At 40.7% G+C, this 54,387-nt stretch carries 69 protein-coding genes, 1 tRNA gene, 1 rRNA gene, 4 pseudogenes and 1 riboswitch (1 of these 76 only partly in view); of the genes and pseudogenes, 14 read left to right on the top strand and 61 right to left on the bottom strand.

Features of this window, described 5'->3' with window-relative positions:
* Positions 1-86 (bottom strand): 16S ribosomal RNA (locus ACSLGF_RS04420); the annotation flags it as partial.
* 434 nt (positions 87-520) lie between these two features.
* A riboswitch (TPP riboswitch) is annotated at positions 521-623 on the top strand.
* Between the two features lie 98 nt (positions 624-721).
* Here ACSLGF_RS04420 and thiT point away from each other — a divergent pair.
* Positions 722-1,297 (top strand): energy-coupled thiamine transporter ThiT, encoded by a 576-nt coding sequence (gene thiT, locus ACSLGF_RS04425; protein ID WP_456002912.1) that lies wholly within the window; start codon positions 722-724, stop codon positions 1,295-1,297.
* A 92-nt stretch (positions 1,298-1,389) separates the two neighbouring features.
* A complete protein-coding gene (locus ACSLGF_RS04430; protein WP_456002914.1) occupies positions 1,390-1,578 on the top strand; it encodes a hypothetical protein in 189 nt (62 codons plus the stop codon).
* On the opposite strand, the gene ACSLGF_RS04435 is transcribed toward ACSLGF_RS04430, so the two are convergent.
* A complete protein-coding gene (locus ACSLGF_RS04435; protein WP_456002916.1) occupies positions 1,538-2,092 on the bottom strand; it encodes an N-acetyltransferase family protein in 555 nt (184 codons plus the stop codon). The genes ACSLGF_RS04430 and ACSLGF_RS04435 overlap by 41 nt on opposite strands.
* 83 nt (positions 2,093-2,175) lie before the next feature.
* On the opposite strand from ACSLGF_RS04435, the pseudogene ACSLGF_RS04440 reads away from it, so the two are divergent.
* Positions 2,176-2,310, top strand: a pseudogene (locus ACSLGF_RS04440) (FtsW/RodA/SpoVE family cell cycle protein); the annotation flags it as partial.
* Positions 2,311-2,367: 57 nt separating this feature from the next.
* On the opposite strand, the gene ACSLGF_RS04445 reads toward ACSLGF_RS04440, so the two are convergent.
* Both ACSLGF_RS04445 and ACSLGF_RS04450 read right to left on the bottom strand, forming a co-directional pair.
* Positions 2,368-3,915: a flotillin family protein gene (locus tag ACSLGF_RS04445; protein WP_008344044.1), complete on the bottom strand. Its 1,548-nt coding sequence runs from the start codon at positions 3,913-3,915 to the stop codon at positions 2,368-2,370.
* Between the two features lie 11 nt (positions 3,916-3,926).
* On the bottom strand, positions 3,927-4,457 hold the full coding sequence (locus ACSLGF_RS04450; RefSeq protein WP_456002917.1) for a hypothetical protein: 531 nt from the start codon (positions 4,455-4,457) through the stop codon (positions 3,927-3,929).
* 204 nt (positions 4,458-4,661) lie between these two features.
* On the opposite strand from ACSLGF_RS04450, the gene ACSLGF_RS04455 reads away from it, so the two are divergent.
* On the top strand, positions 4,662-5,141 hold the full coding sequence (locus ACSLGF_RS04455; protein WP_456002918.1) for a DinB family protein: 480 nt from the start codon (positions 4,662-4,664) through the stop codon (positions 5,139-5,141).
* Positions 5,142-5,183: 42 nt separating this feature from the next.
* Here ACSLGF_RS04455 and ACSLGF_RS04460 read toward each other — a convergent pair whose 3' ends face one another.
* Positions 5,184-6,392, bottom strand: coding sequence for an iron-containing alcohol dehydrogenase (locus ACSLGF_RS04460; RefSeq protein ID WP_456002920.1), 1,209 nt, complete (start codon positions 6,390-6,392; stop codon positions 5,184-5,186).
* A gap of 27 nt (positions 6,393-6,419) precedes the next feature.
* Positions 6,420-7,889 carry a betaine-aldehyde dehydrogenase gene (betB, locus tag ACSLGF_RS04465; RefSeq protein ID WP_456002922.1) on the bottom strand — a complete coding sequence of 490 codons (1,470 nt, stop codon included), beginning with the start codon at positions 7,887-7,889 and terminating at the stop codon, positions 6,420-6,422.
* A gap of 207 nt (positions 7,890-8,096) precedes the next feature.
* On the opposite strand from betB, the gene cudC reads away from it, so the two are divergent.
* Positions 8,097-8,654: a choline uptake/conversion transcriptional regulator CudC gene (cudC, locus tag ACSLGF_RS04470; protein ID WP_456002924.1), complete on the top strand. Its 558-nt coding sequence runs from the start codon at positions 8,097-8,099 to the stop codon at positions 8,652-8,654.
* A gap of 284 nt (positions 8,655-8,938) precedes the next feature.
* Here the strand turns inward: cudC and ACSLGF_RS04475 are convergent, their stop codons facing one another.
* From ACSLGF_RS04475 to ACSLGF_RS04490, 4 genes are all read right to left on the bottom strand, one after another.
* Entirely contained in the window at positions 8,939-9,100 is a 162-nt protein-coding gene (locus ACSLGF_RS04475; RefSeq protein ID WP_456002926.1) for a RapH phosphatase inhibitor, read from the bottom strand.
* Positions 9,090-10,208, bottom strand: coding sequence for a response regulator aspartate phosphatase (locus ACSLGF_RS04480; protein WP_456002928.1), 1,119 nt, complete (start codon positions 10,206-10,208; stop codon positions 9,090-9,092). The genes ACSLGF_RS04475 and ACSLGF_RS04480 overlap by 11 nt, the downstream gene beginning before the upstream one ends.
* An 830-nt stretch (positions 10,209-11,038) precedes the next feature.
* On the bottom strand, positions 11,039-11,143 hold the full coding sequence (locus tag ACSLGF_RS04485) for a hypothetical protein (RefSeq protein WP_456003256.1): 105 nt from the start codon (positions 11,141-11,143) through the stop codon (positions 11,039-11,041).
* Positions 11,144-11,357: 214 nt separating this feature from the next.
* Complete coding sequence (locus ACSLGF_RS04490; RefSeq protein WP_456002930.1) at positions 11,358-12,107, bottom strand: SDR family oxidoreductase; 750 nt, start codon at positions 12,105-12,107, stop codon at positions 11,358-11,360.
* A gap of 229 nt (positions 12,108-12,336) precedes the next feature.
* On the opposite strand from ACSLGF_RS04490, the gene ACSLGF_RS04495 reads away from it, so the two are divergent.
* Both ACSLGF_RS04495 and ACSLGF_RS04500 read left to right on the top strand, forming a co-directional pair.
* A complete protein-coding gene (locus ACSLGF_RS04495; RefSeq protein WP_456002932.1) occupies positions 12,337-12,882 on the top strand; it encodes a TetR/AcrR family transcriptional regulator in 546 nt (181 codons plus the stop codon).
* A 755-nt stretch (positions 12,883-13,637) separates the two neighbouring features.
* Positions 13,638-13,754 (top strand): annotated as a pseudogene (locus tag ACSLGF_RS04500) (arsinothricin resistance N-acetyltransferase ArsN1 family A); the annotation flags it as partial.
* Between the two features lie 317 nt (positions 13,755-14,071).
* On the opposite strand, the gene ACSLGF_RS04505 reads toward ACSLGF_RS04500, so the two are convergent.
* Positions 14,072-14,497: a MaoC family dehydratase gene (locus ACSLGF_RS04505; protein WP_456002934.1), complete on the bottom strand. Its 426-nt coding sequence runs from the start codon at positions 14,495-14,497 to the stop codon at positions 14,072-14,074.
* A gap of 477 nt (positions 14,498-14,974) precedes the next feature.
* On the opposite strand from ACSLGF_RS04505, the gene ACSLGF_RS04510 reads away from it, so the two are divergent.
* Positions 14,975-15,466 (top strand): hypothetical protein, encoded by a 492-nt coding sequence (locus ACSLGF_RS04510; RefSeq protein WP_456002936.1) that lies wholly within the window; start codon positions 14,975-14,977, stop codon positions 15,464-15,466.
* 271 nt (positions 15,467-15,737) lie between these two features.
* On the opposite strand, the gene ACSLGF_RS04515 is transcribed toward ACSLGF_RS04510, so the two are convergent.
* The 7 genes and pseudogenes from ACSLGF_RS04515 to ACSLGF_RS04545 all read right to left on the bottom strand — a co-directional run.
* Positions 15,738-16,535 carry a peptidoglycan recognition protein family protein gene (locus ACSLGF_RS04515; protein ID WP_456002938.1) on the bottom strand — a complete coding sequence of 266 codons (798 nt, stop codon included), beginning with the start codon at positions 16,533-16,535 and terminating at the stop codon, positions 15,738-15,740.
* Between the two features lie 51 nt (positions 16,536-16,586).
* On the bottom strand, positions 16,587-16,850 hold the full coding sequence (locus ACSLGF_RS04520; RefSeq protein WP_456002940.1) for a phage holin: 264 nt from the start codon (positions 16,848-16,850) through the stop codon (positions 16,587-16,589).
* A gap of 12 nt (positions 16,851-16,862) precedes the next feature.
* On the bottom strand, positions 16,863-17,075 hold the full coding sequence (locus ACSLGF_RS04525) for a BhlA/UviB family holin-like peptide (protein WP_025092921.1): 213 nt from the start codon (positions 17,073-17,075) through the stop codon (positions 16,863-16,865).
* Positions 17,076-17,136: 61 nt separating this feature from the next.
* Positions 17,137-17,280, bottom strand: a complete 144-nt coding sequence (locus ACSLGF_RS04530; protein WP_008361281.1) for an XkdX family protein — start codon at positions 17,278-17,280, stop codon at positions 17,137-17,139.
* Complete coding sequence (locus ACSLGF_RS04535) at positions 17,277-17,651, bottom strand: hypothetical protein (RefSeq protein WP_456002942.1); 375 nt, start codon at positions 17,649-17,651, stop codon at positions 17,277-17,279. The genes ACSLGF_RS04530 and ACSLGF_RS04535 overlap by 4 nt, the downstream gene beginning before the upstream one ends.
* Before the next feature lie 5 nt (positions 17,652-17,656).
* On the bottom strand, positions 17,657-18,784 hold the full coding sequence (locus ACSLGF_RS04540) for a hypothetical protein (protein ID WP_456002944.1): 1,128 nt from the start codon (positions 18,782-18,784) through the stop codon (positions 17,657-17,659).
* Between the two features lie 17 nt (positions 18,785-18,801).
* Positions 18,802-19,059, bottom strand: a pseudogene (locus ACSLGF_RS04545) (phage tail protein); the annotation flags it as partial.
* 111 nt (positions 19,060-19,170) lie between these two features.
* Here ACSLGF_RS04545 and ACSLGF_RS04550 point away from each other — a divergent pair.
* Positions 19,171-20,445 (top strand): tyrosine-type recombinase/integrase, encoded by a 1,275-nt coding sequence (locus ACSLGF_RS04550; RefSeq protein WP_456002945.1) that lies wholly within the window; start codon positions 19,171-19,173, stop codon positions 20,443-20,445.
* A gap of 98 nt (positions 20,446-20,543) precedes the next feature.
* Positions 20,544-20,616, top strand: a tRNA-Ala gene (locus tag ACSLGF_RS04555).
* A 360-nt stretch (positions 20,617-20,976) separates the two neighbouring features.
* Here the strand turns inward: ACSLGF_RS04555 and ACSLGF_RS04560 are convergent.
* The 20 genes and pseudogenes from ACSLGF_RS04560 to ACSLGF_RS04655 all read right to left on the bottom strand — a co-directional run bounded on the left by ACSLGF_RS04560 (position 20,977) and on the right by ACSLGF_RS04655 (position 35,048).
* The gene (locus ACSLGF_RS04560; protein ID WP_456002947.1) at positions 20,977-21,780 is read right to left on the bottom strand and encodes a peptidoglycan recognition protein family protein; all 804 of its coding nucleotides are present in this window, start codon (positions 21,778-21,780) and stop codon (positions 20,977-20,979) included.
* A gap of 19 nt (positions 21,781-21,799) precedes the next feature.
* The gene (locus ACSLGF_RS04565; protein ID WP_456002949.1) at positions 21,800-22,063 is read right to left on the bottom strand and encodes a phage holin; all 264 of its coding nucleotides are present in this window, start codon (positions 22,061-22,063) and stop codon (positions 21,800-21,802) included.
* 11 nt (positions 22,064-22,074) lie between these two features.
* Entirely contained in the window at positions 22,075-22,287 is a 213-nt protein-coding gene (locus ACSLGF_RS04570; protein WP_012011023.1) for a BhlA/UviB family holin-like peptide, read from the bottom strand.
* A gap of 36 nt (positions 22,288-22,323) precedes the next feature.
* A pseudogene (locus ACSLGF_RS04575) lies at positions 22,324-22,422 on the bottom strand (XkdX family protein); the annotation flags it as partial.
* 60 nt (positions 22,423-22,482) lie between these two features.
* Positions 22,483-22,644: a hypothetical protein gene (locus ACSLGF_RS04580; RefSeq protein WP_456002951.1), complete on the bottom strand. Its 162-nt coding sequence runs from the start codon at positions 22,642-22,644 to the stop codon at positions 22,483-22,485.
* A gap of 167 nt (positions 22,645-22,811) precedes the next feature.
* Complete coding sequence (locus ACSLGF_RS04585) at positions 22,812-23,093, bottom strand: hypothetical protein (RefSeq protein ID WP_456002953.1); 282 nt, start codon at positions 23,091-23,093, stop codon at positions 22,812-22,814.
* A gap of 94 nt (positions 23,094-23,187) precedes the next feature.
* Positions 23,188-24,315 carry a pyocin knob domain-containing protein gene (locus tag ACSLGF_RS04590; RefSeq protein ID WP_456002955.1) on the bottom strand — a complete coding sequence of 376 codons (1,128 nt, stop codon included), beginning with the start codon at positions 24,313-24,315 and terminating at the stop codon, positions 23,188-23,190.
* Between the two features lie 7 nt (positions 24,316-24,322).
* On the bottom strand, positions 24,323-24,496 hold the full coding sequence (locus tag ACSLGF_RS04595; RefSeq protein WP_456002957.1) for an XkdX family protein: 174 nt from the start codon (positions 24,494-24,496) through the stop codon (positions 24,323-24,325).
* The gene (locus ACSLGF_RS04600) at positions 24,493-24,822 is read right to left on the bottom strand and encodes an XkdW family protein (RefSeq protein WP_456002959.1); all 330 of its coding nucleotides are present in this window, start codon (positions 24,820-24,822) and stop codon (positions 24,493-24,495) included. The genes ACSLGF_RS04595 and ACSLGF_RS04600 overlap by 4 nt, the downstream gene beginning before the upstream one ends.
* A 10-nt stretch (positions 24,823-24,832) precedes the next feature.
* A complete protein-coding gene (locus ACSLGF_RS04605; protein ID WP_456002961.1) occupies positions 24,833-25,711 on the bottom strand; it encodes a hypothetical protein in 879 nt (292 codons plus the stop codon).
* Between the two features lie 14 nt (positions 25,712-25,725).
* Positions 25,726-26,109, bottom strand: coding sequence for a phage tail-collar fiber domain-containing protein (locus ACSLGF_RS04610; RefSeq protein ID WP_336493481.1), 384 nt, complete (start codon positions 26,107-26,109; stop codon positions 25,726-25,728).
* A gap of 11 nt (positions 26,110-26,120) precedes the next feature.
* On the bottom strand, positions 26,121-27,044 hold the full coding sequence (locus ACSLGF_RS04615; RefSeq protein ID WP_456002963.1) for a YmfQ family protein: 924 nt from the start codon (positions 27,042-27,044) through the stop codon (positions 26,121-26,123).
* Positions 27,028-28,077, bottom strand: a complete 1,050-nt coding sequence (locus tag ACSLGF_RS04620; RefSeq protein ID WP_456002965.1) for a baseplate J/gp47 family protein — start codon at positions 28,075-28,077, stop codon at positions 27,028-27,030. Before ACSLGF_RS04620 ends, ACSLGF_RS04615 begins: the two co-directional genes overlap by 17 nt.
* Positions 28,070-28,492, bottom strand: coding sequence for a DUF2634 domain-containing protein (locus tag ACSLGF_RS04625; RefSeq protein WP_456002967.1), 423 nt, complete (start codon positions 28,490-28,492; stop codon positions 28,070-28,072). Before ACSLGF_RS04625 ends, ACSLGF_RS04620 begins: the two co-directional genes overlap by 8 nt.
* Positions 28,493-28,506: 14 nt before the next feature.
* Positions 28,507-28,773 (bottom strand): DUF2577 family protein, encoded by a 267-nt coding sequence (locus ACSLGF_RS04630; protein WP_456002969.1) that lies wholly within the window; start codon positions 28,771-28,773, stop codon positions 28,507-28,509.
* On the bottom strand, positions 28,770-29,780 hold the full coding sequence (locus ACSLGF_RS04635; RefSeq protein WP_456002971.1) for an XkdQ/YqbQ family protein: 1,011 nt from the start codon (positions 29,778-29,780) through the stop codon (positions 28,770-28,772). The genes ACSLGF_RS04630 and ACSLGF_RS04635 overlap by 4 nt, the downstream gene beginning before the upstream one ends.
* An 11-nt stretch (positions 29,781-29,791) precedes the next feature.
* Positions 29,792-30,460 (bottom strand): LysM peptidoglycan-binding domain-containing protein, encoded by a 669-nt coding sequence (locus ACSLGF_RS04640; RefSeq protein ID WP_456002973.1) that lies wholly within the window; start codon positions 30,458-30,460, stop codon positions 29,792-29,794.
* Positions 30,453-34,427: a transglycosylase SLT domain-containing protein gene (locus ACSLGF_RS04645; RefSeq protein WP_456003259.1), complete on the bottom strand. Its 3,975-nt coding sequence runs from the start codon at positions 34,425-34,427 to the stop codon at positions 30,453-30,455. Before ACSLGF_RS04645 ends, ACSLGF_RS04640 begins: the two co-directional genes overlap by 8 nt.
* Position 34,428: 1 nt before the next feature.
* The gene (locus tag ACSLGF_RS04650; RefSeq protein ID WP_008344097.1) at positions 34,429-34,566 is read right to left on the bottom strand and encodes a hypothetical protein; all 138 of its coding nucleotides are present in this window, start codon (positions 34,564-34,566) and stop codon (positions 34,429-34,431) included.
* A gap of 41 nt (positions 34,567-34,607) precedes the next feature.
* Entirely contained in the window at positions 34,608-35,048 is a 441-nt protein-coding gene (locus ACSLGF_RS04655; RefSeq protein WP_099727150.1) for a phage tail assembly chaperone, read from the bottom strand.
* Between the two features lie 150 nt (positions 35,049-35,198).
* On the opposite strand from ACSLGF_RS04655, the gene ACSLGF_RS04660 reads away from it, so the two are divergent.
* Positions 35,199-35,288 (top strand): putative holin-like toxin, encoded by a 90-nt coding sequence (locus ACSLGF_RS04660; RefSeq protein ID WP_072368332.1) that lies wholly within the window; start codon positions 35,199-35,201, stop codon positions 35,286-35,288.
* A gap of 272 nt (positions 35,289-35,560) precedes the next feature.
* On the opposite strand, the gene ACSLGF_RS04665 is transcribed toward ACSLGF_RS04660, so the two are convergent.
* From ACSLGF_RS04665 to ACSLGF_RS04745, 17 genes are all read right to left on the bottom strand, one after another.
* Complete coding sequence (locus ACSLGF_RS04665; protein ID WP_034317337.1) at positions 35,561-36,004, bottom strand: phage tail tube protein; 444 nt, start codon at positions 36,002-36,004, stop codon at positions 35,561-35,563.
* A 1-nt stretch (position 36,005) separates the two neighbouring features.
* Positions 36,006-37,352: a phage tail sheath family protein gene (locus ACSLGF_RS04670; RefSeq protein WP_456002975.1), complete on the bottom strand. Its 1,347-nt coding sequence runs from the start codon at positions 37,350-37,352 to the stop codon at positions 36,006-36,008.
* Between the two features lie 3 nt (positions 37,353-37,355).
* Positions 37,356-37,568, bottom strand: coding sequence for a hypothetical protein (locus ACSLGF_RS04675; RefSeq protein ID WP_456002977.1), 213 nt, complete (start codon positions 37,566-37,568; stop codon positions 37,356-37,358).
* Entirely contained in the window at positions 37,555-38,010 is a 456-nt protein-coding gene (locus ACSLGF_RS04680; RefSeq protein ID WP_456002979.1) for a phage tail terminator family protein, read from the bottom strand. Before ACSLGF_RS04680 ends, ACSLGF_RS04675 begins: the two co-directional genes overlap by 14 nt.
* Before the next feature lie 4 nt (positions 38,011-38,014).
* Positions 38,015-38,512 (bottom strand): HK97 gp10 family phage protein, encoded by a 498-nt coding sequence (locus ACSLGF_RS04685; RefSeq protein ID WP_456002981.1) that lies wholly within the window; start codon positions 38,510-38,512, stop codon positions 38,015-38,017.
* A complete protein-coding gene (locus ACSLGF_RS04690; RefSeq protein ID WP_456002983.1) occupies positions 38,509-38,865 on the bottom strand; it encodes a YqbH/XkdH family protein in 357 nt (118 codons plus the stop codon). The genes ACSLGF_RS04685 and ACSLGF_RS04690 overlap by 4 nt, the downstream gene beginning before the upstream one ends.
* Complete coding sequence (yqbG, locus tag ACSLGF_RS04695) at positions 38,862-39,245, bottom strand: protein YqbG (protein WP_034317322.1); 384 nt, start codon at positions 39,243-39,245, stop codon at positions 38,862-38,864. Before yqbG ends, ACSLGF_RS04690 begins: the two co-directional genes overlap by 4 nt.
* Before the next feature lie 13 nt (positions 39,246-39,258).
* The gene (locus ACSLGF_RS04700) at positions 39,259-40,182 is read right to left on the bottom strand and encodes a phage major capsid protein (RefSeq protein ID WP_456002985.1); all 924 of its coding nucleotides are present in this window, start codon (positions 40,180-40,182) and stop codon (positions 39,259-39,261) included.
* Between the two features lie 22 nt (positions 40,183-40,204).
* Positions 40,205-41,290, bottom strand: a complete 1,086-nt coding sequence (locus ACSLGF_RS04705; protein WP_456002987.1) for an XkdF-like putative serine protease domain-containing protein — start codon at positions 41,288-41,290, stop codon at positions 40,205-40,207.
* Positions 41,291-41,328: 38 nt separating this feature from the next.
* Positions 41,329-42,786 (bottom strand): phage portal protein, encoded by a 1,458-nt coding sequence (locus ACSLGF_RS04710; protein WP_456002989.1) that lies wholly within the window; start codon positions 42,784-42,786, stop codon positions 41,329-41,331.
* Positions 42,783-44,084 (bottom strand): PBSX family phage terminase large subunit, encoded by a 1,302-nt coding sequence (locus ACSLGF_RS04715; protein WP_456003261.1) that lies wholly within the window; start codon positions 44,082-44,084, stop codon positions 42,783-42,785. The genes ACSLGF_RS04710 and ACSLGF_RS04715 overlap by 4 nt, the downstream gene beginning before the upstream one ends.
* A gap of 5 nt (positions 44,085-44,089) precedes the next feature.
* A complete protein-coding gene (gene terS / locus ACSLGF_RS04720) occupies positions 44,090-44,737 on the bottom strand; it encodes a phage terminase small subunit (protein ID WP_456002991.1) in 648 nt (215 codons plus the stop codon).
* 151 nt (positions 44,738-44,888) lie between these two features.
* Positions 44,889-45,407: a sigma-70 family RNA polymerase sigma factor gene (locus ACSLGF_RS04725; RefSeq protein WP_456002993.1), complete on the bottom strand. Its 519-nt coding sequence runs from the start codon at positions 45,405-45,407 to the stop codon at positions 44,889-44,891.
* A gap of 126 nt (positions 45,408-45,533) precedes the next feature.
* A complete protein-coding gene (locus tag ACSLGF_RS04730) occupies positions 45,534-45,686 on the bottom strand; it encodes an XtrA/YqaO family protein (protein ID WP_373465696.1) in 153 nt (50 codons plus the stop codon).
* 1 nt (position 45,687) lies between these two features.
* Positions 45,688-46,137 carry a holliday junction resolvase gene (locus tag ACSLGF_RS04735; RefSeq protein ID WP_456002995.1) on the bottom strand — a complete coding sequence of 150 codons (450 nt, stop codon included), beginning with the start codon at positions 46,135-46,137 and terminating at the stop codon, positions 45,688-45,690.
* Between the two features lie 102 nt (positions 46,138-46,239).
* Positions 46,240-46,434 (bottom strand): hypothetical protein, encoded by a 195-nt coding sequence (locus ACSLGF_RS04740; RefSeq protein WP_456002997.1) that lies wholly within the window; start codon positions 46,432-46,434, stop codon positions 46,240-46,242.
* On the bottom strand, positions 46,409-46,561 hold the full coding sequence (locus ACSLGF_RS04745; RefSeq protein WP_180275504.1) for a hypothetical protein: 153 nt from the start codon (positions 46,559-46,561) through the stop codon (positions 46,409-46,411). The genes ACSLGF_RS04740 and ACSLGF_RS04745 overlap by 26 nt, the downstream gene beginning before the upstream one ends.
* 354 nt (positions 46,562-46,915) lie before the next feature.
* Here ACSLGF_RS04745 and ACSLGF_RS04750 point away from each other — a divergent pair, with 354 nt between their 5' ends.
* A complete protein-coding gene (locus tag ACSLGF_RS04750; protein ID WP_099727137.1) occupies positions 46,916-47,293 on the top strand; it encodes a helix-turn-helix domain-containing protein in 378 nt (125 codons plus the stop codon).
* A 173-nt stretch (positions 47,294-47,466) separates the two neighbouring features.
* Here the strand turns inward: ACSLGF_RS04750 and ACSLGF_RS04755 are convergent, their stop codons facing one another.
* Positions 47,467-47,628, bottom strand: a complete 162-nt coding sequence (locus ACSLGF_RS04755; protein WP_456002999.1) for a hypothetical protein — start codon at positions 47,626-47,628, stop codon at positions 47,467-47,469.
* Between the two features lie 390 nt (positions 47,629-48,018).
* On the opposite strand from ACSLGF_RS04755, the gene bioB reads away from it, so the two are divergent.
* Positions 48,019-49,014, top strand: a complete 996-nt coding sequence (bioB, locus tag ACSLGF_RS04760) for a biotin synthase BioB (RefSeq protein ID WP_456003001.1) — start codon at positions 48,019-48,021, stop codon at positions 49,012-49,014.
* 229 nt (positions 49,015-49,243) lie between these two features.
* Here bioB and ACSLGF_RS04765 read toward each other — a convergent pair whose 3' ends face one another.
* The 3 genes from ACSLGF_RS04765 to ACSLGF_RS04775 all read right to left on the bottom strand — a co-directional run bounded on the left by ACSLGF_RS04765 (position 49,244) and on the right by ACSLGF_RS04775 (position 51,804).
* Complete coding sequence (locus ACSLGF_RS04765) at positions 49,244-50,077, bottom strand: undecaprenyl-diphosphate phosphatase (protein WP_099727153.1); 834 nt, start codon at positions 50,075-50,077, stop codon at positions 49,244-49,246.
* Positions 50,078-50,204: 127 nt separating this feature from the next.
* Entirely contained in the window at positions 50,205-51,347 is a 1,143-nt protein-coding gene (locus ACSLGF_RS04770; RefSeq protein ID WP_456003003.1) for an AI-2E family transporter, read from the bottom strand.
* Positions 51,348-51,411: 64 nt separating this feature from the next.
* The gene (locus ACSLGF_RS04775; protein WP_456003006.1) at positions 51,412-51,804 is read right to left on the bottom strand and encodes a DoxX family protein; all 393 of its coding nucleotides are present in this window, start codon (positions 51,802-51,804) and stop codon (positions 51,412-51,414) included.
* 199 nt (positions 51,805-52,003) lie between these two features.
* Here ACSLGF_RS04775 and ACSLGF_RS04780 point away from each other — a divergent pair, with 199 nt between their 5' ends.
* The gene (locus tag ACSLGF_RS04780; protein WP_456003007.1) at positions 52,004-52,993 is read left to right on the top strand and encodes a Gfo/Idh/MocA family protein; all 990 of its coding nucleotides are present in this window, start codon (positions 52,004-52,006) and stop codon (positions 52,991-52,993) included.
* Positions 52,994-53,071: 78 nt separating this feature from the next.
* On the opposite strand, the gene ACSLGF_RS04785 is transcribed toward ACSLGF_RS04780, so the two are convergent.
* Complete coding sequence (locus ACSLGF_RS04785) at positions 53,072-53,596, bottom strand: type 1 glutamine amidotransferase domain-containing protein (RefSeq protein WP_456003008.1); 525 nt, start codon at positions 53,594-53,596, stop codon at positions 53,072-53,074.
* A 291-nt stretch (positions 53,597-53,887) separates the two neighbouring features.
* A protein-coding gene (tlpB, locus tag ACSLGF_RS04790) for a methyl-accepting chemotaxis protein TlpB (protein WP_456003009.1) crosses the window boundary here: on the bottom strand, positions 53,888-54,387 show its 3' portion. 1,489 nt of this gene lie beyond the right edge of the window; only the last 500 of its 1,989 coding nucleotides appear in the window; its start codon lies beyond the right edge, outside the window; it ends in the stop codon at positions 53,888-53,890.

The raw sequence follows: 54,387 nt of genomic DNA on the forward strand, positions 1-54,387 counted from the left end.
AGCAAGCTCCCTTCTGTCCGCTCGACTTGCATGTATTAGGCACGCCGCCAGCGTTCGTCCTGAGCCAGGATCAAACTCTCCGAGGTATGCAGGATGCATATCACACATGCGTTGCTACACGATGCAGCGAACTTAGTATGTGATCCTTCCTGCCTCGTCAGTTTGACTGACTACCTATGATGTATCATAGGATTTTTTTATAAAAACTCGAATTAACAGGTGCGTTTTGTCTTGTTTAGTTTTCAAAGATCATGTTCGTTATCGCTCAGAAGCGACTTTACTAATATAACATTCTATCAAGGTAAAGTCAACAACTTTTTTCTTCATGTTATTTATCAACCGCGCTGTTTTAGCGGCGAATACAAATATAACACCTTTTGAAAGAAGAAACAAGTATTTTTTCTAAATAATTTATTTTTCCTTATCTCTTCCTATATATTGCTACAAAAAGTGCTTATCGCAGTAATTCTCTATTGTTGATCCTGATGGTCTCTAGTATATTTATAATAGATTGAAACTAAATAACCGCAGGGGGAGCTTTGTGCTGAGAGTGAACGATTCGTTGTTCTGACCCTTTGAACCTGTCAGTTAATACTGAAGTAGGAATGTGGAATCACTTGAATACATGTGGTGTATTCAAACCGATATGTTTTTCTATGAATAACATACTCATCCTTACACGGTCTCTCCTTGCTCAATTCATGAAAAAGGAGATTTTTTTATGCAGCAATCAAATCAATTAGTACGCCTTATGGAAATCGCGATTATGACTTCGCTTGCACTTGTATTAGATTACTTATCAGGTCTCTTTTTAAGGATGCCGAATGGCGGGTCTATTGCGCTGATCATGATTCCCGTCATTCTCATGTCTATTAGATGGGGAATGTCTACCGGGTTTATCATCGGTGTGTTAATTGCCGGCCTGCAGCTGATGAATAGCCCTATTATCGCTACACCTGTACAAGGATTTCTCGATTATTTCGTGGCATCTGTTGTCATTTGTCTAAGCGGGCTATTTTCAGGATTGATCAAAAAAGCAATTCAGGATAAAAAGCGAAAGAAACAATTCTTCTATATTATTCTATCCGTATTTGTCGCCAGTTTCTTTAGACTGCTGACGTTCTTTATTTCTGGCGTCATATTCTTTTCGCAATATGCACCAAAAGGAACACCTGGATGGGTCTACTCTTTAATTTATAACAGCACGTATATGGTTCCATCTTTTATTATTTGCAGTATCGTTCTTTGTTTATTAATACCAAGTGCATCTCGTTTGGTTTTTCCTCATCAAAAATAACCAACTGATTTCAGCTGGTTATTTTTTTATGCATAATTTGCTACTCTATGGAATCTATTAATAGTAGAAGATTTCAAGCTGGAGGTACGTCAATGAATCCTTACTCCATTATGCTGTGCTGCTATATTCTCAGTCTTGCTTACTTTTTGGCAGGTTTCTATGAAGCATTAAAAATAGCAGGCATGAAAGGAAAAGTAGAAGCTTCTCCTTTTATTTCTTATATTTTGCTTGCTACACTCTTCACCTTTTTCTCTCATTATTATTGGAAGCTGACGATTTAATTCGTTGTACATGTTCATTTAATACAGGCAGCTCCCATCCATACCCTATTTCATCATGCTTCTCGCCAGCCAGCTCGAACTGGCTGGTGACGACAAAACTAGGCTGAAGCTTTTGATAAAATTGCTTCGCCGAATTCTGTTCAAATACCCATAGCATCATATTCTGATAACCCTTCTCTATTAAATAGTCCACTCCTTTTGCAATCAAAGCGATACCCGCTCCTGACTTTTGATTCTGCTGTAATAAATAGATGGCGTAAAGCTCACCATCATATGTTGAATAGCGCTCATCACGTTGTTTTCCGAAGGAAGCAAAACCAAATACTCCGTCAGCGTCTTCTACAACAAACGTACCTTCAAGCGATCTGCTTCTCCAGCTCTCTTCCCGCTCCTCTACATTTAAAGCATCCAAATAATCTTGTGAAATAATGCCGTGATAAGTCGTTTGCCAGCTCTTCACATGAATCTCGGCGATTTTAGGAATATCTTTATGTACTGCATGTCTAATCTTCATCTATGCCACTCCTTTATGCAAGTTCTCACTCTATCTTTATTATGATAAGTTGCTATTTTTAAAAATTCAATTCGTAAAGGATAGCGTTCTTTAATCCAGGGACTGTATTTGGACCTCTCCCCATTATAGACATACCCCTTCCCTTCATTAGCTATGGCGGGGCCTCGATAGTGTTCATGATGATATCCGCAGCCATTCTTGTGAATCTTTCTTCATATAAATATCAGGCTCAAGTAAAAAAGACACCTTCTGCTGCTGGAAGGTGTCTTTTGATGTTATTCTTCTATTTGACGATCAGCTATTTCTTTTTTTCTTGGCTGTTTGATTTCATTCGTTAGTTCTTGAATGCTTTGCTTCACATTGCCTTTGCCCGAAAAGTTCTCAATAATTTCTTTGACATCAATTCCAGAGGATGCTTTCAGGCTTTCTTGAAGGCTGGACATCAGGTTTGTGGCATAGCCTGTGACTTTATTGGCACCGCTGCCTTCCCCGTTACCGCCTGTATCAACAACTGTAATTTTATCAATGTTAGAAAGTGGTGCAGATACTTGCTTCGCATATTCAGGAAGCATTTTCACAATCATATCAAGGATCGCTGCCTGACCATACTGTTCGAATGCTTCAGCAATTTTTTCTTTCGCTTCGGCTTCCGCAAGTCCTTTCAGTCTAATGACTTCTGCTTCTGTTTCCCCTTTCGCACGATCAGCTTCCGCTTTTGCCAGCCCGTCAATTCGGACTTTCTCAGCTTCTGCTTTCGCCATTGCTTCGATGCTGTATTTCTTCGCATCAGCTTCAGCGAGACGCTTCGCTTTTTCCGCCGCAGCCGATTGCTCCACAGCATAACGGTCCGCATCCGCTTTCTTTTTCACTTCAGAATCGTATTGACGTTCACGACGCTGAATCTCTTTTTCTTCTAATTCAATCTGCTTCTGGCGTTCGATGATTTTCACTTGCATTTCTTGTTCGGTCACGTGCTGACGATTGCGAGCTGTTTCTAGATCATACGCTTGGTCAGCGCTTGCTTTCGCTGTATCCTGTTCCCGTCTGAATTCTGCTCTTTTCAGCTCATTGATTTTTTCTGCTTCAGCGATTTCGGTGGCACGCTCAAGCTCAGATTTTTTCGCATCTTTATCTGCCTCGGCACGTTTGATACGTGTTTCTTTATCCGCTTCAGCTGTTGCAATATCTGCATCACGTTTCACTTGAGCAATTCTTGGCTTACCTAGAGATTCTAAATAGCCATTTTTATCACGGACATCTTTGATCGTAAACGAAACAATGACAAGACCCATTTTCGCTAAATCTTGAGAAGCAACACGTTGTACTTCTTGAGAAAACTTCTCTCTGTTTTTATAAATCTCTTCAACTGTCATTGATCCTAAGATCGAACGAAGGTGACCTTCTAGTACTTCTCTTGCTTCGTTTTCGCGGTCTTCTTTTGTTTTACCTAAAAACTGCTCTGCCGCAGTGGCGATTTCTTCAATCGATCCGCCAATTTTAATGATTGCGGTTCCATCGGCCATTACAGGTACACCCTGCTCGGTATAAACCTCAGGCGTTGAGACATCTAGCTTGCTCGATAGTAAGCTGAGCGGCTCTGCTTGTTGAAAGACAGGGAGTACGAAGGTACCGCCCCCTCTGACAATCTTAATCTTGTTTCCACCTTCATCCACATGGACATTTTTACTTCCTAGATAACTTCCTGTGACGATTAACGCTTCATCTGGACCTGCTGTCCGGTATTTTGAAACAAACACGCCAATAAGTGCAATAAGAATCACAAGGACAATTCCGATGATAATCAAAATCGTTGTTCCTGGCATTGCATTCCCTCCTAGATTTCTTCATTTGGTATGACAGATAAAACACCTTTGTTCACTTCGACAACAAGCACGCGGGTTCCATACGGAATCTCCTCTTGATCGAAACTGACGGCTGGCTTTGAGATTTTCCCGCTATTACTAATTAACAGCACTTCTCCAAACCCGTCTTTTGGAACAGATACAATGATCTCCCCATTTCTTCCTTTTAAATCGGCCTCCGTATATGAGAGAGATTCTTCAGCAGAGGAAAGCGGGACTAAGATAAATACATTTAAACAGGTCACTAGAACCACTGCGAGGATGGCAGATAATACCGCTCCAAGCCCACTTCCTACAATTGCTGTTTTTTCAGAGATAAACCCTCCAGCCGAGAAAAAGGTAAGAAATGCGAGGATCAATGTTGGTTGAAGGAATGGAACAGGAATCGCTTCAAACAATCCATCAAATACATCGCCGAAAAAGACGAAAACAAGTGTCAGGATTCCTGATATCATCAATATGTATAAATACAGCGTTTGAAGAGGCAGCCCAAACACATCCATCTTCCTCACCCTTTCATCATGAAATGAACAGCCTTTGTTTCGTTTAGACCATACTCACCTCCAATGTATTCCTTCTAGCAGGTAATACGAACCACTTTTGTAAAGGTTTCATATTTCATCACAATTCTTCAAAGGAATTCTCTGATAGCTAAAGAATGATTGTCATATACCAGTATGATAAAATTTGATCTTGAGGTGATGAAAATGAGTTTATTACATGATGCAAGACAAGAATTGTGGCAGGAGCTGCAAGGGTTGAGCGAAGAACAATTAAACCAAAAGTTATCTGAAGATACTTGGAGTATTCAAGAGGTGGCAGATCATTTAAAGAAGATGGACTTAGTTGCAGCAAAGTATCTAGCTGCGGAGGGAAAAAAAGCACCGATTAAAGAATATGAGCCAAAACCGGTAGAAATGGCAGAGGATCGTTCAAGAAAAGTCACTGCGCCTAGTATTGTTGAGCCTGAGCAAAAGCATGTCACACCTACACATTTAAAGGATGAGCTTGATACAGCACGTGAGCAGCTCAATCAAATTTTATCAACGTTTACTGAAGATGATTTTAAACGTGTGATTGCACACCCTGTGTTTGAAGAGTTATCACTTAAGCAATATCTTGATTTTATCGGGGCGCACGAAAAACGCCATATTCATCAAATCAAAGAAATAAAAGAACAACTATAAGACATCAAAAAGACTCCCTCATTTGGGAGCCTTTTTTCATTGTTACACCGTTTTAGGTGTTAAATCAAAGCAGCGTGCATAAATCCAGTTGTATGCTTTTTCGTTTAGATCTCTTGGGTTTCCAACTGTTTGCGGATCTTTCATCGCTTCTTTAGATAAACGGTCAATCATATCTTTTGATACACCTTGTTCTTCTAATGAAGGAACTTCTAGATCCTCCACTAAATCATACATCCAGTTCACAGCTGCTTTTGCTGCTTCCTCTGTTGACATTCTGCTTGTATCGATACCGAATGCTTGCGCAATTCGAGCGAATTTTTCCGGGTATCCTTTCCAGTTATACTCCATCACTGGTCCCATCATCGCTGCTACACACTGACCATGCGCTACAGGAATAATGCCTCCGAGTGTTTGACTCATCGCATGTGCTGCACCAGCTGATTCACTTCCATAAGAAAGTCCTGCAAGCATCGCAGCTTGTGCCATTCCATATCTTGCTTCTAAATCCTCGCCGTCAGCAAAGGCACGGCGAATATAGTGAGCAGCATATTCAATTGCCATGAGCGCCACTGCATCCGTAATTGGCTGAGCAAATTTCATTGTATAGCATTCGATGGCGTGCGCAAGTGCATCAATTCCAGTCATTGCCGTCACATGAGGCGGCATGGATACATGAAGCTCTGGGTCAATCACTGTTAGGTGAGCTGCAATAAGCGGTCCGCCTGTATTGAATTTGAATTCTCTTTCTTCGTCAGTAATAACCGCCCACTGCGTGACCTCTGAACCTGTACCAGCCGTTGTCGGAATGGTGGTTAACGGAGGGATTCTATTTTCGAGTGGTTTTTTCCCCTCTGCCGCTTCGTAATCAAGAACTGAGCCTTCATGAGTCGCCTCTACACCGATGGCCTTCGCTGTATCCATTGAGCTTCCGCCGCCTACTGCGACTAATCCATTACAGCCTTCTTTTTCATATAACGCTGAGCCTTCATTCACTAAACGTACTGGAGGGTTTGGCTCTACTTTATCAAATAGGACAACATCAATTTGCGCTTCTTTTAATGAAGCAATCACTGGATTCACAACACCCGCTTGATAAATACCAGGGTCTGTTACGAGCAATACCTTTGAGACGCCGTATGCTTTCACTTCTTCTCCAACATGTTTCACCGCACCAATGCCATGCTTGATGACAGTCGGAATTTCAAATGTATGGAATTTTTGCATGCTTTCAATTTTCATATTTAATGTCATATAGAATCTCCTCCAAATAAGTGTTGTTTATTTAAACCAATGAACCGCTTCAGGTTTTGTATTTCTATATAAATGTTTCAGTTCGGTATATTCTTCAAGACCCGTTCGTCCTAACTCACGTCCGAGACCTGATTGCTTATATCCGCCCCACGGTGCTTGAGCAAAATAAGGATGGAAGTCGTTGATCCAAACAGTGCCTAACCTTAGCTGACGAGCGACTCTTTCCGCTTTTGCGATATCTGAAGACCATACTGCTCCTGCTAAACCATAAATCGTGTCATTTGCCAGCTCGATGACTTCTTCCTCTGAACGGAAGGATTCGACAGTGAGTACTGGTCCAAAGACTTCTTCCTGTACAATCCGCATATCTGATGTACAGCCTGAGAAAATTGTTGGCAAGTAGAAGAACCCATTTTGAAGCTCCTCTGCTTCAGGACGTTTTCCGCCTGTTTCTAATTTTGCGCCTTCTTCTAGACCGATGCTGACGTATTTTTCTACTTTTTCTCGATGCTCAGCTGAGATAAGTGGCCCGCTCTGCGTTCCTTCATCAAAGCCGTTGCCTAGCTTGATTTTTTTCGTACGCTTCACCAGTTCTTCTAAAAATTCATCATGAATGGATTCTTCCACTAACAAGCGTGAACCTGCTGAACACACTTGCCCCGCATGGAAAAACACAGCATTCATTGCTTGGTCAACCGCTACGTCTAAATCAGCATCTTGAAACACAATATTCGGATTTTTCCCGCCGAGCTCAAGGGCAATTTTCTTCACATTCCCACTGGCTCCCTGCATAATTTTTTTGCCTGTTTCAATACCGCCTGTAAACGAAATTAAATCCACTTGATCGTTAACAGCAAGCTCATCGCCAACAGTTGCACCAGGTCCAAGCACTAGGTTGGCAACGCCAGCTGGAACACCGGCTTCTTCCATGAGTTTGAATACTTTAATCGTGGTTAATGGTGTAATTTCACTTGGCTTTAAGACGATGGTATTCCCCGCTGCAAGAGCAGGAGCGATTTTCCAGCTTGCTTGAAGCAATGGATAGTTCCAAGGAGTGATTTGTCCGCATACGCCAACAGGCTCTCTGACTAGTTCACTTTTTGAGTTCGGAATTGGCGATGCAATAATTTCCCCGCCATCTTTGTCAGCAAGTCCTGCGTAATATTGGAACACGTTTGCAATATCGTCCATATCCGCCTTGCTTTCTTCTAATGTTTTGCCTGTATCAAGCGATTCTAATTTGGCTAGTTCATCAAGGTCTCGTCTAATCAATTCAGCAATCTTAAAGACAATATTTCCTCTTTCAAGTCCAGGCAGGTTTGCCCAATCACCTTGATCGAAGGCTTTTCTCGCTGCTTTAATGGCTAGCTGCGTGTCATTTCTTGATCCTTCACTGACTGTCGCGATCACTTCTTGATTGAATGGATTGATGATGTCCCGTGTGTCGCCGCTCTTGGCGCCAACCCATTGTCCATCTATAAATAGTGTTTGACTCATAGAAGGAACCTCCTCTGATTCTCTTTGGTAAGTTTGTTAAATAAAAATTTAACGTTTTGAACATAATTAACTTAACATGTTCAAATTTTTCTGTCAAAGGGAGATATGCTTCATTTTCTTTTGACATTTAGCATTCTTTCGTTAACATATAGTCCATAAAGATTTTTTTGAACGTATTGAATTCTCTTAATAGAAAGCAGGGACAAGATGAAAAAGCATGAACAGCCACAAGCAGAAGAACGCATTTTAGCGGCTAAAGATCTAGTCATTGATTCCATAGCTGAAACGATGGATCTCTATGGTATTACAAGAAGTGCCGGTATCCTATATGGGACAATGTATTTAAATGAGGAAATGACGCTAGATGAAATGCGTGAAGAGCTACAAATGAGTAAGCCAAGTATGAGTACGGGTGTGAAAAAACTTCAAGACATGAATATTGTCAAAAAAACCTTTCACCGCGGCCGAAGAAAACATAGCTTTGTTGCTGAGAAAGACTTTTTTAAGTTTTTCATGAACTTTTTCCCGCAAAAATGGGAGCGAGAGGTCGAAGTCAATTTAGCGGCGATTGAAGAAGCGCAAGAGCGCCTTCAAGATGTGGCTCGTGATGGTCAGGCGCGGGAACATGTGAGAGATGAGGCGCAGCAGCTCCTTGAACAGCTTGAAAGCTCAAAAGCCTATTATGACTGGCTCAGACGATTAGCCGACTCTGTTCATTCCGGAGAAATCTTTGACTATATACCGATTAATCAGAAAGAAAAATAGACGACGTGTTTTCGTTTTACAGCTTGAATTTTACAGGAGGATTGATTATAAGAAATGATGTCGTAACACTTCGGGGCATTAGCTCAGCTGGGAGAGCGCTACGCTGGCAGGGTGAACGACATAACCCGAAGCAAACAGACGTTCTCTGAAAAAGGCTGATTTAATAAGGTTCTATGATGAGCCTTTCTGAATAAAAATTTTCATTTCTGAACAAAACTGAAAGGGTTGGTCCCCAATCCGTCCCCATAAAAAAACAGACCATGCAGGGTCTGTTTTAATTTTGCCTATACGTTTTGAGAAGTTGTGTTTCGATCGATCATCGTCGTGTTTCGATCGATTTTTTGTATTTGTATCGATGTCGTGTTTCGATCAGTTGTAATACTGTACACTCCTGCAGCTGCAACCACCGTAATAGCAACCATCGTAAAACCCTTCTTAAAACTCATACAAACAATCCCCTCTCTGAATTTTGAGTTGTGTTTCTAATACTTTTTGATAAGCAGCTGTTGCCTTTTCAAATTGACCTTGTTTTCTATACTCATCTGCATACACTATATAGCATGCTTCAGCATAAGCGAAAAGCTGTTTCTGCTCTAAAAACTGAAACACTTCTGTCAGCTGCTCCTCATTTATATTATTAACATAAACCGCTTCTAAGAAGGTAAATAGATTTTCATAAAGCTTGTTAGGGGCTTCCTCAAGTATATTAGTTCCTTTTTTTAAATATACTTCTCCTTCTTTAAGTCTTCCCGCTTTAAATTGCGTACAGCTAATCGCAAAATACAATTTAGTAAGAAGCTCAGAATCATTATTTGCCTTTTGAATAGCTTTTTCAAAATAAATAATAGCCTCGTCCCATTGTCCGTCTCTATCAAATGTATGGCCAATATTCAAAAAGGCTTTAGTTAGGATTTTTTGATCTCCAATTTCCTCTGCTATTTTAATTGCATTCTTTAGATGAGGAATTGATTTATCGTGACGTGCCAAATCATCATAATTTCCTGCTATCACAAATAAGCATTGAATTTTTCTCACTTTATAAAGATCATATTGATCATAGATTTCAAGCGCTTTTAAAATATGGTGCATCGAAACATGGGTTTGTTTCATAATATAGTAGGCTTCAGCCACCTTGAAGTGAAACTCGGCTTGCTCAATATCATCTATAACTAGCGTAAGTTGTTTCTCGGCCATTTTATAGTATTGGATGGCCTGTACATATTCTTTTATACTGAACTCGTACATCCCACGAAAAAAAGCGTTGTAATACTGCAGCATGCCGGACAATTTATGATTTGAGTTTTCGATTTTATCCACTAGGTCTGCAATGGATAAAGATCGCTGCTCTGAAGGTTTAATATAATCAAGCATAAGCTGGTGGCGAAAGCACATCAATTGATAGTAAATCAGTAAATCCTGGTCTTCTTCCATCCGTTCAATTTCTTGTTCTACCTCAGCTTTTAAAATCTCTGCATCCGGTACACTAAATTGTCGAATCATTTTATACCATTCATTTATTTTCACACCAACATGTGAAGAAAGAACTTTCTCCATCCCCTTACTCCCCCTCCACAAAAATCCCTTATATGACATATATTATTACATACAGGAATTTACAAAGCACCGAAAAGATACCGCAAATAGAACAAAAAAAGAGCTCCTTCAAAGAAGCTCAGCGTGAATAGAAAGTGAGGTTTTTTAAGACAAGATGTCCACAAAACCCTCATTTTCGTTTTTTGAACTGTTCAAGAAACGATATATGGTCTTTTTCACTTGGAGTTCATTCAATATACGGCGTGTTTAAACCTTCAAAAAAACTGTCGAGATTTTCTCGACAGCCTAAGGAGTAGTAGATATAGACTTAGATATAGACTACTCCTTTTTTTATAAATATTTATTTTTGAGTGAAAGTTATTTTTAATCCTATTAATGTGAACAAGGAACCTTGAATAATATTAATCTTATTAGATATTGATTTATTTTTTTGAATAAAGACACCTATTCTTCCGGCAAATAGACTAATAGGGGTCCTACCACATAGAGCTAAGAAGAATGAATACCGCAAAATGAAAATTTTAAGTTTCTCAACTTAGTTTTCCATCTTGGGGGACTTGAAAAATATTAACTTGATGGGCATGTGACGCTCCCCCTATTAGATAGTATTTCTATTTCTTTCTCAGTAAAGTTTTTTTTGTATTTAATTGTTCACCGATTCCTCCATTTTTTTCATTATACATAAAAGTACCCTACAGAGCAGATCTTTTTTAGTGTCTACTCTATAGGATACAGTTTAGAAAAGTGTCTGACCATTTTTCGAAGAACCGGATCGGTGATACGAAAAATGGAAACGGCCTGCAGGAGAATGATCGATAAAGCTTTCACATCTAGAATATGTCAGGTAAACGAGCAAGTACGGTGACAATAGCACCCGCAGCAGCCAATGCAAGGGCAGTCTGAAGACCAATTCCGGAATGTCCGCCGGTTACTATCGCATGTTACCATCAAGATCAATACGATCAACGACTTCTAGAGAAGTCGTTCATGCACCAATACTCGACATTAAGTACCTGCGCAGTCTTTTGATAATCATTGCTGTTCTGCATATTGACTCTCCCAACGGTATTTTTTATTTGCTATAGACTTTAGGCATAGCTTAGTAACAATGAAACCGACAGTCATAGAAGGATGAAATTAATGCTCTGTTTATGCTTGGGTCGCCATATCGTTAAGTTGCGTTACAAAAGCCCCTTCATTCGGGCCTTGATTATCACGAATCATTTTCGCTTGTTCCACTATAATCTCTTCAGCATCCGTACCGAGTAATTTTATTGTTTCTTCAATGAATGCTTCAAGAGGCATCGCATGCGGATCGTCACTAAGACCTGTCATGAGTTCCGTTTGAACCCCAGGTGGTATGATTTCTAATACTTTTACTGTTGTATCTTTAAACAAATAACGTTGTGATAAAGTATAGGAATGGAGCGCTGCTTTGGTCGCCGAATACACCGCAGTCGCTGCGTACGGAACAAACCCGACCGCAGAAGTCGTATTAATGATCACAGCTTCTTCTTTAGACTTCAAATGTTCGATTAATGAAGACGTCATTCGAATTGGTCCAAGCAAGTTTGTTGAGACCGTTGAAACCAGAACCTCTTCGTTAATCACACCCGCAGCCTCATCAAAAGGCATGATGCCGGCGTTATTAAATAAGACATTCAAATCAGGGAAGTCCCGAATAAGTTGCTTAGCGGTTGCCTCAATACTGGAAAGATCCTGTATGTCCAGTTCAACTGCAGACATTCCGGGATTAGCACTTAGTACTTCCTTCAGACGCTCTTTTCTTCTACCCGAGATGATTACTTTGTTTCCAAGGTTGTGTAAAGCTTCTGCCAAAGCACGTCCAATTCCTGAACCGCCACCTGTAATGAAGATCGTGTTTCCTGTAAGTTTCATTTATAATTCCTCCAATATTTGGTTTTTAATTACTTTGAAATTTTTCCGTTGTTATATGAAATCGGTACTTACTATTGCACTTTTAAGTTTCTGAATGGACTAACCACCTTCTTAGTATTATACTATTACAACAATAGTTGCTTTAGTAGTTCAATTATATCCGGAACATCATTGAGGAACAACCAACAATGTGAGCCATTTGTTGGTTTAAAAAAAAGGAGCTAGATCCATGGGACTTAAAGTAAAAAATATTCGTACAACTCGAACAAGAGAATCCATTTTCGAGTCATTTTTTGAACTGATGGAAGAAAAAGATTTTGATAAAATCACAATACAAAATTTAACGGAACGGGCCCAAATCAATAGGGCAACTTTCTATGCTCATTTCCAAGATAAATATGAACTATTGGATGAGATTATAAGAAAATCAGCGGAAAAACTTATTCAACAACATACTAATGGTGTGTGTGCATTTACAAAAGACAATATGCTGCGATTAGTATTCGCAGCATTTGAGTATCATCAACAAGTTAAAAAGAAATGTCGCCGGAACTATAACAAAATTATTCCTCTACTCTCTTCAAAATTAGTCATTGCACTAAAGCATTATTTGAATCTTTGTATGCAGGAAATATATTCTGATGAACGTACTTTGTACGTACAAATCTATGCCAACATGATTAATGAAGCTGTTACTCTTCATACTTCTGAACAAACTAAACTTACAGAACAAAGTATAGCAGAGCATATTGTTCAAATGATGCACCTGGACTAATCAAAAAAATGGAGTCGTAGTTACGTAACAGCAGCTACGGCTTTTCCATTGTAAATTATAAAATTGCAGCCACTATTGTCGCTTCATTTACTTGTGCATCTCTTACTAATCCTGAAGAGTTCAATAAGAAGAATATCGAACCAGCCGCTGAACCTTAACATTGCATGGAAATAAAGCAGCGACAATGCTCACTAAATCTCTTAGTTATAAAGAGGCATCAAACCAAAGAACTTTGAAGGTTAAGCGCGGTCTCAACTACAATAGCTTTCGGTTCCCGTTAGCTTAATGATTTTAATTCACCAATGAAGTTCCACCTGTTCTGATTTTTCCAGATCGGTCAGACAGTTCTACCCCAGTGATTTAACCATTTTCGTTACCGTTGGTGGCTCTTATTTTGCCCTTCATAGAGAATAAGTTCCCTAGAGACTCACTATAATTCCGACGCATTTGGAGGAAATCCGATCTAACAACTGTCGAATATTACAATCAATTGCATCTGTCATGAATTATCCCTTTCTGAGGTCCTACCACTTACCCATCAAGCTAAAATTTTATAGTACCCTCAGAATTAATTTTGTACTAACTTGTAACAGGGGTCTCGTCACATCGCCATCAACCTAAGAAAAGCAAATACCCCAAAATGAGTAAATTGGCATCTACCTGTAAAAATGAGCTGACTTCTCAAAATAACTAACTGTAGAGAAAGAAAATTTTCATTTAGGGGATACTTTAAAACCTTAACTTGATGGCGATGTGGTAGGACCCTATATACTTCAATGGGTTATCACGAAGTTGGTATATTTAAAGAACAAGGGAAAATCGACGGTCATTATGTAGATGTAATGGCAATGGAGAAAATACTTACAAAGTAAACAGGTCTCTAAAGAGAGACCCGCAGATTGTAGAGAAATTCATGTTTTTCTACAATCTTTTTTATTTTTACTGATCAATTTTACGAAGCAGGTGATCCTCTTCGACCAATTGATCTAGCAATACAAATTCGGCTGCGTGCTGAGAAGAACTTCTAGTTTGGAACATGAGAAAAAACACCTTTCTTTAGTGGGCTTTTCTCTATTATAAAATGAGGAGATGGAAAATTTAAGGAAAAAATAAAGCTGTCGAGATTTTCTCGACAGCCTAAGCTCCGCAAAGGAGCCACATATGACTAATGAATTTAAGATATTAATCCTTATCGTTTTATCAATACAGATAAATCACCCTCAAAAACTTTTTCTTCTTTATCGTTAAATGTAGATAACAATACAGTGAGAATGCCTGTTTTATTTTTCTTTTCTCTTTTATCAATAACCTCAACAATAGTATGTAATTCATCATCTGGATACACTGGTTTGATAAAATTTATATTATTCATCTGTGTTCCAGCAATGACATCATCACCATAGGCTCCTTGTTCAATCCAGAGCTTAAATGAAATAGCTAGCGTTTGTATTCCAGAAGCAATGATTCCATTAAATCTTCCCTGATTTGCTTTTTCCTCATCCAAATGCATATATTGAGGATCAAATTCTCCTGCAAATCTTATAATATCTTCCTTTGTTAATTTGAATGACTTAGTTTCGAACTTCTGTCCAATTGCAAACTCATTTAACTTCATAAATACTCCTCTATTTATTAATAATTGTACTTGGTTTATATTACAGTAAACATCTCATATTCAACATGTAAGAATATAGTCAAAGCCTGCCTTCGCTGTTCAACAAAAGGGTTTTTGCTTTCATTTTTCTCTAATGATTTTAGTTTATCTATTTCAAATTTGTATTTGGACACTACCTTAACCTCCGAACCTGTAATCTAATGACAAATATTCTTAATTTTTTATTATACAACATATTTTTAACTTTCAAAGTTATTTCTCAACAAAAAACCTAAAATGTAAAATGGTTAAAGAATTTGAAATAAGATGAGGAAAAGAAAGAATAGCCAAGTAATAATCACTTCACAGTCTCGTCACAAATGACGGGGATTTCATTTAGTATATTTTTACCATTTTTATAAAAAGTATGGAAAATATATCCTGTTAATTGTTACCATACGGGTGTAGGACAATACTTTTAGGGGGATGATGTTTAGTATGAACGGTTTATTGCGCAGGCTCAATGTAAAACTTACACTTGTATTAACACTTATTGTGACTCTTGGAATCACATCTGCTTTTGGTCAGGCATCAGCAAAAGAACAATGGGACCCTCAAAAGCAACAAAGAATTGCACAGGCTATTTTCGAAGCTGCTGCATACAATGAAGTAGATAAAACTTTTTCCTTTGATGAATCCAAAGTTATCAATGCTGGTTTACCAAAGGATATTTCATTAGAGATCAAAAATCATTTAGAATCATTGGCCGGAACTGATGCTGAAAAAGTGTATCAAGATCAATTAGCTGCACAGCAAAAAGGTGAAGTTACAACTATGGTTGCTCCATTAGTGATATGGGCGGCCAAAGTATTGGCTGGCGCAGGTCTAGCATGGCTAGGTAAAAAGCTTTTAGACATGGGCGGCCACGAATTTTGCAAACGTTACAAAAATGAAAATAAAACAACTAAGTATGTTTGTAAATTCCTTTAATTTTTGAAAGGAAGTGTTTCAATTGAAAAAAACAAATTGGTTTCTGTCTGTGTTTATAACTGCCTTGATTTCATTTGTGATCCAATCCGGGTTAAGTAAATTTGGTGTTATTAACATGTCCAATATTTGGGCAGACTTGGTTAGTTGGATTATAATTTTCTTTGTCGTTTTCATTGGCGTTGAAGCATCCTTTAGAACGATCAATAAAATGAGACATCGAACTGAATAAAGACAAACAAAAAAGCCCCTCCAAAACGGAAGGGCTTTTAATTTACTTCAAGAGTGCTTCGAGTTTCGCTTTTGTCTTCGGTCCGTAAATGCCGTCAGCAGCAAGCCTATGCATCAGCTGGAACCGCTTGACCGCATTCGCAGTTTTTGGTCCATAATAGCCATCAATCCCGTTGTTTTTAGCTCCCTTTTCAGGATAGAAATAAACAGCAGCCAGAGCCTCCTGTAATGCTTTTACTCCAGCGCCCTTTGTCAAAGGTTTGGTCACTTTAATGATGCCAGATGGTAAGTTAAGTGATTTTTTAGGCTTACTCGCTTTTGGCTTGGATAGTGTATTTTTTACAGGTGTTGCTGTTGCCTTTTTACTTGTATGAGCGGTTGCAATACCCGCTTTGAAGGAATCCCAACGATTCAACAACTTGCGAGGACAATTTTTTCCGCTCCATCTCTTATGTGGTACAACGTTGGCCAATGGAATGCCTTGCTCTGTCATCAGCTGACGAATGAGCCATTGAGCGTTTTCGACCGCTTTTTCAAAATTGCCGTCTGCGTTTTCGCAAATCTCAATTCCAATTGACTTCATGTTTCCGGTTCCTCTGCCGTCTCCTACGTGCCAACCGTTTTCATTCAACGGCAAATGTTGATAGATACAATTTTCATCCACAGTGTAGTGCCAGCTTACCGCTGTGTTTGAACGTTTCACAAAGCTAGCGTGACTTGCTGCATTTGCCCCTTTTGCTGTATTGGCTGTGTTATGGACAGTAATATATAAAGGTTTCATATAGTTGCCTGGTCTGTTGCGGTTACTCTTTGGAATAAAATCTTTAATGATTTTAACCACTTTCATCGTCTCCTTTTGATGTATTAAAAAGAGCCACCTCGTGGCAGCTCCTTACTTCGTTAATCCTTTTTGTTTTAGGACTTCTTTCTGCTTCTGTCCTTTAGGTGTCACATAGTTGTTTTTGAACCATGCGACAAGCGTCATGAACGTTGTAAAGAGTGTCGAGACAGCAACATATAAAACGTCTGCTAAATTGTTTACGGACTCTTCATCCAATGGTAAAGGCGTTTTACCGAACATAACTAAAAATTGATTGATCAATGCAACTAAAAGAAGCACCGTGCGTATCACAGTGCCTTTGTCGAAGTTTTTCATAAATGTTCCCTCCTATTTTAAATTACGTTCAATTTTATCGAGCTTGTCGATCACGACATCATACTTTTCACTAAACTTTGCTAACACTTCATTTTGCGCTTCGATTTGTTCATTGAGCTTGTTTTCTCTTTCCTTTGTTGTGTTTAATACGTAAAACAGCACCCAACAAAACAACACCGCAAACGGCCCTTGTGTCATTAAATATTGCGCCAAATCCATTTCCACCATACTCACCTACTCCTTCACTTTGTCCACCTCCTTAAAGAAGGCAAAATAAAAAGCCCCTTTAGGCTTCGTACTGTTCTCCCGTTATTTCTTGATAGTCTTCTTTGTTAATCCAACCAATTTCTACATAAAAAGCAATATCCTCTGGGCCATAACACTTCCAATCCCAAAACTGCTTTATATCCGCAACTGTTGGATATATCATGATTTTTCACCACCCTTCAACTCCTGAATCTCAGTCATGAGTTGAGCCAATTGTTTCGCTATTTGTGCTTCACGCAATTTAGCTGCAGCTGCTTCCTTTGACAGTTCAGTCAATTGTTTAGTTAAGACCGCATTTTGCTGCTTTAGTAAATCAATATCATACGGCGGTTGTTCTATTTGTAAGCTATCAATGTATTCTTGGGTTGCTGACTCGCTCCATTTCTTGCTTGCAGGATTGTATTCCGCTGAATATAACCCATCTTGGGGTTGGACATCCGTAAAGCCCTCTGGAATTTCAGCATCATCGGGTATTTCTCTATCCCCACCACGTATATACTTGAAATTTTCATCATAGGCGTATATAGGTTTCATATGGTTCACTCCTTCGATTTAAAGGTGCAGTTAACAGTTATGAATTCATTATTGCTGGTTGTGTCTTGTATGATAAATCGACCATCCGTTGCAATATACTGACGACTAAACTGCGGTCCCTTAAACCCTCCTGTACTAGATGCAATGCCCACATTATAAATAGGGAATGGTGGCTCACACCCTTTCGGTAACGTAAACGCTGGAACATCACCCACTGTCCCACCTGCGATTGCACCAGTGACATGGACAATACCCAAAGCATCTTTTGCAACACGTACCCGATAATCATTATTAACCTCAGATTTATATGTTTTCCATCCGTTTCCGATCGTCGGAAACTTCCAATCGAGTTTTGCATCTCCACTGGTTATAATCCTCTCCCACCCTTTGAAACCTTGAGCATGGAATGTGCCGATCCAAGTTATGTTATCAAATGACCTAGTTGCTACTATATGTTTATAAACTACTTCATTTTGTTCATAGGCTGTCTCCATCACATTGATGTAATAGAAACTCGTATCATTATCCACTGGTGCATTCAACAATTGAGCTCCCATGTATGGACCTGTCGGTAATTTGAATATATCGGTACCATTTGGAACCCTCGCAACTCTTCCATCATTTGGTGTGAGCCTATATAACTGACCATTATTCCATTTATTCCTTTCGGCAACTGTCGGCAGCTGCGTCCAAGTGATAGATATATGGCTAGAATTATAGTAGAAGTAATAGGCATTACCTGATGTGTCTACCGCAAATCCGGTCCCGATGTTGTTTTGTCCCACCGTCTGAATACCTCTCAAATAGGCATTGCTGGGTGCTGGGGAATCTTCTACCCCTGGGGATGCAATGAAAGTACAGGTCCCTTTGTCTTTTATCGCATCATAAATATTTTTGTCAGCTGGGACAGAAATCAAGTATTTTCCGTCATCAGCTGTGATCTTATACAGCTGTGATTCATTCCATTTCTTTTTTTCCGATTCGGATGCATGCGGCTTGGTGTCGTCAATATGGCCAAAGAGTTGTTCTAACAGTCCAGTATCATTTTCAAGTAATACCTTCACCATGTCATTGAACAAATCCGCATGAGCTTTGTCACTTGTTTCAAACACTTTAGGAGATTTAATATCCATCGATGAGCACTCCTTTCCTAGTAAATATCATCAATCTCAAAGATGAATTCAATGTCACCATCTTTTTGCTTGTCTGTCATGGTACGAATGGCTGTAAACTTTCCATCTTCATCAACAAGAGCTAATTCATTAATGACTTCCCCAGCAAGTTCACCTTCAGCGATGGTGCACGTGTACCGGATCTTCGCCGGCTCCATGAATTCATATGAATCAATGTCCTTTTGAACAAGTTCACTCTTTAATTCTTGTTCTGTTCCATCTAGGGAGATTGGCTTTTATCGATCGTCATGGTGTGTTTAATATTTTTAAGGTTACTCCTCAATTTGCAAGTCACCGTTTAAACCTTTATTATCAAAAAATTTTTTCTCAGACAAGGAGCGTTTTATATGGCTAGCATTGAAAAAAGAGGAAGTAATTCTTTTAGATTGGTTGTTGAAACTGGATATGATGCTAATGGAAAAAGGTTAAGAAAATATAAAACTATTCGTATAGAAGATCATAAACTGTTAAAAACTAAAAGAAAATTGCAGGAATACCTCTCTGATCAACTTTATCAGTTCAAGATGGAAGTCCATTCTGGAGAATATATTGAGCCAGAAAAACTAACATTTGAATCCTTCATCAATAAGTGGAAAGAAAAGAAGCTCTATCAAAAGAGCGGAAAACCTTACTCTTTGACAACATCAGATGTTTATTGGCGTCACTTAAAAAATCATATCCTCCCCGTTTTTGGACATATGAGGATAGAACGGATAAAGAGTTTACATATCGTAGACTTTTTAGATGATTTATCGAAGGATGGTGCGAGAAAAGATGGTAAGCCAGGAGGATTAGGAGAAAGAACAATATTAGATATCTTTAAATTACTGCAGGTAGTTTTTAAAACCGCAGCTGAAGAATGGAAGATTATCAAGATTGATCCAATGAAGGGATTGCCCTTGCCAGTCAACGAGAAGAAGGAAATGAACTATTTTGAAGCTGCTCAATGTATTAAGATTCTATATGAAGAAGTTGATATTAAATGGAGACTTTATTTCTTAGCAGCGATGATAGGGGGATTGAGACGAGGCGAAGGTCTAGCACTTGAATGGCATTTAGACGTGGATTGGGATGCTGGTGGATTTAGAATAAACCGATCTCTTTCAAAGACCATTCAAGGTAAACCGCATGTGAAAGACCCTAAGTCAAAAAGTTCAAAACGATTTGTTCAAATGCCAGATTGGTATATGAATGAATTGTCTCTATACTATCATATGTGGAAAAGAGAAAAGGAAAAGCTAAATGATGCCTGGGAGGGCGGAGATCATCAATACATTTTCCACAGTGGCTTTGGAAAGCCCTATTATTTCACAACACCTACTACCAAATGGAATCGAATCACGCAAAAATATAAAATAAAAAATATCCGTTTACATGATTTGCGTCACACTATGGTTGCTTTATTGATGGAAGCTGGCGAAAGCATAAGTGCCATTCAAAGACGTGCCGGACACGCTAGCGCCAGAACAACTTCTGATATATATGGCCATGTAACAGATGAAATGAAAAAGAGTGCGGCGAATCACTTTAACAAGTTTGATCCTAAACATCTGAGAAACACAAATTCAGAGATAGGAAATTTCCGTCCCCAAGTCGTCCCCAAGGTTAAAAATAATGCATAATACAAAATTGAGAGATTTCTCATCAAAAATAAAAAAATAGCCTTCCCCCTTGTATTCTAAGGGGGAATTAAATATAATAATATTTGTTGAAACATCCCGGGGCATTAGCTCAGCTGGGAGAGCGCTACGCTGGCAGCGTAGAGGTCAGCGGTTCGATCCCGCTATGCTCCATACGAAAAACCATTCTTGAGAGATCAAGGATGGTTTTTTTATGTATATATCTCTTAAAGTTGTGTTTGTTCTTTGTTTTTTCTTAATCTTAATATCTTTATGATTCGGTACGTGATCACAGAGACATAAGCCGTGATGAGAATGATTGTGTAAGACACAGGGAAATCGCTCGTCATTCCGTGATAAATGAAATAAATGAGTAGCCCTGAAAACATTATGACTTGGCACAGTTCTTTTTTCATTTTTCTCTCCCCTTATGAAAGCTTCAATGATTTGTGATTATATCATAAACGATGTCATTTTTTATTAGCTATCAGCAAGGAAAAATCCCTTCACTTGCTGATAGCACTTCATGAATGATCACTTCTTCTGCAATTGTTCCATTTTGTTCTTCGTCTTTGGTCCGTAAATCCCATCTGCAGCTAAGCCGTTCATGAGCTGAAATCTCTTAACGGCATTCGCCGTTTTCGGTCCATAATAGCCATCAATCCCATTGTTTTTTGCTCCTTTGTCTGGATAAAAATAGAGGGAAGATAATGCTTTTTGCACCGCTGTGACTTGAGGTCCTTTTGTTAAGGGTTTGGTTACTTTTAAAATGCCAGATGGCAGCTTTGACGATTTCTGTTTGGAGACGGGTGCTTTGTGGCTCAAGCTTTCTGCCTGAACTGGCTTTCTTGTGCTTTTGCTGCCAGTATGAGCTATGGCTATTCCAGCTTTAAACTGCTCCCACCGTCCGAGCAGTTTCCTTGGACACTCTTTCCCGCTCCAATGCTTATGAGGCACCACATTTGATAAAGGAATCCCGAAATCTCCCATCAGCTTTCGAATGAGCCATTGAGCGTTTTCAACTGCTTGTTCAAAGTTGCCCTCTGCGTTTTCACAAATCTCAATTCCAATCGATTTCATATTGCCGGTTCCTCTGCCATCCCCTGCGTGCCAGCCGTTTTCGTTTAACGGTAAATGCTGATAAATCACCTGATCGTCGACAGTGTAGTGCCAGCTGACGCCGGTACTTGAACGTGCAACAAATGCTGCGTGACTCGCCGCATTCGCACCTCTTGCAGTGTTAGATGTATTATGCACTGTAATATAGAGCGGCTTCATCACGTTTCCTGGCCTGTTGCGATTGTGTTTTGGGATGTATGCTTGAATGATCTTTACCATGTTGTTTCTCCTTCAAATATTATTTTGTTAGCCCTCTTTGTTTCAAGACATCTTTTTGCAGCTGTCCTTTGTAGGTCACATAATTGTTTTTAAACCAAGCGATCATCGCTGTGATCATGGTGAAAATCGTGGAACCTGCAATATAAAGTGCCTCTCCTGCGGTTTGCACTTGCTCCTCACTAATCGGCAAAACTGTTTGTCCAAACATTACAAGTGTTTGGTTGATGAGTGCAAGAAAAAGAAGCACTGTGCGAATCACAGTGCCTTTGTCGAATGTTTTCATGATTTTTCCTCCTATTTTAAATTCCGTTCAATTTTATCGAGTTTGTCGATGACAACGTCATACTTCTCACTAAACTTCGCTAACACTTCATTTTGCGCCTCGATTTGTGCATTGAGCTTATTTTCTCTTTCTTTTGTTGTATTGAGAACATAAAACAGAATCCAGCAAAAGAGAACGGCAAATGGGCCTTGTGTCATTAAGTTTTGGACGACATCTACTTCTATTGGAATCACCTTCTTTCCGGCAAAAAAATAAAGCCATTAGGCTTCGTATTTGTCTCCTGTTATGTCTTGATAGTCTTCTGCTGAGATCCAGCCAATGCTTACATAAAATGCAATATCCTCTGGGCCGTAGCACTGCCAGCCCCAAAATTATTTAATATCTGCTACAGTTGGAAACATCATTCTAAATCAGCTCCTTTAAGCATGGTCAATAGCTGCTTTAAAAAAAGAAGGATTATTGGGTGGAGCAATTGTTGTACATTGATCTGGTATTACATAATTTCCTTCATCATCGATCTCAAACACTTCTATCGGTCTGACCAGTTCATATTGATGATTGTATTCATAGACTTGTATCATTTTTATCACTTCCTTAATTTAATGGGACCACCATGTCTAGATAGTAACCAGATACCGCACTGTCATTCGCTGACAGTAAACCAGTTAGCTTTAGTTCTCCTGTCTTATATATAAGTAGTTTACTATGACCAGTTGTACCCGATACTGGAACTAATACTACTAGGCCTTTAAAATGCTACATTGCCTATAGCAGGAGAATCGACTATTCCAGAAGCGCCCGGCGCATAGAACGAGCAAGCACCTAACGATTTAATCCCGTTATAAATACAGCCGTCAGCAGGGATATTGACCAACTGGGACCCGTTATCATTTGTCATTTTATATAGCTGAGATTGATTCCATTTCTGCTTTTCTGTTTCGGATGCATGAGATTTTATATCTTCTATGTGCTGATTGATTTGCTCTAACAATCCCATATCATTAGAAAGAATAACCCCTAAGCATGTCATTAAACAGATCCCCATGGGCTTTGTCACTGGTTTTTAAAGTACGAGGTGTCTTTATCTCCATGTGATTCTCCTTTCACATTTCAGTTTTATTGAATTATCTTGTACTAAACTTAAAACCAAATGTAATAAACTCAGTCGGATTGACGTTATTTGAAGAAGATTGCACACATACATTTCCATCCTTATCTATTAATGTACGATGGAATTGAGGTACTCCTGGAGTCCCTATACTTGAAGCGACTCCTACAAAATGGATTGCCTGCTGCGGCCGATATTCTTCAGGCAAAATAAACACTGGGTTATTTCCTAAAATCCCCCCTTTTACAGCACCTACTATCTCAATTTCCCCTAAGAGATTCTTGCGATATTTTACTGGCAAATTAATAGGGTCATATTCCTTCCAATTGCTTTTAATCTCTTCAGGTGTTTCCCAAGTACCTTCTAATAGATCTGATAGCGTAATCTGCTTCTCCCAAGGAGTCCATGTTTCTGCATCCTGTTTACGAACTCTAAAGTACGTGTTTTTCCCATAAACAGATTCGTACGCTATTTGTATTAATGTATTGCCGTAACTCATGACCAGTAAAAAGACTAGATTAAAGGATGGTGGACCGTTTACTCCAGGATTATATATGAGATACATTCCTGTCTGAGTAAGGGTATTATAGTCTGTCTTACTAGCAAATCCATGATAAAAAGGCTTGCCATTATCTTGTGTGATTTTTACTAATTGACCGTTATCCCACCTGTTCCTATCACTTTCTGTAGGCAGCTTTGTCCATGTAATCGACGTATGTCCGGTATGATAATAAAAAAAGTAAGCATTACCCGATACATCAATTGCAAAGCCAGAGCCAATATTTTCTTGACCTACTGTCTGCAGCCCTCTGATTGAGACATTCGGTGAGGCAGGAGAATCCTCCACGCCAGCAGCTGCATAAAATGTACATGTTCCTTTATCTTTTATCGCATCAAATATTCTTCCGCCTGCTGACACATTGATGAGCTGTCTTCCACTATCTGCTGTGATCTTATAACTCTGGGAATCATTCCATTTCTTCTTTTCTGTTTCAGATGCGTGTACTCTCGCATCATTTGTATGTTTTAAGAGCTGCTCTAATAATCCAGTATCATTTTCAAGTAGTACTTTGACCATGTCATTGAACAAATCGGCATGCGCTTTATCATTCATCTCAAAAAGTTTTGGTTCTTTTATTTCCATTCAGTTTTCACTCCCTTGCTTTGATGCTTGGTTCAATCTCTTGTAGCTGCTCTAAAGTGAGCATCCTTTGCTCATATCCTTCATTTAGATCTTCCATTGAACAATCACCTAGTTCAACTGCTTGTTTGACCAATCCAGGTGGCACCCATTGAAAATATAATGCCATTACCCAATAATTCATGTTTCACTCTCTCCTTTAAATAAAAGGATCTCATTTTTTAGCGCCATTAGTTCGTTTGTTAGAAAATCACATTGGTGTTCAAGCTGTTTTCTCATCAGCTTTTCTTTGGCTAATTCTTGTGCTAGATAATCTAGTGGAAGGGGTAGTTGGTATCTTGGATTGATTTGAGATTCCTCCCACCATTGTTTCAATTCTTCTACCGTTGGCTTTGGCACATCTAGGTGCCACTCGTCTATATACGAACCATCTCCGTCATTTCTTAATTCAAAATCCTTTTGCGGGTCCGCATCGGGATATTTATACTTAATGGCTTCATATAAAATCATCAGAATCCTCCTACACTCTTGGGAAATTTCGGCCGCCTAATTCCATAATGTCGAAATAGTTGTACCAACCTGGATTATCAGATACATAGCGACTAACATCTCCGTCATATCCTATATATAAATAAATTTCTAAATAGTCACCTTTATTCGCCGGAACATTGGCAGCACCATATAGACCCACGCCTAAGCTCGATGTATCAGATGGGCTTGCGGGACTCTGTCGGTGATGCGCAATATTTTTATATCTTTTTCCATTCAAATAGATAGATAATTCAAAGTTACAGTATCTTCGAAAGCTATCAATATATACGCCTGCATTCACCAAGTACATCCCATTTTCTGGACAAATAAATCGATTATTCATAGTATCAAAATTGTTATGACTATCTTTTATTTTCCTATTAAAGAGGACTTTTTGGTTCTCCCCTTTGGTTAATAACTGCTTACCAGTTGTCCCAATATTGGTATGGAGAAAACCAGAGATTTTATGCCATTCTGTCCAGCCAGATCCGGTCCACCAATGCCTGCACCACGTACCTGTGCTATCAAAATAACTGCCTGCTTCGTTTCCAGTCCCATAGTAGTATTGAACAAATCGAAAGTTACTATATTTTTCATTTTTCACAAAGCCAAATCTCGTAGGATATCCCGTATCATTGGCTTGGCCAATATCCATAAACGTAATGCCTATTGGATATTCCTCGCCGCTGACTGATGCATCTTGAATGGCTTGATCTCCTGTTAACTTGAATAAGCTTTCATTTGTGATTCCTGCTATTTGTCTACTGAGTGCATTGTCATTCTCAACAAGTGTGTCGACCATACGATTAAACAAGTTGGCATGAGCTTTGTCAGAGGTTTCAAACGGTAAAGGTGTTTTGATGTCCACTTCTTTCCCCTCCATTAATAAATATCATCAATCTCAAAAACGAATTCGATGTCGCCGTCTTTTTGTTTGTCTGTCATGGTGCGGATGGCGGTGAATTTGCCGGCTTCGTCGACAAGTGCCAGTTCGTTGATGACTTCTCCTGCGAGTTCTCCTTCGGCGATTGTGCAGGTGTAGCGGATTTTTGCTGGTTCCATAAAGGTAAACGAATCAATGTTTTTTTGAACTAGTTCTTTTTTGAGTGTTTGTTCTGTACCGTCAAGAGAGATCGGTTTTCCATCCTTTGTTCCCCCATTTCCGAATGCCATTTTGACGACCTTTGTGAGTTTTGTTCCTTCTGCTCTTGCCTTTGCCATTTGTTGACGTGCGTACAGTGTTGTTACGGTTAATTGATCAGCCATTGTGATCCTCCTTATAGCTCTATTTTTTTAGAAGTTGCTGCTAGCATTTTTGATCCGTCAAGCGGAACGGATCCATCGAGAATCCAGTAATGATCCTTGATCAGTAAGCTGCCGCCCTGTTCATTTTGAACATGTACTGGCAGGCGGAACATCATCCTCTTTTTGGTGTGATGCGGAAGCTGGTTCTTTGCGTGCAAAGTCAGTGCTGCTGCTTGCTTCGTTTCATGCGCTGAACCAGTCATGACATAGTTCATGCGGTATGTTGTTTCCTTCTCTTGTTGAATCGGCATTCTCATCTTCAACGAATGTCGAAAACGAGTAGGAACATCCGTTGTGCCTCGTGTCCCGCTGAGGTAGAACGCTCCATTTAATACAAATTCACCATTGAGTAAAATCGGGATATGATCGAAAAAACCCACTCTGCTTCGCAATGTGAGCCTCTGGTGATGTTCATTTTTTTCATGAACATCGGTATGATGAATGGCGGTGAACGTATACGCCAAATGTGCTGGCTTTAACGTTTCGAGTATTTCGACAATATATCTTGTGTTTTGCAGGTCATCTAGGTTTACACGTAAGGCAAAATGATAGCGATTGGCTGTGAGACGGATGATCGCACTTGGATTTTTAAGAAATCGATTCACTGATTTCTCTAATGAAAGATACGTGATCGGCGGAATATTCGACATCATATTGAGTAAGCGTGCCCTTCGCAGTTCAATTGAATCATCTGATTCCCGCTGCACCTTGAGCATTCTTTCCCACCTATTCAATCCCCACGTCGCTGTTAAAGGAAAGAACTGATCCGTTAAGTCAAAAATGGATTCGTCCAATTGCTCAAACTCCGGCGCCTCTGTCTTTAGTAAATGATCCACTTCATAAATCTCTGTAAAATATGGCGGCAAGTAGCTTTTCATTTCATCCTGTTTGCTCAATAACCTTCACCTGCCTAAGACGCGGTATTTCAATGTCCTGTAATGCTAAGTTTTTCGACTCACCGTTCAGTAAGACGTTTGCATAATCTGACACACTTTCTGAATGGTACAGAATATCGTTTAATGCGGACATTCGAATGGTACTCTTTTCAAATGCGATTGATTTTAATAGCGCTTTGACCTTTTCTTCTATTTCTTTTTGTGCTCCTTCAAGGGTCCAGTCCATTTGAAGTTCGACTGCCACTTCTATGTCGATATCCAGCCACTTGGCGCTTTCAACAGTTGCTTTTGAGCCAATAGGCGCTTGCCCTTCTCCTTCTCCTGGCACTGGATCGATATACTCTTGTACCCTTTTGACAAGGAGATCTGATGCTACATCTAAATTGCCGTCTGTGATGACAATTTTGACCGTTCCTTCTCCATTCCAAAGCGGGAACACTTTCGCTCTGCCAACACCGGTCACTTCCTCGGCCCATTTTTTATAATGCGCTCTGTTGGCACTGACAGCCTCTCGCCTTGCGCGTATTAAGTATCGATCATATAAAGAAGCGTCATCTTCTTCCTCTTGCCCTGGTATCACCAGTTCTTTCATGATCATTGATTCAAGTCCTGGAATCGTATCAAGGGATAGCAGCGGCTGACCTGTTAATTGGCCATTTCCGGCTGTACCAGATGTCTCGCATTCCAGCGTGCCATCCTTCGAATATTGGAAATAAACGTCTTCAATAAAAAAACGTGAGCCAGCTGGGATGTTGATGTTCTCTGGCTGAATGGATGCTGACCAAACTGCTCTGGTGGCTGGCTTTCTTTCAATCCCTACTTCAGCAGCCCGTCGATCTAAAAATTCTCCCTGCGCTGTATCAGCAAAGACAAGCTCGAATACTTGATCAAGCCAAATATAGGACTGTGCCAGTTCAGCAGCAGCAGGTGCCAAGGCATTCCAAATCACGCTGTTTTCTCTTTTATCCACGTCATCTGGCAGTCTGTCCAGCATTCTTTCCATCAATGCTTCATACGTTTGTTCCTCAAACATCGCCCTCCATCACCTCCTCTATTTCTAATGTGCCCTCATCTGTGACGATGGCTAGTTTGACGTGAAACGAGTCATTTTGCTTCGTGACCTCTATCTCTTCAATATGATCAATCCGCTCGTCAACGATCAGTGATTCTTCTAGCAATCTTGGAATCTCCATTTCTTTGTATTCATCCGTGGCTTCTGTATCTGTCAAAAGCTCCTGAATTTCAGTGCCAATGTCATGGCTGTAGATAGGATGTGCATAACGCTCTGTCCGCAATGTCATGTAAATGAATTGCCGGATCGCCTCTATGCCTGAAATGGTTTCGTTTGTCAGCCTGCCATGTTCAAAATCTATGCGATACGTCGTTGAGGTTTCCACCTCTTCGTCTTCTTCTGTTTCCTCGATTTCTTCCTCTGGTGAAAGTGCCACGTCCATCACCTCCCTTACAATTTGTCGATGATGTAGAAGGACTGTCCCCCTGCCATTGTGAGCACCATAATACTGTCTCCCGTTTTAAGTTCATCATCCTCGCCCTTATTTAAGCGCTTCGGCCAAATCAGTAATTCTTCTGGAATGATCAGCTTATGATTTTCATTTAATCGGATATGAAGTGGTGAAACCGCCTTGACTTCTCCAATGACAAGATCAATGGGAGAGGCAGCGTCTACTGCATTAACTGCTAATCGTTTAATCGCTTCACTTAATCTCACGCTTGATCCCCCTTTGGCATGGAATTTTTCTCAACAACATCAATGGTCATGGTGTGTTTCACTCCATTGAATTCATGCTTGTCTTGATCGATCCAGTAGGTTTTTTTTACGTTGATTTCAGGGATTTTCAAATAGATTGGGAGACCGCTTTGCAGTTCGGGAATTCCTAGCGCTTGTATGCTTTTCACTTCTTGTTTAACGCCTTTCTTCTCTGATAACCGTACTTTGGCTCTTTTTTGAAGCTGCGGCTGGTTGATTTGACCTGTTACCGTCTCAACATGCTGTAAAATGCCGTATTTACTCTGACCTGCTTTATCCTGTTCGACCACCACAATCTCGGATTTACTGCCTTTTTTCTTATTCTTCCCCTGTTCATCTACAGACGTGCGCATCTTTACGCGTGTTGCTGTCTCTTCAATGGAGGTGCTGTACTGATAACCGATGAGATTGACGCCTGATTCAATGACCCATACGTCCTCTGGATCGGGCCAAGCTCTCAGCCCCATCTTGCCTTTAGCAGAATAAATTTGATAGTTTCTGCCGGTTTGCCGCTTCGTTTCTTTCAATGCTTTCAGAATGATGTCATACAAGCTCGTGTCATTTTTAAAGACCAGTGATTTCATGACATGTCCTGTATTTGCGATGGAGGTCATTGGAATTTGAAAGTCAGTTCCAATCCGTCTCAAGATTTGATCTGCTCTTTGATTCGAAAAAACATATACATCTTGGTTTTTCACTAAATATTGGAGCATATCGTATGCGGTAAAGGTCAGCTTGCCTTCAACAGGTGTCCGGGAAAACACAATGCCTCTGAACAGCTCTTTTCCTTTCCATTTAAAAAGAACCGTGTCCCCTTCTGAGACACGGTAATATGTTTGACTGCCTTGCTTTGTGATAATATTTGCCTGAATAGAGCGAGGGGCTTGATACCTTTGCCCCTGAAGTGTCACACTCTCTGTGACAAGCTCATACATGGTGCCGCTTCTGATGGCAAAAAGCTCAATCAATGTCAGCCCCCCTATTGTGGTATTTTCAATTTTTGTCCAGGAAAAATCCAATGTCCCGGCTGTTTAAGATTGCGTTTACTTCGTTTAATCATCGCTGCTTTATTCGCATTCCAAATACGCCGCCATTTTGTACTGTCGCCATAAAACCGGCCTGAAATGGCCCACAAGGTATCGCCTTTTTTGACGGTATACAATTTTGGTGGTGATTTTGAGGGTCTTTTCTTTTTGGTTTGTTTCGCTTTTTTCTTTCGTTTGATTTTCCTAGGCGAAGCGGTTTTGTATTCCTTTAACTGAATCGTAAACTCACGATCACCAATATCATATGACCCCTCCTTGTGGGTGAAGCTTTCAATGCTGCACGTCATATTGATTTTTGTCCCTGTAACAATCAATCGCACGGACTTTTTCGAACGCATCATTCGTTCAATTTTCGCTATCGCATTCTCTGGTGATGGAATGCTTTTATATTCAGCAATCGGCGAATATTTCTTAGGAAATAATGATGTGAATGATACTTGTTTAGCTGCTGGTACATCAATAAAGGTCAGTTCTCCAAAAGAGGCGACCTTCACTGTTTCATTTTGTACATGATTTGTGATTTCGAGTTCGGATGGAAGGACAGGGAATCGCAACTTATCCTTTCCTTGGGAAATCCACAATTGATACACTGACTTACCCATCGATCACGACTCCCTTCGTTCCTGTATGAAGCTCTACTTCCAGTTCGTCTACGAGCATTTGTCTAATTTTTTCGACAAGCGATTGTTGGTCTTGTCCATTATGGAAATGCTGATCTCCATTGAATTGAATCGTGATTTGTTTAGTACCTGACGATGTTGTATTGCCAGCTGACTGAGCTGAGGTCACTTGCTGCATCTGTGATTCTGGTAAAGGAGCAGATGCATTTGATGGATCATATACTTGCATCCCAAGCGCCTTGGCTGCCTGCGTCAATAAATATCTCCCGCGAATGCCTCTTTCTTCTGGAATAATCCATTCGCGTTTGTTCCCTTCACCGACTCTAGCTACCTGCTCCTTCGTAATCAGACCGCCATTTGCGTAGCCTTTATAAGGACCGCCTCTTCTCATACTCCGTAATCCCGGCGTATTGAAGACTGTTCCATATCTGCCCTTAATGTAGTTAATGGCTGCTACGGCATTATGAATTGGGTTCCAAATATCATTCATGCCTTTGCCTTTATTGGAGTTAAATGTCGGGTCAATGGTCTGCATTAATCCTTTTGACGGCGTTCCTCTCTTGGCGTTAGAATCCCATAGGTTGATCGCTTTCGGGTTTCCACGTGACTCGTTCTGCGCAATGGTCATCAAACCAGGTAGCCAGCTCATCGATGTACCGGTTGCCGTTAAAGCAGCCATGAGCCATTGCTGAACACTGAGACCTGAAGCACCCATACCGCTGAAGGCCCCGATTAATGAACCAGCCTGATTTTCAGCGAACTTTTTCACATCAATTGAATCAAGACCTTTGACTACACCAATCGATGCAAATTTCCCAAGACTCATCATGACACGTGAAGGGGAATGAATGTCTAATTCTTCTCTAAACGCCTGCTCTACTTTCTTCGCCATTTCTTTGGCAGCTTGCGTGACTTCACTTGCTTTCGAACGCATGCCGCTGTTGAAGGCATCGATCATTCCTGAACCCCAGCCTGGCGATTCTTGTTTGGCTTGCAGGAATGGTTGTTTGACGTGTTGATCTACGTATTGGCTCGTGCCAATTGATGTGGCATTTTGACCTGTTGCAAAACCAGTAACAGTTCCAGAACCCCATGTTGGTGAGACTGTCATCACTTGCTGGTAGGGTGCTTTTACATGATTTTTCAAAAAGCTATCTGTTCCTGTTGGTGTCATCTGCTGACCATTCGCAAAAGCAGAAACCGTTTGCTCACCATACTTTCCTGAGTCTGATGTCAATTGACCAAATGGCTGTTGAATATTTTTTTGCTTCCATTGATCAAGCGAAATCACCTTTTGATTTAATCCTTGTTCAAAATCATGATTAAATTGCTCACCTATGCTGGCAGCTTGAATGTTTCCATTCATTGAGACCGAGCCGCCAATTGAACCGACAGAAGCATTTGGAGCTGCTGGAGCTGGAGAGCTCGAAACTGGACTTGCTGCTCCGCTGCTACTTGGCACAACAGACATTCCAAGGTGAGAAGCCGCCTGTGCAAGCAGCATCTTCCCGCGTCCTCTGTTATTTTGAGTTGGAATGACAAATTCGTTACCGGCTTCTCCGACCCATGATAAGGTTGGCTGGGTGATATAGCCGCCTGTGGCATTATTATCAGGTTTTTTCTTCCCAACAATCCAATTTATTACTACATCTACAATACCGCCTGCTTTGTCAAAAATCTTTTTAACCCAACCAAACGCTGCAGAAAACCCATCACTTATGGCTTCTGCTACTTTTCCAATCGGCTTCTGAATATTGTCCTCAAACCATTTGGATAATCCATCCCATATATCTGTCACCACTTTATACGCTTCTTCAAACTTTTTCCCAATGCTATCTTTAATGGTTCCAACGGTGTCTACAAGCGGGTTCCACACATTATCCATAAACCAAGACGATACAGCTCCAAAGATCGATTGTATCGTTTTCCATGCATTTGATAACGCTGTCCAAATCCCTGTAGCGACTGTAACGACTGCGCTGCTTAATGGCGTCCAAACGTTTTCAATAAACCAGCCCGCAACTGCACTGAATGTTTCTTGAATCCATGTCCATGCATTGACTAGACTTGACCAAATGGTGGTTGCTACTGTGACGACTGCGCTGCTTAATGGTGTCCAGACGTTTTCGATAAACCAGCCTGCGACTGCACTGAATGTTTCTTGAATCCATGTCCATGCATTGACTAGACTTGACCAAATGGTGGTTGCTACTGTGACGACTGCGCTGCTTAATGGCGTCCAAACATTTTCTGTGAACCAATCGGCAACTGTTGACCAAATTTCAACAATTTGATTTTTAATTTCAATGGCCTTTTGACCAACTTTCTCAAAGCCGCCTCCATCAAACCATTTTCCAATCGTTTCACCGATAGATTCGCCACCCATACTTCCAAGAATACCGCCTATTAAGCCACCGGCCGCTGTTCCTACTACCGGAACAACGCTCCCGATAGCTGCACCTGTCGCGGCACCTGCCATTCCCCCGGCGATACCTCCTCCTGTCGCACCTACTTTTTCACCAGCATTCTCTTTGTTCATACCGATTAAATTTGTGGTACTTAGTAAATTACCGAGAATTGGTACTCTCTTTAATAATTTCCCACTCCCTCGACCGATATTTTTCACCGCATCTCCTAATCCACTTAACCCCTTGCTACCTTTCACCAAACCAGTAAGTCCCCCAACTGAAGCTGCGATACCTGCGCCTTTCTTCAGTCCACTAGGGATTTTCCCAAATAACTTACCTGCGTTTGTCTTCAATTTCCCTAATCTATTTGGAGGTTTTCTATTTCTTTCAGCTCTTGTTGTACCAGTTGGATTTGTTGGCTGTCTTTGCGAACGACCATTTCTATTTTTAGTTCTAGTAGATCCTCTCCTGCTTAATCCTCTAGCACAACAAGGGCAACAACTATTACGAAACAAACCTTTTCCACCCCGTGGCTGCGGCTTCGTTTTAGGGGCTGGATTTGTTGGTGTTGGTGTTGATGTTGGTGTTGGCGCTACAGGGGTACTGTTATTTTCACTTGCTTGGTTATTTGTACCGAAGAGGCGATCTAATCCACTACTCACCAATTGATCTAGCTTTTCTTCAAAATTAATTTTAATCTTCTCACGAATTCGTCCGATCACTTCTTGTTTGTACTCATCCATTTTCGTTTCGATCCAAGGAAGTGCCTTATTGTCCCAAAAGTTTCTTGGACTCAATTTTTCCTTCAATTTATCTGAAACGTCACCTGCATACTTTTCGATTTCCTTTATCGCCTTGTTTCCCAAATTCCCCAACCAGCTTTGTTTGTTTTCATTCGTTTTCGTAGCGGCTGTTGCATTAGGTCCCTTTTTTATTTTCTTTTCTTTTACAACCGAGTCTGTCTGATCTCGTTTTTTCAACTTACTCTTTGCATTATCTTGAACAGACACTCTGATCTCATGTTTAGACATCGTCAAGCTTTTTAGTGTCTTTTTGATTCGTTGAATCGCAGCGGTGGCTTGATCAACCGTGTTTAATCTCATATAGTATGTTCTGTTCATGAGCTGAAGGATTGATTTTTTGATCGATGATATTTTTCCTGACAATTGATCGTTTAGTTTAAATGTCATCAGAAGTGGACTTGTTCCTGCTTTTTTCAAGCGATCCATGCTAGACTTAATGAAATCTAGTCCCTTTGCTTGAATGGATATGACAAGATGATTTGGTATGTTGTTCAATTGATTTGTGAATGATTTTAAATCACGATAGATTCCTTGATCTAGACTTATCGATAATACTGAAAATTTACGCATCGATACATTGAAGTTTCTTAACTTCTTTTCATCCATTTCCAGGCTTATTTTGATCGGTTTTCTAAAGGGCTTGAGCCGCTGTTCAAACGTTTGAAACCGTTTCTGAATGCGTAAAAGCTTCTTCGACACTTTGTCTTCTAATTCAAATCGTGCAGTAAGTTTCGCCAGTTTATTTCCCTCCTTTCTTTGCTTCTTTTTCTAGCATGTCGAGTTTGTAGCTGATGAGTCCGAATAGGAACGCTTTGAATTGCCTTGGTGCTTCGTATAAATCAAGGAGTTCAGATGGGGAGTAGTGAAGCTCGTGCATGGCGTAATATAAAAACACCGCTTCTTTATCCCCATCTTTTATTAGTTTTTTGCTGCTTCTTCTAAATCTTCAATCTCGTCTTCAAATCCGTTGATTTCGATGGCTTTGTTTAACCAGTTCGCATATTCCCCGCCGACAGACAGTACACGTTTTGCTACTTCAACTGGGTCTTGCGTGCTGTAGGCTTCTCTTAATTCCTTTGAGCGGAAATCTGGATAAATGGTGGATTCAATGGCAATACGTGCATAGAAGCGCTGGCTGTCTAAATCTTTCACGCGTCCTCTGCCTTTGACATTTTTGAACGTTGTGTTTTCTTTTTCTAATTCATCAATACGTTCAGTTGTAATTGCTTTGAAGACAAAAGGAATGACATTCCCTTTTTTATCAACAAAACGCTTAGAAATCAGCACTTTGACTTCTTCCGCTTCTACTGTTTGTCCTGGCATAAAAAATGAAAGATCAAATGTTTGTTTTTCGCTCATGTTTAAAAACTCCCTTTGTTATATTTTTTGAATACAAAAAAGCACATCCATTTTTGAATGTGCTTTCCAATCTTTTCATGTATAATATAAATCGTACAATTGAACGGCTTGCTCAAGGGTGTCTGGCTCATCCCCGATTGGAAGGGGGTGATGCTCATGTCAACATTTCAAGCGCTTATGTTAATGCTTGCATTCGGGTCATTTATCATTGCCCTGTTGACGTATATAGACAAAAAATAGACTCCCCCTTGAGCTTTGGTAGGTAAAAGGGAAAGTCTATCCTGAAAATCCTATTCGATTAGTCAGCCCCTTGATGGGCGAAATTGTACATTGCCGGGATGTTAGCGCATCCTGGCTTCTTTTTATTCTATGCAAATGACTTTGCTTATAACCATACTCTTCTGTTTATTGGATATAATATACATACAATTTCGTTCTCTTTGAATTATAGCATACCCGTGACTAAATGAAAAATAACATATTTTTTAGTCATTCTTAATGCTTTTTCTTAATTAGAAAGAGTTCTTCAGCTTCTCAGGCAGATCAAAGTCCTCGAATGTGAAAGGAACTTCTTCTTCAAGTGCCTCTGAATCTACATCCAGTCCAGCAATTTTAGCTGAATCAAAGTTGACATCAAATAATGTCACACGCTCTGTGCCTCGGCCAGATGACTTATCTTCAAGCACAGCTTGAAGAGTGAAATAAGGATCTTCCCCTTTTTTCACATAGTTGAGCATTAATTGCACGAAACGTGATGTGACTTTATAGAACGTCGCAGTTCCTGTTCCGTTTGCACCGGTTGTTTTATGACCAGTCATTCGGCGGCCCATGACATTGACTTCTGATTTGTTTTTCTCCACATTTGCTTCGAAGGTTTTGATAAATGCAAGCTCCTCACCTTCTAAGAAAAGACGACCTTCTTTACCTGAAATAGTATTTTGCGCTTTAAAAGCCATCTTACTTCACCTCCACATTGAAATAGAATTTTTCTGCTGCATCTACTGGTTGAACCGCTAAATCGATGATAAATCCATCACGATCTTCATTGAGATCAATCACGATATCTGTTTCTGAGTTAAAGCCTGTAATGCCGCTGCCATCTTGAAGCTGTGTGAGATACTGCGTAATGAGTGTTTTCACAAGCTGCACACCATCATCTGATGCTGGAATGTCATTGCCATTGGCTTTACGTAATTTAATCAAATTTTTCAATTCGAACGTTAAATCATTGTTGATCGCATCAAGCACACGAATGATTTTGTTTTTCGCCATTTGCTGGTTCTTTTCAGCCGTGAAGCTTGTTAAGGAGTTAATATCTTTTTCAACGCTCACAGTACGGTCCCGCGCATCAAAGGTGAAAAGAAACTCCCCTTGTGATAATCGGTATTCTACTTGGTCATTATCAAGGCGTTCTAATGTATCTACTGCTCCTTCGTATTCAACAAAGGTAAGTGACTGATTGAAGTTCGCTCCTGCACTTGCACCTGCGACCCATGCTGTTGTTTGAGCAGGCGTCAGTTCTGTTCCGTCTTCTAGAACAACGCCGCTTGTGACATTGATGATCCCCTCTTGGTCAGCTGCATAATTGGCGACAACCCCTTGCACCTTACGTCCTTGCTTATCACGTAAACGCTCGATAAATGAGGCAAAGGTTGCTTTTAATTGCTCGCTATTATCGACCGGAAGAGCAATGACATCAAAGTATTCTGTTTCGGCTGCTTCTAGGAAAGCTGTGTAATCTGCGACACTTGCCACACCATTTTTCCCGCCGCTTAGTGCCACACCAGCTGTGATAACCGCTTCACCTTCACCAGAAAATTGAACATATTTGTTTTTCACAAGATCTTTGACATCAGTAACAACCTGCTTATCGACAATATCTGTTCCAAGATAGGTGATAACGTCGCGCTTTGTGCTATCAAGTACATTTTCTGCGACTTGTACTGTGATCTCATTTCCTTTTAGGCCGCCATAATTTGCTGTAACCACAAAATTTTCAGCGATTTCGGCTTTGGCTGGCTCCCCTTCATTTAAGCGGTAAAGCAAGACTGTTTGTGCTTTTTTCTTTGCTTCACGGAAAAGAAGGAGTGACTTATCATCAATGTTGAGTCCGACCTTTTTATTTAAGTCTTCCATATTGGAAATGGAAATAAAGGTTTTTGGTTCTCCCCAGCTCATCACAAGAGGAAGTGCCACCGTACCTCGATCGCCTAAAGTAATTCGCTGCTCTGCTGTTGTTTTAAAATTAAAGTAAATGCCAGGACGCTTTTTCTCTGTCCCTGGTGTAAAAGTGCCTCCGTTCATCCTTTAAACCTCCTTGGACAAAAAAGCATCAATGTGCTTCTTTGCTTCTGTTTTTGTAATTGGTTGATGTTTGATATAAAAAAGAGCACCTTCAAGGATTTCTGGTTTTACCCCAAAAAGATCCTTACTGTGCTCTTTTAAGGCTTCAAATGAAAAGCCAAATTCTTTTTCTTTGCCAGCTGTTTGATCGAGCTGTGCTTTTTTAGTCTTGCTCACGTTTGATCACCCCATCTGAAAAATTGATATTTTCAAGGCTTGGCTGTTTGTCTCGGTTGTACCAATAGCTGCTATCCCACGTCAGGACAATCGCTGCTACGCCTTGATCTATGATTCTTGTTTCCACTCTTTTTATGCGGACATAATCATCAAGCACCTCTCCATCTTCACTCATCATCTGAATGATTTGACGATCAGCAAGCAATGCATCGACGACTGTTTCTGCCGCAGCATGCGCTTTTTCTGTATCGATATGAAACACTTTCACTTGCAGCGAATAAGATTTCATAAAGGTAGATACCGTATCTGGACCGCTGATGACTGTCACTGGCGGCACATAAACAGACGGAACTTGAAAGCGCTCTGGCAGAAGACGATCATACATTGTTACAGGAAATTTTGTGTAAATAAAATGCATGATTGCCCCGACTTCTTGATTCATTCAATCACCTCCCAAAATGTCGATCGATCCAGCTTTGAAGCTTCCGATCTAGCGAATGTTCAAACATTTGCTCATAGAGCATGACAGCATGGTCCCAGTAGCCATTTCCATTCATCCATTGAGATGCAAGTATCATTCCTGTACTTGCATTCGGATCATATTCAAAGCGGCTGCCAGCCCACCTGCCAGGCACCCATCTTCGCTCTCCATTTGAAGAAGTGGCATGTCCGTCATTGACATATGAGGCATAATCAAGCTGCGTCCCCACTTCAAGCGTGAGACCGCCTCGTGAGATGAGGAAATGATTCTCCTTGTCACCTTGTCTAAAGGAGCTTAGAAGCCGGCCTGTATCGACAGCATTCTCCTTGATTAATTCATCCTGAATGATGTCTAAAAGCTGTAAGCCCATCTCCTGCAACCATTCTTGATATTCTGCCTTTAAGCCGCCATCACATGCCGTCTGCAGCTGTGAAAGCAGCCGGTCTAGTCCATCAATTTTCATAGATGTTCCTTCCTGACTGCCATCACTTCAATGTGATGATTTTTCACTATTTTGGGCTGCTGTAATTTGAGTGAAACCCCGTTCCATACTATTTTGTCATGCAAGCGAATATCACTTGCTAAAGGAAAATGGACAAGATAGGACTGATAAATCACTGTATTCGGTTCTTCCTGCACGAGTGACTGACTTTTTTCTATGACATAGCAAGAGAGATTTCTCAAGCTTGGAACATCAGGATAAGTGAGTGTTATTTGCAAATCCCCAGCTGGAATCCCAAATTTCCCGCGGGCAGCCTCCTCGTATTCAAGGTGAAAAAGATCACAGCGATCCGTTAATAAAGATTGATAACTCATAATGATCTCACCTTTAATTTGGCACTTCCGCCAGTGAGCGATGGTTCAATGTAATCGACAAGCAGGGCATACACATGAGGTCTGCCTTTGACTTGATCAGCTGCCTTCGCATATGAATAATCGCCCATTTTTTCTGACGTAAAGCCTTTCACCATAGATTCGTCATCATTCAGCATGGCAAAATATTGGGCCATTTTTAATAATGCGATTCTTGCTTTTTCAGGGAGGGGCTGATATTTTTCACTTGTGAAATCGTGACCTACGATCTGAAATACTGCAGCTTCTGCTTCGATAATATCTGCTGTCAGTCTCTCTACAGATCGATTTTTCACACGATCAAATACAGAATAGGCTTGTACTTCCTCAGCAGAAATGATCATGGTCTGCCGTCACCTACTCTTTCACTTTCATCACTTTTGCTACAGCATCCTCTTCCTCAAATTTGCTGTCTAGCTTCGCTGTCAGGACGATAATAAACTTACGGCTGCGAATATCTTTTTCTACTTCAATACGAATATTGCGAGAAAAACCTACGATAATGTTTTTAGGGTGTGTCAGTAAAATATCTGATACGTCTGTTCCTGCTTCGTCATATGGCTGCATATTGGCAAGGCCTTTGACCGGGACACCAAATGCAGAGGAAAGTCCGCCTTGAATTGCCGCATCTCCTAAGCCAGTCTGACGGTTTGCTACTTGATCCTTCCACTCGACCTCTAAACTTGGAGATGTGTAGAAACGGAAATCCTGAGGAACACGTAAATATTTTGATGGCATCGCTTTATAGGCTTGTTTGAACATTTGTCGGCTAATTTCTGCTCCATTTGCATCTACAATATGAGATACTGCTTGTTTTCTTACGCCATCCATTTGAGCTAAAAACGGATCTGATGATGTTGTATCACCATTGACGATCAGCTCTTCAATATCTACCGCCGCTCGTTCCGCCAGCATTTGCATAATGGTCTGCTGAATCCCGTCTTTTTCAATATTGTTTTCAATGCTGTCGTAGGTCATGTGAATCTCTGCAATGACCTCTTTCGCATTTAGCTGGACAGTGCTTGTCGCTGGGACAACACGGTCTTTTGCATCAAGCGCTTTTCCTTCTTCTGCTGGGCGCAAAATACGCTGGCCGAAGCCGATTTTTTCGATTTTTTGTGAATCACTTTCCATCGGAATGATGCGTGCATCATTTAAAACGGTTGGTGTGTTTTGCATCATTCTAATGAATGTGTTGGATTGGGTTGCGTTCATGAGACCGCCGGTTTTTAAGCTGGCAAGTGTCATTTCAGCCTTGCGAATCAACTCTTGATTTCTCACACTGTTTCCTCCTTATTTAGGCTTATAGTAAGCCATCCCATATGGGCTTTGTCCTGTCGTTTTGTGTATCGTGGATTGTTTGTTTTGAAATGCCCCGCGCTTTTTCAAGCATGTGAATCCGCTCTGAAATAGGCAAAAGCTGCTGCTGAAGCACTTGGTAAATGGCTGCTTTTTCTCTGCTGGCTGATTTCTCTAATGAAGAGAGCTGATGGCGAATCGGCGCAACCACTTGCTCCAGCACCTTTTGGACTGGTTCTTCTTCTTGACCTGTCTCTGGTTTTTCCGCTTGCTGCAAGACGTTTTCGATTGCCATTTTTGCTTTTTCCAGCTCGCGCACCTGATCCGCCGTCAATCCGGCATCTTGCTTTTGAACGGATGCTGGCCTTTCGCCAATCGTTTGAAGCACATCATCTGTCTTCAAAACATCCTGCACCATTGGTATCAATTGTTCAAGCGCAGCTCTTACGCTAGATTCATCACCATCACTCGACTGTAAGGTTTCCAGCAGATGGTCTAAAACGCTCCAAAATTGTTGTGACATGTTTGCACCTTCCTCTTTCAAAAAGAAATTTTTCAGCAAAGAAAAAAGCCCTCTCTCATTCGTGCCTTGAGATAGGAGCTGATCTTGTTCTTCTATTGCCACGATGTCCGCCGTCCCAGCCATTGAGTAGCCTGTAATGTGGCCCTGCTGAATTTGATCCCAAATATCTTGTGAAGCCTTTGTCACAAGCACCCAAGATCCTTTTTGAATCAATTCCCCGCCTACTTCAAAATCCGCCGGGGCAATGTATGATTCAACGACTTCGCCAACACCATCTTGAAAATCATGCTGTTTGTCAATGTGACGGGCATCCTTCATAAAACCGTGTGCCGCTCTTTCAATTTCCTTGGCTGACATAAAGTCTTGGTGTGCATCTGGAGTATTCGGTTCATACACGACACCATACACGAGGCGATGAGCATCTTCTGCCTTTGTGAGGACACTGATCTCCTTATGAAAGTCAGGATGCCTCTTCTTTGCTTTCATTAAAAAGAATTTCTTTTGGTTTGCTGCCCTGTCCACGTAGGAAACATGTGTGATTTTTGCGTTTTTTAATTCTCTTGGCATATGTTCACCCCCTTTCAAAAAAGCTCACGTCCTTCTGTTTATTTCTCCAGCTGGTTCGGCTCTGATTGAGGCTGTTCTTCAGCTGATTTGATGCGGCTTTCTAAAGGCCGGTGATAGAGCTCCTCTGGCCATTCCTCTAACGTTTTCCCAAGAATGCGTCCCGCCAGATCTCGCAAATCGTTTGGTGACACTGCCCCAGCTTGAATAAATGGCGTAAGAACCTTGGCGATCTCTAATGGATCTCTAAAATCAGGTCCATTTAATAGAAAGCGGACATGCCATATATCAAGGTCCGGCAGGAAAAGGGTATTAAGTTTCCCTGTAATGAGATGCCGCTCTGGCTGAAATACTTGCTCCTCTGTTGTTTTACGCGCAGTATCTGCTGTGGCTTTGTTATAGTCTTGAGACTCGCCTGTGTAAATAGGCGGCAGGCGAAAAGCGGAGCGGATTTTGTTCCTAGTTTTTTCGTCGTATTCTAAAAAGAGCGCATCCTCTTGCAGGATCTCTGCTAAGGATTTAAAGTTCACTTTGACATTTGATACATCTTCTTCACCTGTTAACCCTTTTTCCGTCGGAAGACCTTCTACTTCAAGCAATAAAAATTTATGGGCATGATCAGATCCTTCAATATCGTCCATATAATCCTGAAGCTGCTGATAAGACGATTCTGACAGCATTCCATTTTCGACAATAATGGCACCAGGTACATGCCGTCCTTGCTTAAAATAAAGATAGTTCAGTTCTTCTGCTTTGCGCGCTCCGTACATATTCACGATGTTGCCAATCCAGCGGGGAATCCCATACGTTCCACTGCCGATTTTAAAATGGATCACTTCTGTTGCTTGAAGCGGCTCTGGCGTGGTGTCATCGTATTTGCCTGTTTCACAATTTAAAATGCGCGGATCACCATACTCCTTGAAAAAGACTTTCTTTTCATTGATCACCTGCACATATTTTCGGAATCGTTTCTTTCGATTCATCGTCTTCAACTCGCCGTTTTCTGTGTATCGGAATTCGACGTCGACTGGCTCACTCAGCTTGCAAATGCGGATATGGAGTGCATCTAAATACTCGATTCCTGCCGGCTTTCCTTGTCCATTTCGCAGCACCTCTAAAAAACCATTGCCCGTTTTCTCTCGGTCTTCGAGGACATAGCCAAGAATCACATCGGCAGACTCATCGTAGTTCATGTATTTTGTAAACTCTTCAAGTCTTGTCCATTCCTTCTCTGCGGTCTTCTTTTTTGCCGGTTTCACACCTTCTGCATTAAAGTCAAAGGCGTATTCCACACCAAAACCAAAGCCTAAAATGTTTGTTTTATAGGCATCAATACATTGCTGAAGAATGGTCGAGTATTCTGCCATGCTTTTTAATTCATTGATATTGTAGGGCGGGGGTACAATGTCATCTTTTTCGTAGGAAAATTCATCTTCATACATTTGTTTTGTGTGATCAGACATGTTTGCCTTCATAATCGTTGCTTTCAATTGTTTCATTGTATGGACCTCCTCTCTCTGTTTGGACGGACACGCTCCGAGGCGGTATGTTTCAAATCCGTCACTTCATAATCATCCAGCGCATACCAGATGGCTGATAATGTGTGCGGATCGATCTGAAATTCATCTTCCTCGAGGCGTCCGTCCTTATCTGCCTTATAGGTGAGTGATTGAAGTTCATAGATTGTATACGGACAAGCATCGGAACAAATGATTTTCTTAAATCGTTTGATCTTTTTCGTATATTGCAAGCGTGAGCCCTGGAACTTATGCGCTGCCACCATTTGAAATCCACGCTGCCGAAAATAGTGAATGGTTTTAGGCTCTGCTGCGTCTGCTTTAATGAGTTCCTTTGATTCTACAAACTCTTTCAGATCAAAAGCTGTTTCATCATCTGTTTTCCCGCGGTCGTAATATTCCCAATAAATATATAAGTACTTTTTTTCATGATCGACGGCTAATCGAATTAACGCATTGTACGATTCAACAAAACCAAAATCCATGCCTGCTCGTTTCAGTGGTCTTTCAATCTGCTGAATCGCTTCTACTACGTCAGAATGGCGTCTTACCTCAAATTGAGGAAAAACCTTTGTGCCATTGATCCCGAAAAATCCCTTCCTCGCAATTCGATAAAGGTCCGGATCGTATTCTTTCAGCTCATCCAGCTGCTTCACATAGCTTTTAGGCAAAAACAGGTTATCTTCTGCCGTCGAGTGGTGATAGTACGTATCCTTGATAACGACAGTGCGCTTTTTGTATAATGTCTCGTCATCAAGAACAAATCTCTTCAGCTGTTCATCTCGAAAGAAATGTCTGTACGTCCAATTATCCTGACCAACAGGATTGGTCGATAACATCATATAAAGAGGTAAAGCCGGATGCCTCAGCCTTCCAAGCAGCTCTTTAAAGCCTTCATAAGAAACCTCTGAACACTCCTCAATCCAAATGATCGAGATATTGTTGATCGACTTCAATTTCTCAGGCTTGTCCAGCCCTTTAAATAAGATGCTGCTGCCGTTTCGAAACGCCAGTGCCAGCGGCGAACTGCGGCACTTCACCACATGATCGATGCCAAGATCGCTGACGATTTCTTGTAATAGAGAAAATGTCGACTCTCGGTGCGTATCATACACCTCTCGAATGACAAGTGCTGTCCGCTTTTCTTCAAGGAGTTTTAAGATCAGTTTCAAAGCAATGTGATAGCTTTTGGATGAGCCATAGCCACCTACTAAAAATTGAAACTTTTGATTCCAATCGAAAAGAAAGTGTTCAAAGTGAGGATTGACTTCTTTTTCAATCAACGTCATGAGTCGTCCTCTTTTCGCTTGATCATGATGTGAAGATCTTCCTCTTTTTCTTCACGCACTGCTTTTTTTGCTTTTTCGATCGTCAGTTCAATTTGCTTCAGCCTTAATCTTCTTTCATCCTTCGCGTGAGCGAGCTCTTCAAACTGTTTAATGAGACGTCTAAGCTCTCCCATTGCACGAGATTGGGCATTTAAAAAAGTGGCATGCCGATCCCATGAAAATTGAAACGAATATTCTTCTGCCGTGATTTTTGGTTCTGGCTGAATGCCTTCTGCTGTTTCTTCCTCTAATGAAGAAGGCATGTATGTTGCCTTTTTCAGCTCTTTGATCATGTCCTCTTGATCTGCGACATACATGATTCGCTGCGCGCGAATAATGGCTGCGTATTGAATTTGAATTTGGTCCCAGATGATATCAAGTGATGTGCGTCCACCCATTTTCTCCATGATTTCAATCGTTTCCTCCGAAAGAAATTGATTGAAGATTGAGTGCGCCTGCTTTGATGATGTTTGTTGTCTTTGCCAGCCGTATCGTCTTTTCCAAGATTTGACGGTATGGATGGAGACGTTGTAATGATCAGATATCTGCTGGTACGTCATCCCTTTCATATAATCTTTCTTTGCTTGCATCCGTTTATCTTTCATCTACATTCACCTGCCGCCTCCTTTTAGTTCGAATGATTCCCTAAAAAGGAATCATTTGTGTAGGGCTAGCAAACATCCGTTTGGTCTTTCTAACTATAGGTGGCAACTGTAAGACAAGCTCTGATTGATTGATTTTCTAAAGAAAAAACGCCTATTCAGCAGCTTTGAATAGGCGTTCTTGCACTTTTTTGGACATTTTGGTCCGAGCTCTTTCCATATGTTTTTGTACAGTTCCTTTCTTGACATCTAGCATGATCGCAATCTCGCTAAACGATAGTCCCTGCGTTGTGTGCATAAAGAATACGTCCTTCTCTCGATCTGTTAAAACAGACAAAGCTTCGTCAATCCGTTTTTTGTCCCGCTCACTTACCTCTCTTTCTTTCTCTTGAATGAGGGTATATTCATGTGATAAGGCCTCTAATACTTCTGAATTTGCAAGAATAGTGCGCTGATAAACAGAACGTCTGTCTAATCCCCTGCGCGCGCCTGGCTCTCTGCCGATTTGAAGCCAGTCCACAACGTATTCTAGATCGCTTACCATACTGGCGATCATTTTTTGATCATGCTTGTCTTGATCTGACAGCAGCTTGTCTTCTTTTTCTCTAAATCGTTCATATCGTTTTCTGGCATCCTTTAATGCTCTTTTATATTCGATCAGTAAATCTTGCATATGTGCTCTCTCCCTTTTTTTAAGAAAATAAAAAACGGACACCAATCAGCCCCTTTAAGTAGGGTCTTGATCAGTGTCCGCAGGCTTTCCGTCTTGGACTTATGATGTTGTGAATTGTTCATCAGGCTAGCTGATTTTAAAACCAATCTCGTGATCTACTCTTGCAAAATGCCCTTTTGCCGTTTGAATAATGGTTTTTCCATGCTCAGGTACATCCATCATATAGGCCGTTCCTACATTTCCATCTAACACAATGACTTGAATCTTTCCTTTCTCCATTTCACCAACAAATGTCTGATTTTCTTGAATCAATAGTTGTTTTGGCTCGTTCATATGCTTGTCTCCTTTTTGGTGATGACCTCATACCGTCATCTACAGTATTTAAAATGATTTCAACTCTTGGGCGCATACTATAAAACTGAGAAACTCTTAAATCCACAATCTGTAGAGGGACTTCGTCGGCAATGGAGCGAAGTGCTTCTTGAATATGCTGTAGACTTGGCTGAAAGATGCTGACGTGTACCGGACGTATCAAGCCTTTTTCAGCATATATACGCTTGTTTTGGCAGTCAGCTATGTCGAGCGGCATGTTGTCAAATAAACGTATCTCCAGTGATAGTGCGCCTTTTATTTTTTGCGGGCATTGCGCTTTTGCCGCTGCTTGGATTCTTTTCATGAACGTCTCTTTTGTTAATAAATGCTCTGTCTCAATGATGAAATGGATGACCATGTTACGATCTCCCGTCATCCTTTGCCCACTGCCTGATGTCTTGTTCGTTTTGACTCGCTTTGAGCAAGCATTTCATGAATGTCATGATTTTCTTCAATCGATTCATGTCGCTCTGATCCCCTCCTTATTTGCATCAGCGGCTTTGGCTGCCATAAGGGTCAAGTATGTCTGCTTCTCTTCTGCCGTGGCGAAAACAAACTTCGGTTCCTTATGATGAAAGGCGATCCAGCCGCCAGCTTGTACTAAACAAAGCTGCGCTTCTTTTCGAGCATTAAACGTCAACTGATGTCTGATCATCGTCATGTCCCTCCTGACTTTCCTCTGCCTCTGCTTGATAACCACATCGTTTCATCTCATATGACCAGTAACTTTTTGGGTATCCAAAGTCATTCATCTGCGTCACCATCGGATGCTCAATATTCATTCTGTTCGTCTCTCCTTTCCTAAACACAGTCTTCTTCTAAAAGTTACTCTTTTTGTGTAACTTTTGACCAAAAAAAGCTCCTGTACACCGGTATTTAACAGATCTGCAATATACTTTGCTCTTTCTAAGCTGGGCTTCATTCTGCCCAATTCTATATTCGCATAGCCGCACGTCTACTTATAGCCAAGTTTTCATCTTCCCACCTCTTACTCAATATGTGTAAGTTATATTCATTATGATAATATACACGAAACGAGTAAGTCAATCACATTTTTATTCTTTTTGTGTATTTATTTATCTTTTCCGTGTAATTCATGATAAAATTTACACATAATATGAAAAAAGGTGTTTCCAATGGATAATTTGACTGGAAAGATTTTAACTGAATTAAGAGAGAAGCATGGATGGAGTAAGTCAACCGTTGCTAAAAAACTCGGATTGAAGGCGATGTCTACCTATGCAAACTGGGAATATGGATTGAGAAAACCCGACGGCGAAATGATTGTGAAAATCGCCGAGCTATACGGGGTCTCAACAGATTATCTCCTCACAGGTAAAGACAAAAGCGGAACTGATTACGATCTTGCAGACGATCCTGATTTGCAAATTGCGTTTAAAGCTGCCTCCGATTTTTCCGAAGAAGCACGAAGACAAACCATCGATTTTATTAACTACATTAGAGAGAAAGAGAAACAAAAAGGCCGTCAGCCAAAACAGCCAGACGACGATTGATGATCTCTTTTCATAAAGCATTGCATTGCTGGGTATGTGCCCAGCTTTTTTTATGCCTCTTTTTCCCCTAAAAAAGAGAATGACATATGAATAAAAAATCATGTGTTTTTTTATTATCTCGTCTTTCTCTACATAATATATGACAATTTTCACCATAAATACTCTTGATATTTTTATTTACATATAATTCTATTATTATTAATATGTGTATACACAAAAAAAGAAGCGTTACCGATGAAAAAATGAATGTAAGCCTGTACATTGTCTTTAGGTGCTCTTACGTTCTTCCAAACTGAAGGTGCCCATGCAGCTGCACAGCCTAAAGAACCAGTCATTGCAAAAGCTCCTATTATGAATAAAGTGATTACTGTAAACCGTACACTTCCTGTAGGTTCATCGATCGCTGTCTCTGCCAAATTTCTGTGTCAGGAGCAACATAGGCGATTCAATTAGACCAAACCGCTTCAAACTTCACTTGGATTCCTGCGGTACAACGCGGGTCTGTAACTGTTTCTTACTATAATTCACAGGGTGAGCTTGTAATTAACTATATTACTGTTCGTTAAGATCAATCTTTACATATCAAAAGGCGATGACTTCATGTTCATCGCCTTTTGGTATTTTTGATTTGGATTCACTTGCGTCATTCATCCAGTACTTGCCATTGCCTACCCAATATGTTAACTTTTAATAAAAATAAGTTAACATATTGAGAGGGGCTATTTATGGGAAAGCAAATGTCTTTGTCTTGGGAAGCGATAGCGGAGCAGGCGATGAAAAATGAACCAATCACCATGCAAGAGGGTCTAGACATTCTTGAAGCAGACGATGGAGAATTGTTACCTATTATGCATGCAGCCTATCAAGTGCGTTTTCATTTTTTTCAAAAAAAGGTGAAGTTGAATATGATTTTTAACGCCAAAAGCGGATATTGTCCTGAGAACTGCGGATATTGTTCACAGTCTATGATTTCAAAAGCACCAGTTGAAAGATATACAATGCTTGATCAAAAGACTATTGTGGACGGTGCACGTGAGGCACTAAAAAGAAAAGCAGGTACGTATTGTATTGTGGCAAGCGGGAGAGCACCCTCGCACCGGGAATTAGATGAAGTGACTGCGGCAGTTAAGGAGATTACTGAGACGATGCCTTTGAAGGTGTGTGCCTGTCTTGGGTTATTAAATGAAGACAAAGCGAAGCGGCTGAAGGAAGCTGGTGTTCATCGGTATAATCACAATATTAATACACATCATGATCATCATACTCAAATTACGACGACTCATACATATGATGACCGCGTGTCGACCATTGAGCGGGTCAAACAGTCTGGTATGTCACCTTGCTCAGGTGTCATTATTGGGATGGGTGAAACGAATCAGCAAATGGTTGAAATGGCTTTTGCGCTAAGAGCACTTGATGCGGATTCAATCCCCGTCAACTTTCTTCACGCAATCGAAGGAACTCCACTTGAACATCAAGAACGGACACACCCGATAAAAGCGTTGAAGGTTTTGGCGCTGATGCGATTCATCAATCCAACAAAGGAAATTCGAGTATCAGGAGGCAGAGAGTTTAATTTACGGACACTCCAGCCGCTAGCACTTTATGCGGCGAATTCCATCTTTGTCGGCGATTATTTAACAACAAAGGGCCAGCAAGTACAAACGGATCATCACATCATTGAGGATTTAGGTTTTGAGATCGAAGAATGTGCATTATAAAAAAAGTCTGCCGATCGGCAGACTTTAGATTGTTGACAAAGGGCTAAAATGATCTTTATTTTAGCCCTTTGTCTTCTTTTCAGCGTGATTGAAAACCTTTGAAGTCTAGGAAGGACGAGCACCGGAGCGAATTTGACATTCGTGAGCACCGGCGCGCAGACCTGACAAAGAATGCAAGGGTTTGTCTACACGCTGAAACTACTCTCTTTAAAAAGAGTAGTTTACATCATTACATAAACAGGATAAATAAAATCAGACCTAGGATAATTCGGTATATCGCAAAAGGCACCAGTTTGATTTTATTGATCAGTTTTAGGAAGAATCGAACAACAAAGAGAGCCACAATAAACGCACTCACAAAACCGACAATAAAAAATGGAAGCATATCTGTTGTTAAATATTCGGCATTTTTCACGAGTGTTAAGAAACTTGCTCCCGCCATAATCGGCATCGCCATGATAAACGTAAAGTCAGCTGCAGCTCGGTGGTTCAGACCAAGAATAACGCCGCCTGCGATGGTAGAACCTGAACGCGAGAAGCCAGGCCATAATGCCAAACATTGAAACAGCCCGATATAAAGTGCCTGTTTGTACGTCATGTTATCTACAGAGCTTGTTTCTGTTTTACGTTTATTGATCCAGTCAGCGATAAGCATCAGCACCGCCCCTAAAATCAAACCGACAGCGACCGTTCTGACGTCAAACAAATATTTATCAATATAATCTTCAAATAAGAATCCTAAAATGACGGCTGGGACGAGTCCAACAGCAATTTGAGCAATGGTCAGCTTATGTCCGCTGCGCTTTTGTTCTTCTGTGATATTTTTCTTTAAGCCTAACAAGTTCAAAATACGATCTTTGAACACGATCATCACAGCTAGAATAGAGCCTAACTGGATCACGACTTTAAATGTGTTTGCTGCCTCTGGCGTAATAATTTCCTTCGATTTTAACCAAAGATCATCGACAATGATCATGTGCCCTGTAGATGAGACAGGTGCATACTCTGTTAACCCCTCGACAATTCCTAAAACCAGTGCCACGAATAAATCCCATAGATTCATGATTTTCTTTCCTTTCAATTCTGATCTTTTGAACAGGCCAAACATCTATGTCCACATAAAGACAAGCTTCCTTTTTCGAAAGCTCGTCTTTATGATACTATATTTTTTTCTAAAAAAGATTATGACATCAAACCTTTTCTTCTTTATACAATTTGGATCGCATTTTGAACCAATCAAATAAGTGGGTCGTGATGACTTTTAGGACGGCGTACGTCGGAATAGCGACAATGATGCCGACCACGCTGAACAGTTTACCGGCTGTTAAAAGAACAAAAATGATGGTGATTGGATGGATATGAAGGTTTTTCCCCATGACCTGCGGAGAAATAAATTTTCCTTCAATCAACTGAACAACTGTCCAGACAATGATCAATTTGAGCAGCATAATTGGTGACGTGACAAGTGCAATCACAATCGCTGGTGTAATGGCAATCGTTGGACCAAGGTAAGGCACAACACTTGTACAAGCAGCAATGATGGCCAGCAGTAACGCATAGTCTAAACCGATAATCATGTATCCAATTAAGAGAAGAACACCGATACAGAAGCTGACAATGATCTGTCCGCGAATATATGAGCTAAGGCGATGATTCATTTCATGCAGCACGATATGTGTATGATCTCTTAGCTTATTCGGAATAAATTTCAAGAAATAGTCCGGCAATTTTTTGCCGTCTTTTAATAGGTAAAATAGAATGAATGGGACTGTGACAATCGAGATAATGATTTCAGTCAGCGCACCCAAAAATGTCCCTACACCGGTGAAGGTGCTTTCTAAAATACTTGTCGCTTGGCTTGACGCTTTACTGGCTAATTCAGACACATTAAAGTTCATCGTATTTTGCACTTGATTAATGAAGTTGCTGCCTGTTAATTGTCTAATTTGATCTTCTACCGTATCGACGTATTTCGGTAGGTTATGAAACAAACTCATGGTTTGCGCTTGTAAGAAAGGAATAATGGACACAATAGTCACTGTCATAACGCCAATAATGACAAGATATAAAAGCAAAATCGAATAAATCCGCTTGATTCTAAATCTCTCTAACAAGTTGACAACCGGATTTAATAAATAATACACAACCCCCGTTAGAATAATCGGTAAGGCAATGGTTTTGACGAGTACAATGAGCGGTATGAAAATAAAAGATGTTTTCATGAAAACAAGGATATTCAATCCGATTAATAGCAGGACGAGTAAAAAGAGAACAAACTTGTTATCAAGAAAGAATTTTCTAAATCGACTGCTCCACATTTGCATAGAATTCATATCGTTCCTCCAAACACGGGCTATTTTTTAGTAAATTGTACACTACTTGATCATGATATGGTGATCATTGTTTTAGCTTTTTTTCCAATTTTGCAATGGACATTGCCCATAAAATCAGAATCGGTTGTCCAATGAGCCTCATCCATAGCACGGCTCGTTCTGTGCTCTCTTGACCTGGAAATGGAATCCCCTCTCGCGCCGCAAATAGGTTTGCTGGGAAAATGAGTACAAGATAGACAGCGATCCCTTTTGCTGCCGCAATCCTGACGTTTGGCAGAAGCAGTAGAACTGCCAGCAGCCATTCCAAGCAAGCAGTAGCATAGACCATCACATAGGGAAATGGCCAGCCATTCATCATGCGGGCAAAGCCGCCCGGCTCTATCACATGAAAAACACCGGCTGCTATGAATAAAAGCGCAAAGACGTATGTACTTCCTATATGCAGGATGCGCTTCATGTTTTTCCTCCTCTCCCTTCTTTCTGAGTATTACCCGAATGAAGGAAGAAACTACCCACTTTTCGTACATTTATATCCTTTATGTAAGACGCATCAGCCTAGATAAAGGTTTCATCCGCTTTTCAATAAAAAGAATATTCTTTCATACAAACGCTTTCAAAGCATGTATAATCAGAGAAAAGCAGAAGGAGGGAATGACATGATTCGATTTGCTGTCATCGGAACGAACTGGATTACAGATCGGTTCTTGCAGGCTGGTGAAGGAATTACGGATTTTACATGCACCGCCGTCTATTCACGGTCCGCTGAAAAAGGACAGGCATTTGCCGAAAAGTACGGAATTGATACGGTCTTTACCAACTTGCAGAAAATGGCAGATAGTGATGCGTTTGATGCTGTATATATTGCAAGCCCAAACGCCCTTCATAAAGAGCAAGCCATCTTGATGATGGAGCATCAAAAGCATGTTTTATGTGAAAAGCCGTTAGCCTCCCATCGAAAAGAAGCTGAACAGATGATTGCCGCAGCGAAAAAACATCAAGTTTGTTTAATGGAAGCAATGAAAACAACATTTCTACCAAATTTTCTTCAAATCAAACAGCACCTTGATCAACTAGGCCCTATTCGGCAAGTGGTCGCCCATTACTGTAAATATTCCTCAAGATACGACGCCTACCGAGACGGTGAGATTCCAAACGCCTTTAAGCCGGAATTATCTAATGGCTCTTTAATGGATATCGGTGTGTATCTCGTCTTTCCAGCCATTTATTTATTTGGCCTGCCAAATCAAATCACAGCGAGAGGCTATAAGCTTTCTTCTGGGGTGGATGGGAGCGGCTCATTACTTTTACAGTATGACGGGCATCAAGCACTTCTTTTTCATTCAAAAATCTCAACGTCCCATTTATCTGCTGAAATTCAAGGAGAAGATGCCACGATGGTCATTGATCAATTCCACCGTCCTTCTCGTATCACGATCCATGATCGTCATGGACAACAAACCGACATCTCTCTCAAAGATGATCAGCCAGCCATGTATTATGAAATCGATCATTTTATTGAGTGTATTCAGCAAGGAAAGGGACAGTCTCCGGTCAATACATTTGCCTTATCTGTTCAAACCATGTCCGTCATGGACGAAGCGAGAAGGCAAATGGGCACGACGTATCCTGCCGACAGACAAACTTAATGGAGCATGAGATGATGAACAAAGGGTGAAAATGATGTTTATTTTCGCCCTTTGTTTTTACGTTCAGTATGAAGAGAATTATTTTGCCGCCAATACATCCGCAAATGCTTTCACATATGGCGGAAGATCCGGTGGACGTCTGCTTGAAACGAGATGTCCATCTGTGACAACTGCTTCATCAAACCAGTCCGCACCAGCATTCGTCATATCATCTTTAATACCAGGTGTACTTGTCACTTTTTTACCTTGCAGGATTCCGGCTGAAATCAGCACCCAGCCAGCATGGCAAATTTGTCCGATTGGTTTGCCTTTCGCATCAAACGTACGGACAATATCTAATACTTCTGGATATCGGCGCAGTTTATCAGGCGCCCATCCGCCTGGAACGAGCACAGCATCATAATCGTCAGCTTGAATGGAATAAAAATCTGCATCGGATACGGCAGGCACTCCATACTTGCCGGTGTACTCATGATCTGCTTTTTCTCCTACGAGATGGACGGTTGCACCCTCCTCTCTTAAACGTAGAACTGGATACCATAGCTCTAAATCTTCAAAATCATCACTCACAAACGCAATGACCTTCTTATCTGATAAACGCATAACATCTCTCCTTTTCTTTCGATTTCTTCTATTGTACGAGATCATCTCTTAAAAAGAAAAGCGGTTCCCCTTGAGGAGAACCACTCAGCGTGTAGACAAACCCTCGCATTCGGTGTCAGTCCTGCGTGCCGGTGCTCACGAATGTCAAATTCGCTCCGCTCCAGTACTCGTCCTTTCTAGACTGCAAAGGTTTTCTATCACGCTGAAAAGAAGACAAAGGGCTAAAATAAAGTTCATTTTAGCCCTTTGTCAACAATCTGAGCGGTTCCCCTTGAGGAGAACCACTTTCAATTATTCATTGATCTTGAATTTTTTAATTAAATCTCGCAGCTCTTCCGCCATTTGGGAAAGAGTCGTAGAAGAAGAACTAATCTCTTCCATAGAAGCGAGCTGCTCTTCAGCAGATGCCGCGATATCTTGGATGCTTGCTGCACCCTCTCTCGATACATCTGCAATGTCATTGACTGCTCGAGAAATTTGCTCAGATCCTTTTGAAAGCTCGCGTACCGTTGTATTCATTTCATTAATTCTTGTTGCGATTTCCGCTGTTTGCTGGTTAATTTGTGAGAAGCTTTCTTTCGTTTGATCTGTAATAGAAAGACCATTTTTCACTTCTTCATTCACCGATTTGAACATATTTTGAGATGTTTCAATTTCAGATACAATTTCTTTCACGAGCTTTTCAATCTCTTTTGCTGAATCTGATGATTGAACCGCTAGTTTACGTACTTCTTCTGCGACAACAGAGAAGCCTCTGCCTGACTCGCCTGCACGTGCTGCTTCGATGGCTG

The sequence above is a fragment of the Bacillus sp. A015 genome (assembly GCF_053851875.1).

What these genes read in the sequence shown, in the direction of transcription:
- thiT (WP_456002912.1), top strand. Translation starts at nt 722, where the DNA reads ATGCAGCAATCAAATCAATTAGTACGCCTTATGGAAATCGCGATTATG.
- ACSLGF_RS04430 (WP_456002914.1), top strand. Translation starts at nt 1,390, where the DNA reads ATGAATCCTTACTCCATTATGCTGTGCTGCTATATTCTCAGTCTTGCT.
- ACSLGF_RS04435 (WP_456002916.1), bottom strand. Translation starts at nt 2,092, where the DNA reads ATGAAGATTAGACATGCAGTACATAAAGATATTCCTAAAATCGCCGAG.
- ACSLGF_RS04445 (WP_008344044.1), bottom strand. Translation starts at nt 3,915, where the DNA reads ATGCCAGGAACAACGATTTTGATTATCATCGGAATTGTCCTTGTGATT.
- ACSLGF_RS04450 (WP_456002917.1), bottom strand. Translation starts at nt 4,457, where the DNA reads ATGGATGTGTTTGGGCTGCCTCTTCAAACGCTGTATTTATACATATTG.
- ACSLGF_RS04455 (WP_456002918.1), top strand. Translation starts at nt 4,662, where the DNA reads ATGAGTTTATTACATGATGCAAGACAAGAATTGTGGCAGGAGCTGCAA.
- ACSLGF_RS04460 (WP_456002920.1), bottom strand. Translation starts at nt 6,392, where the DNA reads ATGACATTAAATATGAAAATTGAAAGCATGCAAAAATTCCATACATTT.
- betB (WP_456002922.1), bottom strand. Translation starts at nt 7,889, where the DNA reads ATGAGTCAAACACTATTTATAGATGGACAATGGGTTGGCGCCAAGAGC.
- cudC (WP_456002924.1), top strand. Translation starts at nt 8,097, where the DNA reads ATGAAAAAGCATGAACAGCCACAAGCAGAAGAACGCATTTTAGCGGCT.
- ACSLGF_RS04475 (WP_456002926.1), bottom strand. Translation starts at nt 9,100, where the DNA reads ATGAGTTTTAAGAAGGGTTTTACGATGGTTGCTATTACGGTGGTTGCA.
- ACSLGF_RS04480 (WP_456002928.1), bottom strand. Translation starts at nt 10,208, where the DNA reads ATGGAGAAAGTTCTTTCTTCACATGTTGGTGTGAAAATAAATGAATGG.
- ACSLGF_RS04490 (WP_456002930.1), bottom strand. Translation starts at nt 12,107, where the DNA reads ATGAAACTTACAGGAAACACGATCTTCATTACAGGTGGCGGTTCAGGA.
- ACSLGF_RS04495 (WP_456002932.1), top strand. Translation starts at nt 12,337, where the DNA reads ATGGGACTTAAAGTAAAAAATATTCGTACAACTCGAACAAGAGAATCC.
- ACSLGF_RS04505 (WP_456002934.1), bottom strand. Translation starts at nt 14,497, where the DNA reads ATGAAGTTAAATGAGTTTGCAATTGGACAGAAGTTCGAAACTAAGTCA.
- ACSLGF_RS04510 (WP_456002936.1), top strand. Translation starts at nt 14,975, where the DNA reads ATGAACGGTTTATTGCGCAGGCTCAATGTAAAACTTACACTTGTATTA.
- ACSLGF_RS04520 (WP_456002940.1), bottom strand. Translation starts at nt 16,850, where the DNA reads ATGAAAAACTTCGACAAAGGCACTGTGATACGCACGGTGCTTCTTTTA.
- ACSLGF_RS04530 (WP_008361281.1), bottom strand. Translation starts at nt 17,280, where the DNA reads ATGATATATCCAACAGTTGCGGATATAAAGCAGTTTTGGGATTGGAAG.
- ACSLGF_RS04535 (WP_456002942.1), bottom strand. Translation starts at nt 17,651, where the DNA reads ATGAAACCTATATACGCCTATGATGAAAATTTCAAGTATATACGTGGT.
- ACSLGF_RS04540 (WP_456002944.1), bottom strand. Translation starts at nt 18,784, where the DNA reads ATGGATATTAAATCTCCTAAAGTGTTTGAAACAAGTGACAAAGCTCAT.
- ACSLGF_RS04550 (WP_456002945.1), top strand. Translation starts at nt 19,171, where the DNA reads ATGGCTAGCATTGAAAAAAGAGGAAGTAATTCTTTTAGATTGGTTGTT.
- ACSLGF_RS04560 (WP_456002947.1), bottom strand. Translation starts at nt 21,780, where the DNA reads ATGGTAAAGATCATTCAAGCATACATCCCAAAACACAATCGCAACAGG.
- ACSLGF_RS04565 (WP_456002949.1), bottom strand. Translation starts at nt 22,063, where the DNA reads ATGAAAACATTCGACAAAGGCACTGTGATTCGCACAGTGCTTCTTTTT.
- ACSLGF_RS04580 (WP_456002951.1), bottom strand. Translation starts at nt 22,644, where the DNA reads ATGATACAAGTCTATGAATACAATCATCAATATGAACTGGTCAGACCG.
- ACSLGF_RS04585 (WP_456002953.1), bottom strand. Translation starts at nt 23,093, where the DNA reads ATGACATGCTTAGGGGTTATTCTTTCTAATGATATGGGATTGTTAGAG.
- ACSLGF_RS04590 (WP_456002955.1), bottom strand. Translation starts at nt 24,315, where the DNA reads ATGGAAATAAAAGAACCAAAACTTTTTGAGATGAATGATAAAGCGCAT.
- ACSLGF_RS04595 (WP_456002957.1), bottom strand. Translation starts at nt 24,496, where the DNA reads ATGAATTATTGGGTAATGGCATTATATTTTCAATGGGTGCCACCTGGA.
- ACSLGF_RS04600 (WP_456002959.1), bottom strand. Translation starts at nt 24,822, where the DNA reads ATGATTTTATATGAAGCCATTAAGTATAAATATCCCGATGCGGACCCG.
- ACSLGF_RS04610 (WP_336493481.1), bottom strand. Translation starts at nt 26,109, where the DNA reads ATGGCTGATCAATTAACCGTAACAACACTGTACGCACGTCAACAAATG.
- ACSLGF_RS04620 (WP_456002965.1), bottom strand. Translation starts at nt 28,077, where the DNA reads ATGTTTGAGGAACAAACGTATGAAGCATTGATGGAAAGAATGCTGGAC.
- ACSLGF_RS04640 (WP_456002973.1), bottom strand. Translation starts at nt 30,460, where the DNA reads ATGGGTAAGTCAGTGTATCAATTGTGGATTTCCCAAGGAAAGGATAAG.
- ACSLGF_RS04650 (WP_008344097.1), bottom strand. Translation starts at nt 34,566, where the DNA reads ATGCACGAGCTTCACTACTCCCCATCTGAACTCCTTGATTTATACGAA.
- ACSLGF_RS04655 (WP_099727150.1), bottom strand. Translation starts at nt 35,048, where the DNA reads ATGAGCGAAAAACAAACATTTGATCTTTCATTTTTTATGCCAGGACAA.
- ACSLGF_RS04660 (WP_072368332.1), top strand. Translation starts at nt 35,199, where the DNA reads ATGCTCATGTCAACATTTCAAGCGCTTATGTTAATGCTTGCATTCGGG.
- ACSLGF_RS04665 (WP_034317337.1), bottom strand. Translation starts at nt 36,004, where the DNA reads ATGGCTTTTAAAGCGCAAAATACTATTTCAGGTAAAGAAGGTCGTCTT.
- ACSLGF_RS04670 (WP_456002975.1), bottom strand. Translation starts at nt 37,352, where the DNA reads ATGAACGGAGGCACTTTTACACCAGGGACAGAGAAAAAGCGTCCTGGC.
- ACSLGF_RS04680 (WP_456002979.1), bottom strand. Translation starts at nt 38,010, where the DNA reads ATGAATCAAGAAGTCGGGGCAATCATGCATTTTATTTACACAAAATTT.
- ACSLGF_RS04685 (WP_456002981.1), bottom strand. Translation starts at nt 38,512, where the DNA reads ATGAAAATTGATGGACTAGACCGGCTGCTTTCACAGCTGCAGACGGCA.
- ACSLGF_RS04690 (WP_456002983.1), bottom strand. Translation starts at nt 38,865, where the DNA reads ATGAGTTATCAATCTTTATTAACGGATCGCTGTGATCTTTTTCACCTT.
- yqbG (WP_034317322.1), bottom strand. Translation starts at nt 39,245, where the DNA reads ATGATCATTTCTGCTGAGGAAGTACAAGCCTATTCTGTATTTGATCGT.
- ACSLGF_RS04705 (WP_456002987.1), bottom strand. Translation starts at nt 41,290, where the DNA reads ATGCCAAGAGAATTAAAAAACGCAAAAATCACACATGTTTCCTACGTG.
- ACSLGF_RS04710 (WP_456002989.1), bottom strand. Translation starts at nt 42,786, where the DNA reads ATGAAACAATTGAAAGCAACGATTATGAAGGCAAACATGTCTGATCAC.
- terS (WP_456002991.1), bottom strand. Translation starts at nt 44,737, where the DNA reads ATGAAAGATAAACGGATGCAAGCAAAGAAAGATTATATGAAAGGGATG.
- ACSLGF_RS04725 (WP_456002993.1), bottom strand. Translation starts at nt 45,407, where the DNA reads ATGCAAGATTTACTGATCGAATATAAAAGAGCATTAAAGGATGCCAGA.
- ACSLGF_RS04730 (WP_373465696.1), bottom strand. Translation starts at nt 45,686, where the DNA reads ATGGAGAAAGGAAAGATTCAAGTCATTGTGTTAGATGGAAATGTAGGA.
- ACSLGF_RS04735 (WP_456002995.1), bottom strand. Translation starts at nt 46,137, where the DNA reads ATGGTCATCCATTTCATCATTGAGACAGAGCATTTATTAACAAAAGAG.
- ACSLGF_RS04740 (WP_456002997.1), bottom strand. Translation starts at nt 46,434, where the DNA reads ATGATCAGACATCAGTTGACGTTTAATGCTCGAAAAGAAGCGCAGCTT.
- ACSLGF_RS04745 (WP_180275504.1), bottom strand. Translation starts at nt 46,561, where the DNA reads ATGAATATTGAGCATCCGATGGTGACGCAGATGAATGACTTTGGATAC.
- ACSLGF_RS04750 (WP_099727137.1), top strand. Translation starts at nt 46,916, where the DNA reads ATGGATAATTTGACTGGAAAGATTTTAACTGAATTAAGAGAGAAGCAT.
- ACSLGF_RS04755 (WP_456002999.1), bottom strand. Translation starts at nt 47,628, where the DNA reads ATGACTGGTTCTTTAGGCTGTGCAGCTGCATGGGCACCTTCAGTTTGG.
- bioB (WP_456003001.1), top strand. Translation starts at nt 48,019, where the DNA reads ATGGGAAAGCAAATGTCTTTGTCTTGGGAAGCGATAGCGGAGCAGGCG.
- ACSLGF_RS04765 (WP_099727153.1), bottom strand. Translation starts at nt 50,077, where the DNA reads ATGAATCTATGGGATTTATTCGTGGCACTGGTTTTAGGAATTGTCGAG.
- ACSLGF_RS04770 (WP_456003003.1), bottom strand. Translation starts at nt 51,347, where the DNA reads ATGAATTCTATGCAAATGTGGAGCAGTCGATTTAGAAAATTCTTTCTT.
- ACSLGF_RS04775 (WP_456003006.1), bottom strand. Translation starts at nt 51,804, where the DNA reads ATGAAGCGCATCCTGCATATAGGAAGTACATACGTCTTTGCGCTTTTA.
- ACSLGF_RS04780 (WP_456003007.1), top strand. Translation starts at nt 52,004, where the DNA reads ATGATTCGATTTGCTGTCATCGGAACGAACTGGATTACAGATCGGTTC.
- ACSLGF_RS04785 (WP_456003008.1), bottom strand. Translation starts at nt 53,596, where the DNA reads ATGCGTTTATCAGATAAGAAGGTCATTGCGTTTGTGAGTGATGATTTT.